The following is a 57,406-nucleotide window of genomic DNA, read 5'->3' as shown; positions in this document are numbered from 1 at the left end:
TCGTGAGCCAGAGAGCGTTGGCGGCGTTCGGAAAGACGGCCATGTACCCGAGGACTCCGCCGATTCCGATCAAGATCCCGGCGCCGATCTGACGGAGTGTGAGCGCGAACATGTACACGAACAGGGCTGCAGCGAGCGCGATCACGCCCGACCTGGAAACAGCCGCAGGCATGGCGATCAAGGCGGCGAGGCAAACGCCGGCGGCGAGGCGGCGCAGCAGCGCCTTCCCGGCATACCGCGCCAGGTGCAGTGTCAGGGGGACGGTGGCCGCGACCAACACCGAGAACTCGATCGCGTGCGTGGAAGTACCCACCACGCGCAGAGCTCCGTAGCGTTCGGTGAGGTCCACTTCCTCGAGGTTCAGAATGAAGCCTGGCGGCTGGAAGAGATACCGCAGATCCGCCCCGCTGAAACTCTGAAGCAATCCGACAAGGCATGCGAAACCGAGGCCGGCGACGAGGAAGCCCAGGAGAATAGATCGCTGGCGGGCAGTCTTCACCACCGCGAGCACGTACAGCGCAACGCCGACATTGGCGAACAGCACGATGACGGCCCGCGTCTTGCCTGCCTCGATGAAAGCGGTATCCAGGTGCAGAACGCCAACCCCATAGATCAGCATCTCGAGTAGGAAATAGAGAACTATGAGGACCACACCGGGGTTCGCACCGCCGCGGTACCCGCTGGTCCGCCGCCCAGCCACGAACCCCAGCACCGCAAGTCCGAAACACAGGATCGCGATGAGCCGTGCGGGCGAGCCGTTGCTCCGCAGTGGCCCGGGCAACACAGATATCGTCGGCAACGCGGGAATGAGAAAGCACAGGAGTCCGAGCAGCCACGGAACCTTCTCTCGTGCTTGCGGATCCGGGTGGCGCATGTGAGCACTGGCCGGCAGTCCCGCCTCGGGTTGGGCGTTCATCCGCTACTCGACCTCGGGACACGTGTGGCCCTGTGCTTCTCACGTCGCAGGAGTACGAGGTCGACGAGCACCGTGACCAATACCGCGAGCCCGGCTCCGACCACGAACAGCGCCACCGTGGCGCGGATGCGGCTCGGCATTCCCTGAACCGGGTCGGTGGGCGGTTGTACGGGAAACGGTGCCGCCATCCGATCAGGGGGGACGCCCGCACTCTGCTGCAGGTTCCGCAGTGTCGGCTCGGCCTGCCCGGCAACCAGTTCGAGGGTCTTCTTCACGGCGACCGGGTCCGCCGCCGTGACTTCGATCATGACAAGAGGCACCTGGCCCACGGGAGGGGCAAACTCCATCACCTTGGCGGTGTAGTCGGGCAGCCCGCCGCCCTCGACCACCTGTCGCACCACCAGCGGATCCTTCAAGCCGATCGCCAGCAGATTTGCCAGAAGTGGCGCCCCGCCGACGTCAAGGAGCGCGTTGCGGTGCACCGCACCGATCTCGGGCTCCGTCACGCTTGGGGGCGTCAGGCCGAGGGTGGTACTTCCGTAATTGACGGGTTGCACGCCCGAATACGTGCTGTAGCCGACCCACGCGACGATCATCATCAGCGGCAGGAAGATGTACCAGCGCCGAGCGCAAGTTCGTGCGACGTCGAACAGGTCCACGTCAACTCCCCATCGCCGTCGGACGAGCGGCGGTCATCCGCTTGCACCGAGTCGGACACCATCTCTGGTTCGGGTGGTCAAGACAAGCCTCAAGATCTCTCACCCTACCGAGCTGAGCTGGGCATCTCATCGGATTCAACCTCCGGGATCGAGCTCGATCGGGGTGTTTGCTCTCCAGCGGGCAAGGCCGGCTCGACGGGATCCGTGCACATCACCGTTCCGGTGAGGGGGTTGCCCGCCATCCGCAGTTTCTCCGCGGCGAGGGCGAGCTCGCGCCGCCGGGTGGTGCCGGGCGTCACGACGAGCAGTACGCCGTCGGCGTACTCGCTCACCATCGAGGCCGCGACTGTGGGCAGAACGGGTGGGGCGGCGATGACAATGTGCGAGTACTCGGTTCGCAGCCGGTGTACCAGCCTCCGCATGGTGCTGGTCGCCAACAGGTCGGCGGGTTCACCGTGGCCCGAGCCTGCGGGCAGGACATCCGGGAGTTGGTCGAGTCGACATCGGATCGCCTGGTCTGCCGACGCCGACCCGGCAAGAACATCGAACAATCCGGGGCCGGATTCGACGTCGAACTCGCCTGCGGCCCCTGCCGAGCCGGCGTCGACGACGATCACCCGGCCTTCGCCCGCCGCAAACGTGCCACCCAGGTTCGACGCAGGCGTCGCGCTGCTCGTTTCCCCTGCCGCGCAGGTCACCACCCACACCCTGCCTCGAGCGGTGACGTCATCCGACCACCCGGTCATCGACAGCAGTCGCGTACGTAGTCGGCGATACCCATCCAGGGATTCCCCTGCCACCGACAACGCGGCCGATACCGATCCGATCACCGGCAGCCCCGAGACCGCGGCGGCCCGTTCCGGCGTGCGAACAACCGGATCCGCCCGGACTCGCAGCCACACCGCGACCGACCCCAGCACCAGGCCCGCGAGCGCGCCCAGCACGCCGAAGGTCAGCGGACGGGGAAGGCTCCCCCGCGGTGTGCTCGCCGAGTTGACCACCGCTACGTGAACCTTCTGGTCATCCGCGCCGGTCGGACGCTCCAGCACGTCTGTGTACGAGATGAACTCGCTCGCGAGCGTGGCAGCGAGCAGTCGAGCCTCTTCCGGAGTCTCGCCGGACACCGCGACATCGATCACCGCTGTTCTGGGCGGCACGATCGTCGCGGAGACATCGTCGGCGAGATCCCGCGCAGATCGAGACAGACCGAGCTCGTCGATCACCCGCTGATTCACGACCTCGCTGGTCAGCAGCGCGACGTAGGAGTTCACCCGTCCCGACACGACCTGGTCGTTCTCGTATGCGGAAGCGGTGGTGGCGCCCTCGATCGAGACGATCAGTTGGGTGGTCGAGACGTATTTGGCTGGGGCCGCAATCGCGGAGCCGAGACCGACCGCGACGCACGCGGCCATGATCGCCAGGAACAGCTTCCGATGCAGTCGAATCTCCGCGAGGAAGTCTTTGGCATCCATCTATGCACCCATCCTTTCCCCGGAGCGGAACACCCCGAGCAGACTCGGGTCCGATACCCGGTCCAGGACCACGCCTGACGCCGTCGACCCCGGCAGAGACGCAAGGGTCTCGAGCAGATCGTTCTCCGTGGTGACACCCTGGCGCGCCAGGATCACGACCGCGTCCGCGGCCCCGGCGATCACGCCGACATCGGCGGTCGGCATCGCAGGCGGGCACACGAGCAGCACCCAGTCGTACCGCTCGCGGAGCTCGCCGATCAGGGCTGGCAGCGCCGGGGAGTCGATCAGTTCCGCGGGCGAGTCGGCTTCGCTGCCTGCGCCGAGGAATGGGCCGCGCTCGAGGTCCTGCACCGCGGCCGCACAACTGGTGCGGCCGCGGAGAACGTCGGAAACGCCCGGGGACTCCTGTCCCACAACATGTTCCGTCAGCGAGTGGGAGCGCAGGTCGAGATCGACGAGGACCACGGACTCGTCCTTCGTGCGCAGCGCCGCCGCGAGCGTGACGGCCGCGGCGACCGCTGCGGCCGTACCGCCGACGGGCTCGGTGAACGCGATCACTCCCCCGTCGGGGTCGCCCATGACAGAGAGCAGCCGATGTCGAACGAGCCGAGCGGCATCGGAGACGACCCCCGTCGACTCCCGGTCCAGCGAGCCGAGCACCGGACGCCCGGAGACCAGTGCGGCATCCCGCGGATCACCGACCGAGCGATCGTAAAGCGAACGCATCACTGCCCCCGTCGCGCCGAGGACGACGCCGACAAGAACCGCCCCCAGCAGCACCGCCGGGGCTGGGGCGCCCCACAACTGCGATCGGGTGGGCGATCCGGGCGCGTCGACGACGACGAGCTCGGCGCGGGGCACCAGTGAACCGGGTACCGACTCCAACATCCGCACCTGCTCCGAGAACTCGGACAGGAACACGGTCGCGGCCTGCTGCGCCTCGGCGGCGGACGGGGCGGAGACCGCGATCTCGATCAGCACGGTGCCCGGCACGCTGGTCGCGGTGATCCGGTCGGCGAACTGCTGTGCGGTTGAATCGATCCCGAGATCCGACACCACCCGCGCCGCAAGGTCCGTGCTGCCCGCCAGTTCGACATAGGTCAGGGCGCGTTGCCGCGCGTACGTGTCGCCGCCGTCGACAACACCACTGACGTCGCCAGGGGTTCGGATGAAGACGGTCGCCGTCGACCGATACGGCGACGGGACCAGCAGCAGGCCCACGATGCCAACGCCAAGCGCCAACAACGCACCCCACACCACCCAGCGCCATCGCCGACGCAGAACACGTCCGTAGACGATCGCGGGGTGGTGCATCGAGGCGTTCATCGCGCGGAGTCCGCCGCGGAGTCGGCCAGGGCCGCCTCGAGTGCCACGGCGATCTGCCGCGTGCCGCGGGGATTCGGGTGGATGCCGTCCTCGGCCAGCAGCGACGACGCGCCTCGTTCCGGGAAGGACGCGTCGGCGAGGGGGTCGACGAAGTCCACGCCCGCGGCGACCGGGTCGGATGCGAGGCGCCTCATGAATTCGTCGTCGAATCCCAGGTCGCCGCCGGGGTCCGCGAGGTATCGCGGCCTGATGAAGACGATCTTCGCCTCGGGCCAGGCTCGGCGCGCCTCACCGATGGTGTGAACCGTCGCGCTGTAGACGTCCGCTGTTGGCGGGAATCGGTCGTTTCTGCCGCCGTCGAGCACGACGATGTCGGGCCGGTGGGACAAGGCCAGCCAGGGGATCCGTTCGGCGAAGGATTCCGACTCCCCGGCGTACCCGTCGATGACGAACCTGTTGGCGGGACCGCCGCTGATGTATCCGGTCCCCGGAAACGCCGACAGCGTGCAGTACCACCCCAGGGCGGCTGCGGCCATGCACGGGTACGACATCTCCGGCCTCCCGCTTCCCAGGGTGTAGGAATCGCCGATGAACAAGGCGGACGGCGGTGTTCGTTCGGGCGGTGATGGGCGCACCTGCCCCTGCGCAGGCGACATTCGCTCGAGCGACGCGCTGTCCGGGCGCCCCGCGATCATCACCAGGCCGATCAGCGTCGCCACCGCGAGCACCAGCAGCGCCGCATCGCACCACCGACGCGCTGTCACCGCCCCACCTCCGCACGCACCCATGCCGAGATCGTGTCCGCCAGCACGGACTGCCCCGCATCCGTGGGCCCCGACAGGTCGGGCAGCATCAAATCCGGTGTCAGCCAAGGCGGATCGAGCGCGCCGAGGAACGGGATGTCGGCTGATTCCGCGACGCCGAGGACGGCGTCGGACACCCGGGTCACCGCATCCGGTACGGGAGCCTGGTACCAGGTCGGTCCGATGAACAGGAGTCGCTCGCCGCCGAGGACGGCCTTGTCGATCACGGCGGCGGCACCCACCTCGACCGGACCCGCGTCGGGCAACCCGGTGTCACTCAACCCGCCGAACACCAGGATGACATCGGGGTCGTCGCCTCGAGCCCGGTCCACCTGATAGGTGAACGCGTATCCGCCCCTGCCATCCGCTGCAAAGCCCGCACCGGGAAGCGCAAAGTTCGACACGGACCACCCGGTGCGCTCGGCGACGAGCGTCGGCCAGACCACCCGATTCTGGGTACCGGCGGTGTAGTCGTCGCCGACAACCGCGACCCGCAACGGCTCGGGGGGATCCGCGTCGCCGCGCAGCGCGATCGCGGTTGCCATCACGACGGCCGCTGTCACCGCCAGCGCCAGCACGACCACCGGTGCGCGCGGGCGGGGCAGGCGGATCGGGCGGCTCACGACCGTTCACCGGCCAGGTTCGCGTACACCGCAACCAAACGGTCACCGACGGCGGCCATGCCGAACTCGCGATGCGCCGTCTCCCGGCCGCGCCGTCCCATGTCCCGAGCCAACGACCGGTCCGTGAGCAGGCTTTCGACCGCATCGGCCAGGGCGGGTACGGACGGATCGGTGACGATGCCGCTGCCTGTCCGCGTGATCATCGGCGCGAGCCCGCAGTCGTTCGACACGACGACCGGACGTCCGACGGACATCGCCTCGAGCACCGACATCGGATAGGGCTCCTGGACGGACGGCAGCACATACACGACTGCCGCAGCGATCCGTCGGGGGACGGATGCGGGGGCGATCGCCCCCTCCCACACGATCCTTTCGTCGCCTGCGATCGCCGCGCGCACCGCCCCGCCCTCGCCTTCATCGGGACCGATCAGCGTGAATCGCGCGTCGGCGCCGCCGTCGAGCAGGATGCGGGCCATCTCGACGAAGGCGATCGGCCGCTTGCGTGGATGCATGCGAGCGGCGAACAGGACCTCAGGGGTGCCCGTGTCGGCACCCGACGGATAGTCGGGCACGCCGTTCCCCAACTGCGTCAGCCGCAGCGACTCCCCCGCGACCCGGACGAGCTGTTCGCGCTCCCGCGGGGTCAGGTAGAACACGGCGCCTGCGGTCCTGAGCACCTTGCGCACCCACACGCCGTCCACCACGGGCGCGAGGGGGTGATCGGAGGGGACCACCATCCCGTGCGTCTGCAGGGCGTACGGGATGCCGTATCGCCGCGCGGCCACCGCCAGCGGGAGCACGACCAGATCACGCCCGAGGTGGACGTGCACCAGGTCGAAATCGGTGCGGTGGCGGCGAAACCAGCGACCGAGACCGGGTGCGCCGAGGCCGGCGAATCCGGCCCCTGGCAACATGGTTCTGGCGGTGAACAAGCGGACCGGCACGCCGTCGATCACGGTCGGGGCGGCCGCATACCCGCGGGTTCCGGCCGCGAGGGTGACGGTCGTGCCGCGACGGATCAGCTCCGCGCTCTGGTTCAGCGCGACACGGGCGGGTCCCCCGTACGCACCATCGGGGCTGATCATCGTCACCACCTGCAGCACCCGCACGGGATTCAGCCCGGCACGGTGTCCGTCGGAGGCGGCCGAACGCAGGAGTCGGGCGGCACGTCAGCCGACACCAACGACATCGCGCCGACCACGGAGTTGGCGCCGACGGTGACTCCGCGCAGGACCATCGATCGCGCGCACAGCCATGCACCGTCCTCGATCACGATGGGGGCGTTGTCGTACTCGAAGATCGGTGACCGGCGGTCGTGGCTGCCCGTGCACAGGTAGGCGTGCGGGGAGATACACACGTCGGAGCCGATGACGATGCGGTCGACGTCGTAGAGTTCGGTCCCCGTCCCGATCCACGAGTCGTTTCCGATCGACAGCTTCCACGGCCACTGGATGGTCACCTTGTGCTTGATCAGCACGCCGCTGCCGACCTCGGCGCCGAACCAGCGCAAGGTCGAACACCGCAGCCGGTTGGGGCACCAGACCTGGGTGAACAGCAGAGTGGATGTAGCGACCCAGAGCACCTGCGCGAGGAACCCGCGGCCCTTGTCGTAGGAGCGGCCGCGCAGTGCGGCCAGAGATCGCGTCGCTGGTGCGCCAGGCATTCGCGCCTCCGACCGCCGGACAACGGATAGTCCACCCAACGCTACGAGATCACGCCCGGGTCGTGTCAAGAGCCACTATTGTGTACACACGCCTCGGCGCAGCCGTGAGGGGATGGTGCCATGGCCCATGTCGCGTTCAGGCAGGCCCGGACGTCCGCTGCGCAGGGGACGTCCAGGTTGATCCTGGCGCAGATCGCGTTGTTCGGCATCGGCGCAACCTCCGGAATCCAGATCGCCAACTTCACGGTCACCGGCTTGTCGGTCGTGTGCCTACTCCTCGTCCCCGCCTTCCTGTTGATGAAGCACCGGGGCGTAGAGCTGGTCCCGGTGGTGCTCGCCGCCCTCGGATGGTTGTCCTACCTGGCGTCGTGCCTCATCAACGGGGTCAGCGTGCTGTGGCCGAATGCGCTTGCGCCGGCAGCATTCTCGCTGTATCTCCTCGGCCTCACCGTCATCGCGGGTCGGGAGCTGGCGACGATCGCCACGGTCCTCGCCGGGATCGCCGCCGGTTCGGTGATCTTCTTCCTGTCCCAGGGGATCGAGCTGACCCGGACCGGGAGCTTTCTCGATCTCTGGAAGTACGGGATGGCACAGCCCGTGACCACCCTCGTGCTGTTCGGGTTGATCCGCGCCGCGCGGGTGCGATGGTTCGCCATCCCGGTGATGCTCCTTGTGTTCGGACTGGCCAGCCTGGCGCTGAACTATCGCGCGCACGCGCTGGTCTGCCTCATCACCGGCGCGATCGTGCTCACCCGCCGGTTACTCGGCTCCCGGATCGGGCGCGGGTGGCAGTTCGCCGGGATCGCCGCGTTCGGATTGGCCTTCGCGTATCTGATGCCCATCGCCGCTCGGATAGGACTGTTCGGTCCGGCGCTGCGCCGCAAGACCCTCGAGCAGCAGGCGACGGATCTGCCGCTGCTCCTGGTAGGCAGACCCGAACCGCCGGTGTCGATCACGGCGATCCTCGAACGGCCCATCCTCGGCTGGGGCAGCGCGCAGAAGCTGACGCCCGAGGTCTACACCGCGGCGGAGCATCTCGCGGTTCGGCTCGGATTCGCCCCGACCGCTCCATTCGAGCTCTACTGGCGCCTGCCCGTGACGGAATCCTCCGCGATGCACTCCCTGGTGCTGGGGTCGTGGGTGGAAGGGGGCGTTCTCGCGGCGCTCCTGCCACTGTGGCTGTTGGTCTGCTGTGTCGGCCTGGTCTGGAACGGCGAGCGGTACGGGATGTGGGGGCCACTGGTGGTGATGCTTGGTGTGCAGGGGATTTGGGATCTGGCGTACGAGCCGTGGACGTACAACGCCATCCCGGTGTTCGCGTGCATCGCCTTGTTCTTCGCGGCAGCCCACTTCATCCGCCCTCCACCCGGCGACACCCGCCCACCATGACCGGAAGGGATGGGCGGGCCATGCCCCTGACGGTCAGCGTCGTGATTCCGACGGTGGGACGATCCACGCTCGCTCGGGCGGTGCGGTCGGTGCTGGATCAGACGTTTCGGGTGGCCGAGATCCTCGTGGTGGCCGACGCCGGTGTTCCTCTGCAGTTGCCCGACGACGCGCGGATCATCGAGGTCCGGACGGCACCGGGATCCAGATCGGGGCAGCACAGGCAGCACGGAATCGAGGCGGCGACCGGTGCCGTGATCGCGCTGCTCGACGATGACGACGAATGGCGCCCGGACAAGCTGCGGAGACAACTCGACGCGGTCGAGTCCTGCGCGGGTGACGAGTGGGTCGCGTCGTCGCGCGCGGCGGTGGTCGGTCCCGGCTCGCGCCGACGCGTGTGGCCGCGGCGACTGGTCGGCCCCCGCCAGTCGGTGGCCGAGTACCTGTTCCGCTTCACCGACCTGAGATTCGGCGGTGCCATGCTGCAGACGTCAACGCTCTGCTTCCCCACCGAGATCGCACGCGAGGTGCGATGGGACGACGAAGGGGACCCACCGCACGACGAACCGAGCTGGCTGATCCGCGCGCAGGCGGCGACGCCCGGGCTGCACCTCATCCACCTGCCTGACGTGCTCGGGACGTACCACGTCGGCGGCGAATCGCTCTCGCACAGCACCAGCGACCGCACCGACGAGTACCTGGATTGGGGTCTGCGGTACCTGGGCGGAGAGACACCGCGGGTGCGGGGAGATTATCTCTGCACCAGCCCGGTCAGCGCGGCCGTGTCGGCGCGATCACTGGTAGGCATACGACGCGCGATCGCCATGGCCTTGCGCCACGGCAGGCCGGGTCCGTGGGCGCTGGCCTACGCCGTGATCAGCGCCATCCGGATCCTTGCGCTGCGGGCCGGGACGGCGGCCCGGGACGTGGATCCGCGCCGGGGACGAGTGCGAGACCCATGACCTCGGAGCAGGGCCAGCTGGCGCCCGAGGAACGACGCGCACTGGTTCGAGGGACCGTCTACCGCATAGTGGGCACCCCGATCGTGGCCGTGCTCGGCCTGGTGAACACCGCGATCATCGTGCGGGAAACAGGTGAGGCCGTCTTCGGGCTGGTGTCCCTCGTGGCCACGGTCACCCTGCTCTTCCCGTTCGTTGACCTCGGCATCGGCGCGGTTGTGCTGAGCGCCAGCGCCCAGCTCACGGGGCCCACCAGGGACCCGAGCGCGGTCGACGTCATCCGGCGCGCATATCGGGTGCTGTTCTCCGTCGCCGCGACGCTGATGGTTGCCGCGCTCGCCGTCATGGCGACGGACAGCTGGGGCGTCCTCATCGGCATGTCGAGCGGTCCGGACGATCAGTGGGCGATCACCGTCGCCGCGATGATCTTCGCGCTCACCATCCCCGGTGGGCTGGGCGTTCGCATCCTGATCGGAATCGACAGGAACCAACTGGCCACCCTCGTCCTGATGAGCAGCGCCGCCTTCTCTTTGCTGCTGACGCTGCTGCTGTACTCGTTCGGCGTGGGCGGAATCTGGTATGCGGTGCCTGCGTTGGGCGGTGTGCTCACCGCCCACGTGCTCGGCACGATTCTCGCCCTGCGGCTGTCCGGACTCGGGTGGTCGGCATTTGCGCCCGTCAGTGCGCGGTCGGGGGGTGCTCGACTGCTCGAGGGGAGCTGGTGGCTGTTCGTCGTCGGCGTCGGACTGCCGGTCGGCCTGCAGACCGGGCGAATCCTGATCTCGCATCTGTCCACCGCCGCCGAGCTGTCCGCGTACGCCCTGATGGCGCAGATGTACGCCGCCGGCTGGTCCGTCTTCTCGACTGTGGGCCTTGCCTATTGGCCGGTCTTCGTCAAAAGGCGCGGCGCCCCAGGCGAGACCATCCGCATGTGGTGGCGGCTCACCGGAGTGCTCGCGGCGCTCGCCACGATCGGCGCAATCGGGATGACTGCGCTCGGGCCGTGGGTCGCGGCGGTGTTGTCGGGCGAGCGCATCGAGGTCTCGGTATCGCTCGCGCTGGCGTTCGGAGCGTTGCTCGTGGCACAGGCGCTCCTCCTGCCTACCAGCGTCCTGCTGACCAGGCCGACGGAGGCACGGTGGCAGGCGTGCTGGATCGCGGTGATGGCAGCGATCAGCCTGGGGTTGGGCCTTGCCGTGGCCGGACCATTCGGGGCGATCGGAGTGGTGTGGGCGTCGGTTCTCGGGGTTTGCGCGGCCCAGGTGATCCCGAGCCTGCTCTGGGTGCCGAGGCTGGTGCGTCGTCGTCCAACGGGCCAGGACCAGGACACCTAATCCGGCCGATCGCGGCGCGACGGCGGTTGAGCGATCGGAGCGACGAGAGTGACACCCGGTGCCACATCATCAATCACCGTCGCGTTCGCTCCCACGGTCACGCCGTCGTGCAGCGTGATCGGGCCCAGAACGACGGCGCCAGCCCCGACGCGGACGCGGTCACCCAGCGTGGGTCGGCCCCTCGCGTCGTACCCGACGGTGACCAGTTGATTGATCCAGCAATGGCTTCCGATCGATTCCGCGGTGACGATCGTGCCCACTCCGTGCTGAATGAAGAGTCCAGGGCCGATCCGGCCGGCCTCGAGTGTCAGCGTGGCGGCCGGCCGATACAGCGCGCGGAGTAGGCGACGCAGCAATGGGCGTTCCTGGCGGAGCCGAAAGTGGACGAGGGTGCGGAACTCTGTCAGAGCGCCAGCCAGGTAGGCGAATCGCGAGTAGCGGTCGAGTTCGGTGAGGTCGTCGGCGTCGATGCACTCGATCCACCAGTCGATGTCCACCGCAACCGCGTCCGACTCGTCCGAGTGGGTGACGGCCCACCACAGCGGAAACGCCCACACCCGCGCCACGCGCAGGAGCCTCGCCCGCCTGACACCGGGGGTCATTGTCCGATTCTAGGGCGGCTGGCGACCGCGGGGCTGGAACAATGGCCACCATGGCCACGACGGCAACCGGCCCGGTACCGAGAGATGCCCGGATCTACATAGCGGGCCATCGGGGTCTGGTCGGGTCGGCGCTGTGGCGGCACTTCGCTTCCCTGGGGTTCCGAAACCTGGTCGGCCGGACATCGGCGGAGCTGGACCTGCGCGATCCGCGGGCAACCAGGGCCTTCTTCGAGTCGGCGCGGCCGGAGGCGGTGATTGTCGCGGCAGCCAGGGTGGGCGGGATCGCCGCGAATCGGGACAGGTCAGCGGACTTCCTGTCGGACAACGTGCGCATCCAGGTCAACCTGCTCGACAGTGCCGTGGCGTCGGGCGTCGGGCGGCTTCTGTTCCTTGGCTCGAGCTGTATCTACCCCAAGTTCGCCGTTCAGCCGATCACCGAGGACGCGCTGCTCGGTGGCCCGCTCGAAGAAACCAACGAGGGGTACGCGATCGCCAAGATTGCCGGCGTCGTGCAGGTGAAGGCGATCCGTGGACAGTACGGCCTGCCCTACATCTCCGCGATGCCGACCAGCATCTACGGTCCGGGTGACAACTTCGACCTGCACAACGGTCATGTGGTGCCTGCCATGCTCCGGCGATTCCACACCGCGTTCCGCAGTGGAGCCGACGCCGTAACCTGTTGGGGCACAGGACTGGTCCGGCGCGAGTTCCTCCACGTGGACGACCTTGCTTCGGCCTGCCATTTCCTGCTCGACGCCTACGACGACGACCTGCCGATCAATGTCGGGACCGGAACGGACCTGACGATCGCAGAGCTGGCGAACCAGATTGCGGACGTGGTCGGGTTCCGGGGTGAGATCCGTTGGGACACTTCGCAGCCAGACGGAACACCCCGCAAGCTCCTCGATGTCCAGCGACTGAGCGACCTCGGGTGGACCGCGGAAATCCCATTGACGGAGGGGATCCGGAGCACCTACGACTGGTTTCTCGAGCACCAACGCGACTACCGACGCTGAACACCGCGCTGCGTCAACCCGACGCGTTCGGCCAGCCAGGAAGCTCCGGCCTGTCGACGGGTGCACGAGCGCCGCCTTCGAGTGCCCGGACGTCCGCCTCGACCATGATCTTCACCAGTTGAGGTGCCTGCACAAGCGGCTTCCACGCCAGCGCGGCATGTGCCTTCGATGCATCGCCGATGACCGTATCCACCTCGGCCGGGCGCAGATAACGCTCGTCGAACCGAACGTGTCGCTCCCAGTCGAGACCGACATGACGGAACGCCAGGGCGAGGAACTCGCGTACCGAGCATCCGGTTCCCGTCGCGAGCACGTAGTCGTCGGGGGCATCACCCTGGAGCATGCGCCACATGCCTTCGACGTATTCGGGGGCGTATCCCCAGTCCCGAACCGCCTCGATGTTGCCCATGTACACGTGCTGGTCGAGGCCTGCATGGATCCGCGCGGCGGCCCGGGTGATCTTGCGGGTGACGAATGTCTTTCCCCGACGGGGTGATTCGTGGTTGAACAGAATGCCGTTGACGGTGAACAGCCCGTAGGCCTCCCGGTAGTTGCGGGTCGACCAGTACGAGAACAGCTTGGCAATGCCATACGGCGACCGGGGATGAAACGGCGTGTCCTCGTTCTGTGGCGGAGGTGAGGATCCGAACATCTCCGAACTGGACGCCTGGTAGAAGCGGCAGTCCAGTCCCAGCTGGCGGATCGCCTCGAGCAGTCGGACGGTGCCGAGCCCGGTGGTTTGCGACGTGTGCTCGGGTTCGTCGAAGCTGACGCGGACATGAGTCTGGGCCGCGAGGTTGTACACCTCGTCGGGCGCGATCTGGGACAACACCGTCATCAATCGAGCGCCGTCGAGTAGGTCCCCATAGTGGAGGAAGAGCCTGGCCCCTGGAGTGTGCGGATCGACATACAGGTGATCGATCCGGCCGGTGTTGAAAGACGATGCGCGGCGGATGATTCCGTGCACCTCGTAGCCCTTGTTGAGGAGGAACTCCGCCAGGTACGAGCCGTCCTGGCCGGTGATCCCGGTGATGAGCGCACGTCGGTTCATCGCCGCACCTCCCGCACTCGGGCCCGCCTGGTCGCGGCGAGCTCCACAATCCATTGCTCGTAACGGTCGATGGCCGCGTCGGCGGACAAGGATTCGGCCACGTAGCGCCTGCCTGCGGCACCGAGGCGCTGCGCCAACGCCTGATCGGTGCCGAGACGAACGGCCTCGCGAAGCAACAGATCCGGCCGGTCCGCGGGCACACATATCCCGGCTCCGGACGCCGCGACCTCGAGGGCCGTGAACCCGTTTGAGTCACACGCAGCAAGGACCGGCTTGCCCGACATGAAGTACGAGGTCAGCTTGCTGGGCACGGCCATCTGCGCCACCCCGGGCCGCTCGTTCACCAGAAGCACGTCGGCAGCTCCCACGGCCGCCGGAAACTCGTCTTCGGGAATCGGAGGGACGAACTCGAGGGCCGCAACCCCCGCGCCTTCCGCCTCGAGATGCGTGCGCTGGTGTCCGTCCCCGAGCAGGACGAACCGGACCCGGCACCCCTGCCGATCGGCCAGCCTGGCTGCGGCGATCACGTTCTCCAGGCCCTGCTTGGCGCCCATGTTCCCGGCGTGGAGGATCACCACGTCGCCGTGTCCCCACCCCCGCGCGGCGCGGTACGCGGCACTGGCCGACGGATCAGGCGGGGCAACGTGAGTCCAGTTCCGGATCGCGCGGATTCTGGCCCGGTCGACTCCGAGCCTTTCCACGAGATCCGGCATGAAGCCGTCGTGAATGACGGCCACACCGTCAGCGTGACGGGTGACCGCCGATTCCAGCACGCGAACAGCACGGGCAGCAGATCCCGACATGCTTCCCGTCTCGATGACCGCGCGGCTGTAGACATCGTGAACGAGGACCCCGAGCGCCGGTCGATTAGGGGTCAGCCGGGTGCGGATGACGGCCAACCCCGCGGCCAGCAGTGGAGGGCTCACGCACACGACCACCTCGGGGTGATTCCATCCGGTCGTGAGCAGTTGCAGCCCGAACGCCAGTTCCATTGCTGTCCGCCCGGGTGTGGAGCGGCCCTGTGGCACGGGGTGCCGCAGCCGTCGTACACGAACGCCCGCCGCGATCTCCACGGACCGAAATCCGGTGTAATCCCCCGCCCGCTGCCACTGCGGGTAATGCGGAAACCCGGTCAGCACGTCGACATCGTGCCCACGCGATGCCAGCCCCGTCGCGAGTCCGGTCGTGTACGGAGCGATACCGATCAACTCGGGCGCGTAGTTGATCCCGAGAATGGCGAGTCGGATCCGGTCACCGGTCACAGCTATCGAGAGTAATCTTCCGGAACCGTCGCACGGGTGCCGATTGTGAGAATCCTGGACGAAGGAGCTCCTCCCCGATTACGCAGCGGTAGCGTTCGATCCGAGATACCTTGCGGGACTATGTAATCAGCCTGGTAGGCCGGCCGATCCCAAAAATGGACCGACGGAGCGGGCAAGCCCCGCGTGATAGCGTGGAGGGCCCATGTTTGAGGTTGCAGCGCCATGAAATCGGCCCTTGCGTCGCGGCGGGTCCTGATTACCGGGGCGGCCGGATTCATCGGATCCCGCCTCTGCTCGAGACTGCGGGAAATAGGTGCTGAGATACACGGCGTTTCCCGGCGAAGCCGTGACGACGACGGCATCTCCTGGTGGCAGGCCGATCTAGCCGAATCCCAGGCTGCGCACCACGTAATGGAAGAAGTCCGGCCCGATTTCGTCTTCCACCTGGCAGGTGAGGTCAACGGAGCACGAGACGTGGCCATGATCGCGCCGACAATTCGAAACAACCTGTTGTCGACGGTCAACCTGCTGACCGCGGCATGCGAAACGGGCGAACCTCGCGTGGTCTTGGCTGGGTCAGCGTCAGAACCCGATCCCGACCAGATTCCAGCATCTCCGTACGCGGCGTCAAAGTCGGCAATTTCAATATATGCACGTACATTTCACGCGCACTATGGACTTCCTGTCGTGAATCTCAGACCTTCAATGGTGTACGGGCCAGGACAGGAGGACTACGGAAAGCTCATCCCGTACGTGGCCCGCTCTCTCATGCGCGGAGAGGTCCCCCGACTGAGCAGCGGCGTTCAGAAGTTCGACTGGGTGTACGTCGACGATGTCGTGGAAGCCTTCATCCGGGCAGCATCGGCTGCTGATGTCGAGGGGGAATCCCTCGACGTCGGATCCGGCGAGTTGGTCTCGGTTCACTCGATCGTGGAGCGGATCGTTCGACTGGCCGCCGGAACGACTCGGCCGCAGTTCGGAGCGGTCCCCGACAGGCCGCGAGAATGTTCACTTCTTGCTGACGTCCAGCGCACAAGGGCGGTGTTGGGATGGCAGGCGGGAACCTCCCTGGAGGACGGCCTCGTCACGACCGTCGAGTGGTACCGGGAACACGTCCACGACGCTCCCCGGTGAGCGGGACAGGTCGACGACATCGCCCACAACACCACAGGGTAACGCGCTCAACGATTTACACCACTTCACCGGCGCCACCGTGCAGCAGGCACGCGCCGAGGACCTTCATCGACCAGGTGCACCCCTCGCTCCAACCAATAGCCAGATCATGGTTTCAATGTTATGCTTTATCTCCTTTTATCAGCATTGAGCATCATTCGGAAATGGCATTGATGTGGCATCAAGATCGAGTTCCGGGATCAAGATCCTCGACCATTCGATCGCCCTTTTCCAGCCCGTTCACGGAGAAGAGGAGATCGAAGCTGTTGCCGCGGTGCTGCGCTCTAATTGGTGGGGCCAGGGTCCAAAAACAATTGAGTTCGAGAACAAATTCGCCGAGTTCGTCGGCGCCCCCCTTGCAGTCGCCGTCAATTCAGCTACCGCAGCTCTACATCTTGCCTTGAAGGTGGCCGACGTCGAAGGCTATGAAGTCATAACCACACCAATGACGTTCGTGTCGACTAATCACGCCATCCTCTACAACAATGCCACACCCGTATTCGCCGACATTCAGGCCGATACGCTCAACCTCGATCCAGTCGACATCGAGCGCAAGATCACCCCCAAGACCCGCGCAATTGCTGTCGTCGACTACGGCGGACATCCGGCGGAGTTGGACACCATTTTCCAAATTGCCGCCGCGTATCATCTGGTCGTTGTCGAAGATGCGGCCCACGCCGCCGGTTCGCTCTACAAGGGAAACCCGATCGGGAGCCTGGCTCCGCTGACATGTTTCAGCTTCCACCCGGTCAAGAATCTGGCGACGGGCGACGGCGGGATGATCACCTTTGCGAACGAGGAGTGGGATGCACGCCTGCGCCGCCTTCGCTGGGTCGGAATCAACAGGGACACCTGGATTCGCAGTCGCAACAAAGATGTCAGCGAGTACTCGTGGGAGTACGACGTCGAGGAGTTGGGTTTCAAATGCCACACCAACGACATCATGTCAGCAATCGCCCTGGTGCAACTCGGCCGATTGCCGCAGGCCAACGCGCGCCGCCGGGAAATTTGCCGAATGTACAACGAGGGACTGGCCGATTTGGGATGGCTGGAACTGCCCACGCAGCATGACAATATAGTTTCAGCTCAACACAATTACGTTGTACGTCTGGACAAGCGGGAATTATTGGCAAACTGGCTTCGGGAACACAGGATTGCGACCGGGATGCACTATATTCCCAATCACATGTACGCCCTGTACAAACCATACGCGACGTCTTTGCCGGTGACTGAACACGAATGGCCTCGATTGCTCACGCTGCCGATTCATCCGGCGCTCTCGGATGAAGATGCTGCATACGTCATCGACGTGATCCGCAGCTACCCCGCCTGATCCGTCATCGCCATCGTCGAGTTCGCCTCGACCTGAGCCATATTCGATTGCTCATTTTGATGCCTCCTCGATGAGCGACTCGTAGACACCGAATTGCTCGGGTGTGAGAATTCTTGTGTGCTCCGCCCTAGGACGAAGGGGTGACACCGAAGATGTCGGAGTCCGTGAACACCGCACCCACTCGGGCGCTACGCGTCGGCGATCTGGTCGAGGTTCGCAGCGCCGAGGAGATCCTGGCGACCCTCGACAAGCGGGGCGAGCTCGAGAACCTGCCGTTCATGCCGGAGATGCTCGAGTTCTGCGGCCGGCGGCTGACCGTGCACAAGGTGGCGCACAAGCTGTGCGACACCATCGGAGGCAGTGGCATCCACAAGATGGAGAACGCTGTGCACCTGACCGGCTCACGCTGTGACGGTTCCTCGCACGGCGGCTGTCAGACCGCGTGCTCGCTGTACTGGAAGGAAGCCTGGCTCAAGCGCGTGGAGCCCGGCATGGCCCGCTCGGCGACCAGCGTCCGCATCGACCTGCCGCTGCTGGAGGTCAACACGCACAGGGAGCCCGGGCCGGACGGCGGGCCTCGCTACTCCTGCCAGGCCACTGAGCTGCTGCGAGCCGCGCCGACCTGCTTGCCGTTCCGCGACCTCAGCCAGTACGTGATGGACGCAAAGACCGGCAACGTCAGTCCAGTCGAGTCGCTCAAGGCGTTCCTCGTCGTGTTGTTCAATCGGCTGCAGCGCCTCAGCAAGCGGATGCTGCCGCGCACGCTGCGGTTTCGCGACGGCCTGCCATGGGGATTCGTGGAGGGCAAGGCCGTCGGCAGAACACCGACCGCGCGCCTGGACCTGCACCCCGGCGAGATGGTCCGGATCAAGACCAAGGAGCAGATCCAGGCCACCCTCAACGAGAGCCGACTCAATCGGGGCATGGGCTTCGAGGAGGAGATGGCCCGCTACTGCGGACGTACCGCGCGAGTTCAGGCACGCGTCACCCAGTGCCTCGACGAGAGGACCGGGGAACTGCTGACAATGAAGAATCCCTGCATCGTGCTGGAAGGCATCGTCTGTGCGGGCGTCTACAACGCGAGCTGCCCGCGCGAGTTCGTACCGTTCTGGCGGGAAATCTGGCTCGAACGTGTCTGACGACGCGGACTCGGCGCCCGGGAGGTCGACGACCGAACAGGTCGACAACATCGGCCGTAAGGCCGGCCGCGGCCTGACGTGGAGCCTGCTCGGCGGTCTGAGCACCAAGGTCATCTCGTTCACAATGGGCCTGGTCCTCGCCAGGCTGCTCACGCCCGCCGACTTCGGCGAGTACGCGGTGGCGCTGGCCGCGACCGCGTTCGTCATGCACGTCAACGACATCGGAATGATCGCGGCATGCGTGCAGTGGCGCGGCAAACTCGAGGAGATGGCGCCGACCGGCGCCACCATCGCGTTGGTGTCGAGCGCCCTCGTCTACGGCGTGCTCTGGTTGTTCGCGCCCGCGTTTGCCACGCTGGCGGGCAGTCCGGACGCTGCGCCCGTGGTGCGACTGCTCACCGTCATCATCATCGTGGACGGCATCACGGCCGTGCGCTCGGCCGCGTTGTTGCGCCGGTTCGAGCAGGATCGGCTCGCGAAGGCCATCATTGTCGGCATGCTCGCCAACGCGGCAGTCGCGCTGCCGCTGGCGTTCGCAGGCGCGGGCGCGTACAGCTTCGCGGGCGGCCAGGTGGTGGGGTCGATCGTCACCGGCGTGCTCGTCTTCACGATGGGCAAGCTGCCGGTGAAGTTCGGCTTCGACTGGGAAATAGCGAAGAAGCTTCTCAGGTTCGGGATCCCGCTGGCCGCCAGCCTGGGCGTGGAGGCGGTGCTGCTCAATGCCGACTACGTGATCGTCGGCAACGTGCTCGGGGCTGCCGCCCTCGGCTACTACCTGTTGGCGTTCAACGTCTCCAGTTGGGTGCCCGGCCTGATCGGCACCGCCGTGCGCTACGTGTCGGTCCCCAGCTTCTCGCGGCTGGCCGAGCAGGAGTCGGACGCACTCACGCTCGGCGTGCGCCGCTCGGTCCCGGCCCTGGTGTCGGCGATCCTGCCCGTCGCCGTCGTGATGGCGATCCTCTCGCCACAGCTCATCGCTGTCCTGTATGGCGACCAGTGGGGACCGTCTGCAAGCGTGCTGCGCTGTCTCACCGTCCTCATGGTCGTGCGCATGCTGACATCACTGGCGTTCGACATCCTGACCTCGTTGGGCGCAACCAAAGCCACCTTTTGGCTGCACGTGGGCTGGGCCGTCGCACTGCTCCCCGCGCTGTGGATCGGAACCCACCTGGACGGCATCCGCGGCGCAGCCCTCGCGCACAGCACCGTGGCGATGCTCGTTGCGCTTCCGTTGGCTGTGCTGGCCTTACGCCGCTCGGGCATCAGCCTGGTGCCGACGCTGCCCGCACTCGTGCGGCCGGTGATCGGCGCCGCACTGTCGGCCGCGGCGATCCTGCTCGCTCTCACGTTGATCAGCGGTGGCGCGTTCGTGCAACTGGTGTTGGGCGGCGCCATCGGCCTGCTCGTATTCGTCCTCGTCGTGGTCCCGACGGGCCGTTTGCGGCAGTTGAGAATGCGGCTCGACCGCGTCCGTTGAGCCAAGAGGGAGTGACCCGATGTGCCACGCCAACACACTGGTCTCGGTCGGGTTGCCGGTCCGCAACGGGGCCGAGCGGATGGAGAGCGCAGTCATGTCCGTGCTGAACCAGGACCACGCGAACATGGAACTGGTGATCTGCGACAACGCCTCCACCGACGGCACCGAGGATCTGTGTCGCAGCCTGGCCGCGCAGGACAGCCGGATCGTCTACCACCGCCACCCGCAGAACGTCGGACTGTTCAACAACTTTCTCAGCGTGCTGCGGATGGCCAACGGCACCTTCTTCCGCTGGCTGGGCGACGATGACTGGCTGGCGCCGCACTGCGTGTCACGTGGCCTGGACGCGTTCGCCGCCGATGACCGGCTGATCCTGGTGACCAGCCACGTCGAGTTCACCGGCCCGGACAACGTCACGCAGATCGCCGAGTACGACGGAACCGCACTCGGTTCGGATGACCCGGTCACGCGCTTCACCGAGATGCTGCGACTGCTCAACGAGGGCCTCCCCCTGGTCGACGCCCTGTACGGCCTGGCCAGGCGCGAGACCGTTCTGCGCATCGCGCGTCGCAACATGCTGCGTGAGGACGAGGTGTTTGCGAGCAAGCTCGCTCTTGCAGGGCCATGGGGGCACGTGCCCGAGTTGCTCGCTCGGCGGGAATGGAAGCCCGACAGGCTGTCCACGCTGGCCCGCAAGTTGGACGTGCCTTCGTGGCAGGTGCACTTCGCAACCACCTTGCAGTGCAGGGAGATGTTGCGATGGCTGGCCGAATGCGACCTCGACGAACAGCAGCGCCGCCGGGCCCGGCTGGCGGTCGCGCGGATGTACGCGCGGCGCCAACAGATCGTGGTCGCCCGCCGCAGCCGCAAGCTCGTGCGCATCGCGCGGGAACTGGTTCCGGGCGCATGATTCTCGTGTCTGATCAGTCCCCGGCCAACAGTCTGTGTGCAATGCCTTCGGCGATCGGCAAGGCGGAGGTGGCCGCGGGCGACGGGGCGTTCAGTACGTGCACGGAGCGGGGCGTTCGCTCGATCAGGAAGTCGTGCACGAGGGTTCCGTCGCGGAGCACCGCCTGCGCCCGTATCCCGGCCTCACGGGGCAGCAGGTCGTCGATGGTCAGGTCCGGACAGTACTTCCGACAGCGGGCCAGGTATCCGGACTTGCGCATCGAATCACGCAGCTCGCCGACTCCGGTGCGGAAATTCGCGCGCGCGACCCGGTAGAAACCGGGAAACCGCAAGTACTCCCACACATCTGCGCGGTCGACGCTGAACTTTCGATAGCCCTCGCGCGCCATACCCAGCACCGCATTCGGGCCCACCGTCAGCCTGCCCTCGATGGTCGGACTGAGATGCACCCCGAGAAAGGGCAACTCCGGATCGGGGATCGGGTAGATCAGGTGGTGCACCAACTCCGCGCGGTGCGGCGGAAGCTCGTAGTACTCGCCCCGAAAGGGCACGATCTGGAAGTCGGTGCGGATCCCGGCGAGGCGGGCCATCCGATCCGCCTGCAGCCCGGCGCAGACGACCAGCCGCCGGGCCGACCACGAGCCGGCCGGGCCGGCCACCACGACGCGATCCGATGCCTCATCGATGCTTGCCACCGGGGGGCCGAGACGAATCTCGCCGCCCGACGACCGGACCAGATCAGCCAAAACCTCTGTGACCCTGCGGTAGTCGACAATTCCGGTTGCCGGCACGAAGAGAGCGCCTGTCCCTGTCACCGCAGGCTCACGGCGCCGTAGCTCGGCCCGATCCAGCACCTCGACGTCGAGCCCGTTGACCTTGGAGCGCTCGTACAGCGCCTGCATTCTCGCGTGCTCCACGCCGTCGGTCGCGACCAGCAGCTTGCCTCGGACGTCGAACGGGATGCCGTGCTCGGCCGCGAAGATCTTGGTCAGCTCGGCGCCGCGCCTGCTCAGCTCGGCCTTGAGGCTGCCCGGCTGATAGTAGATTCCGGAATGAATGACGCCGCTGTTGTGACCGGTCTGATGCATCCCGAGGCGGTCGGCCTTCTCCAGCAGGAGCAGGCTCGCTCCCGGCCGTCGGCGGAGAAGCTCCCTGGCCGTGGCCACACCGACGATGCCCCCGCCGATGACGCAGTAGTCGTACATCGACACCCACCTTCTGCGGCGGAATACCTACCGCGCGATCCAGTATCGCGCCCACGCGTCCGCGTCGAGCCGCCCCGGCTCGATCCCGTCCGCGTGCGCGGCCAGCTCGGTCGCCCGGATCCGCGCCACGAATGACAGGGTCGCCTTTCGCAGGGCGTCCTCGGCGTTGCCCGACCCGCCCAGCCGCACGGTCCGGAGCTCAGCCGGGACCAGGCCATCCGGCAGTCCCGCCTTCGTCGCCCGCCCGATCACCTGTTCCGCAAGCGCGAGCGCCGGTTGCGCCATCGCGATCCCGTCGACGCAGGACTCCCGCGCCTTCTCCGCGGCCTTCGCGATCTCCCACGCTGCCTCCTGCTCGGCCACATCGATCGGCCCCCGGTGACCGTTGGTCAGGTGCGGGCTGCGGGACGCCAGTTTGGCGACGAGCGTGTCGGCGACGTCGTCGACCGTGAACGGGTCGGTGGCCGACTCCTGCGCGATCCGCGAGTGGAACAACACCTGCAGCAGCAGATCTCCCAGTTCCTCACGGAGGCCGTGTGGGTCGCCCTCCTCGATCGCGTCGAGCAGTTCGTAGGTCTCCTCGAGCAGGTAGCGGCGCAGCGAGTCGTGCGTCTGCGTGACCTCCCAGCCGCCGAATCCCCACAGCCGGTCCATCACGTCGACGGCCGCCAGCAGCCGCTGCCCGGGGATCGGCGACGCCGCGACCACCTCCTCGCCCGCGGACACCCGGTGCCGCACCTGCACCCCCTCCGGATCGACCGCCACCAGCACGGCGGCCCCAGGGGCGTGCGGCAGACCCAGCTCCTCACGCACCGCGGCGGGCACGTCCGAGGCGTATTCGACCTGCCCGCGCAGCAGCCGCACCGCCGCCGCCGGGACCCGGGTGGGGCTGTGCGGGTCGAGCAACACGACGGTCATCGCCTCACGCCCCCGCCTGCACCCTGACGTCCACTGCCCCCGCCGCCCGGCCATCGAGGGCGAGCAGGAAGTCAGCGATGTACTGCAGCAGCTCGACGTCGCGCACCCGGTCCGCGCCGACGCCGCCGGACCCGGTGCGCGGCAACGGAAGCTGCACCATCCCGGTCGTCGCGCGGTACTGCGCGCTCGGGTACAGACGCTTGAGTCGCAGCTGCTTCGAGTCCGGGAGCTGCATCGGCGCGATCTTGAGCTGGGTTCCGGCCACGGAGACCTCCTCGAGGCCGAACTCGCGGCAGAGCAGACGCAACTTGGCGACCGAGACCAGCCGGCCGACCTCCTCCGGCACCGGGCCGTACCGGTCGACGAGCTCCTCGATCACCGCGGCGATGGCCTCGGAGTCGGTGGCTGCGGCCAGCTTCCGGTACGCCTCGAGCCGGAGGCGGTCGCTGGTCACGTAGTCGGGCGGGATGTGCGCATCCACCGGCAGGTCGATCCGCACCTCCTTCTGCACCTCTTCGGTGGTGACCGGCCTGCCGTCGGCGACCGCACGGAACGCCTCCACGGCCTCGCCGACCAACCGAACGTACAGGTCGAAACCGACGCCCGCGACGTGTCCGGACTGCTCGGCTCCCAACACATTTCCTGCGCCGCGGATTTCGAGGTCCTTCATCGCGACGGCCATGCCCGCGCCGAGGTCGGAGTTCTGCGAGATGGTGGCGAGGCGGTCGTACGCGGTCTCGGTGAGCGGCTTCTCCGGCGGGTACAGGAAGTAGGCGTAGCCGCGCTCGCGACTGCGGCCCACGCGCCCACGCAACTGGTGCAACTGCGACAGGCCGAGCGAATCGGCCCGCTCGACCAGCAGGGTGTTGGCGTTGGAGATGTCCAGGCCGGTCTCGATGATCGTGGTGCACACCAGGACGTCGAACTCGCGCTCCCAGAATCCCTGCACCGTCTTCTCGAGGGTCTCCTCGTTCATCTGACCGTGCGCGACCACCACCCGCGCCTCGGGCACCAGGTCGCGAAGTCGCTTGGCGGCCTTGTCGATCGAGCTGACCCGGTTGTGCACGTAGAAGACCTGACCGTCGCGCAGCAGCTCGCGCCGGATCGCGGCGGCCACCTGCTTGTCGGCGTACGCGCCGACATAGGTGAGCACCGGGTGCCGCTCCTCCGGCGGGGTGAGGATGGTCGACATCTCACGGATGCCCGCCATGCTCATCTCGAGGGTTCGCGGGATCGGGGTGGCGGACATGGTGAGCACGTCGACGTGCGTGCGCAGCGCCTTGATGTGCTCCTTGTGCTCGACGCCGAAGCGCTGCTCCTCGTCGACGATCACCAGCCCGAGGTCCTTCCAGCGGACCGCGGTCTGCAGCAGCCGGTGGGTGCCGACGACGACGTCGACCTCGCCGTCTGCCATCCCCGCGATGATCTCCTTGGACTCCCCCGCGTCGGTGAACCGGGACAGGCCGCGGACCTTGACGGGGAAGGACGCCATCCGCTCGGTGAAGGTCTGCAGATGCTGTTGCGCGAGAAGGGTGGTCGGCACCAGGACCGCCACCTGCTTGCCGTCCTGCACCGCCTTGAACGCGGCCCGGACCGCGACCTCCGTCTTGCCGTAGCCGACGTCGCCGATCACGACGCGGTCCATCGGGACCGGCTTCTCCATGTCGGCCTTGACCTCGTCGATGACCGTCAGCTGGTCGTGGGTCTCGGTGAACGCGAACGCGTCCTCCATCTCCTTCTGCCACGGGGTGTCCGGGCCGAAGGCGTGCCCGGGGGCCGCCTGCCGGGCGGCGTATAGCTGCACCAGCTCGCCCGCGATCTCACGAACAGCCTTGCGCGCCTTGCGTTTCGTGTTGGTCCAGTCGGAGCCACCGAGTTTGGACAGCGCGGGCAGCTCGCCACCGACGTAGCGGGAGAGCTGGTCGAGGGACTCCATCGGCACGAACAGCCGGTCGCCGGGATGGCCCCGCTTGCTGGCCGCGTACTCGATCACCAGGTACTCGCGGCGCGCGCCGCCGACGGTCCGCTCGACCATCTCGACGAACCGGCCGATGCCGTGCTGGTCATGGACGACCATGTCGCCTGCGGTCAGCGCGAGAGGATCGACCTGGTTGCGCCGCTTGGCGGGCAGCCGCTTACCGTCCCCGACCGCCGCGACGCGGTTGCCGGTGAGGTCGGACTCGGTGATCAGCACCAGGCCGGCATCAACTGCGTCTCCGCCTGGGAACATCAGGCCGTCGTGCAGGCTGCCGCAGAGCACTCCGACCACGCCCGGTTCCGGCGCCGCGCCCGGCGCCAGCTCGGTCGCGGGCACCTCCGCCTCGGCGAGCCGCTCCAACACCCGGTGCGCGGTGCCGGAACCGGCCACCACGATGGCGGCGCGGCCACCCGCGCTCACGTGTGCCCGCAGCGTCACGAACAGCTCGGCCAGCAGTTCGTCGGAACCGCGGACCTCCGGCACCGACCGCAGCTCGAGGAGCAATTCCTCGCCGCTGCCCGAGGCGAGCGGGCTGACCGTCCACCAGGGCCTGCCGGACGCCTCGACGCTCTCGCGCACCTGCCGCAGCGACCGGTAGGCGGAGGCCGCCAGGTCGAGCCCCTTGCCTCCGAAACTCGAGGTGTCGATCGCCGACGCGTCCAGCGGCGCGGCCCCGCCCACCGAGGCAGCCGTCCACGACGCCTCCAGGAACTCCTGCCCGGTGCGCACCAGGTCCGTCGCGCGGGTGCGGATCTTCTCGGGGTCACACAGCAGCACGTGCGTGTTCGCGGGCAGCGCGTCGGTCAGCAGCACCAGCTCGCCGTGCTGCAACACCGGCAGCAGCGCCTCCATGCCCTCGACCGGGATGCCCGCCGACAGCTTGTCCAGCATCTCCACCAGCGCCGCGTCGGCCTCGTTGTCCGCAGCCAGCACCGCCGCCCGATCCCGCACTGTCGCGGTGAGCAGCAGCTCCCGGCACGGCGGTGCGATCAGGGTGGCGATCTCGAGCTCGGGCAGCGACCGCTGGTCGGCCACCGAGAAGGCACGCAGTTCCGTTACCTCGTCGCCCCAGAACTCCACGCGCACCGGGTGATCGGCGGTCGGCGAGAAGATGTCGAGGATGCCGCCGCGGACCGCGAACTCGCCGCGCTTGCCGACCATGTCGACCCGGGCGTAGGCCAGCTCGACGAGGCGATGCGTCAGCGCGTCGAAGTCGTGCTCGGAGCCGACCCGAAGCGTGATCGGTTCGATCTCGCCGAGCCCGGGGGCCATCGGCTGCACCAGCGAGCGGACCGTGGTGACGACGACCCGCAGGGGCGGGCCGTAGTCGGCGTCGTCCGGGTGGGCCAGCCTGCGCAGCACCTCGAGCCTGCGGCCGACCGTGTCCGCGCCGGGTGAGAGCCGCTCGTGCGGCAGCGTCTCCCAGGACGGGAACTGCGCGACCGCGTCGCCGAGCACCTCACGCAGCTCCGCGGTCAGGTCGTCGGCCTCGCGGCCGGTGGCGGTCACGAGCAGCAGCTGCGTCTTCTCCGCGATGGCCGTGGCGATGAACGGCCTGGCCGGGGTGGGGGCGACGATATCGAGCGCGGCCGAGCCGATGGCCTCGCGCACACCGTCGAACGCGGGGTCGGCGAGCGCCACCCCGAAGACTCCTGCGAGGGGAAACTCACGGGAGTCGACGGCCGCCGGGTTCGAAGAACGGGAAGACAACGTCGATGCTCCTGGGCTCGCGGAACGGGTGGAGCCGCCGCGTGGACGACCACAAAAGAGTCTAGGGCGTATCTCCTAATCCCTCTCGGATGCACCTGGCAGGACGATCGTCGTCCGGCAAGGCGGAGGAGAAGCCGATACCGGGGTTGTATCGGCGCCGACGACAACGCAGCAGGGCGGCGATGGGACGCCAGGGGCGCCGACAAGGGGATTGGGAGACATGCCCTAGGCCGGTGAACCGACAGGTTCCGAAGGGGTCATCGCCGTGATCGCCGAAGCGTGAACTCCCGGAAATAGTCGACCTTCTCGGCCGGGACCATCGACGCGAGGATGAAGTGCCAGGTGTTTTCTATCCTGGCAGGCAGTTGTTCGACGCTCCCGGTCGCGTCGGCTGCGACCCGACCGCCGAACAACGCATCGAAGATGAACGTCGCGATCGCCTGCGACTCCGCCTCCGCGGTGATGTCGCCCTCGGCGATCGCCCGCTCGACCAGGTCCGAGTGCCCTCGCTGCCAAACCTCGACGAGGTTCTCGCCGGTCCCGCGGTGATCGCCGATCTCGTGCTGCAGGCGCAACATCGCCGCGACGATCGGATCGGCTGCGGCCACGTCCGTCACCAGGAACGAGAGCCCGATCATCGTCTCCAACGCGGGATCGCGCAGGTCGCGCAACGGTGCGCCTGCCACCTCTACTCGAGTGTTGCCCTCGTCGATGACGCCCCTGGCCAGTTCTTCCTTGGAGGCGAAATGAAAGTAGAGCGAACCCTTGGTCACACCCGACTGGGCGATGATCTCGCTGAGGTTCGCGTTCGCGTAACCACATCGGGCGAACACATCCGCCGCGGCCCGCAGGACCGCGTTCCTCGTCGCTTCGGCGCGTTCCTGCCTGACCATTCGTCCACCTTCGACAACCGGGGCAACCGACCGCCAGTGACACTGCCGACGGTGCGCCACTTCATGGATCATCGGGCCTGCCACCGAAGACAAACCCACAAGAAACTTTACACCGGGGAGGTCAAATCCCTCGAAAACCAGACCGCGGGTCGCCCCGCAGCCCGATGACCGTCGTGGCGTCTACTCACCCAGTTTCGGATCGGCCTCCAGGTTGGTCAGTCCGTTCCAGCACAGGTTCACCACGTGCGCGGCCACGACCTCCTTGGGCGGCGTTCGTTCGTCGAGCCACCACTGCGCGGTCATCGACACCATCCCCACCAACGCCTGGGCGTAGAGCGGGGCGAGTTCCGGGTCGAAGCCGCGCTTGGAGAAGTCCGAGGCCAGGATGTGCCCGACCTGGCCGACCGCGTCGTTGAGCAGGGACGAATACGTGCCGTCCGCCGCCGTGACCGAGGAGTCACGCACCAGGATGCGGAAGCCGTCGGTGCGCTCCTCGACGTAGGTGAGCAGGGCCAATGCCACCCGCTCCACCCGGACCCGGGAGCGATTCTGTGAAAGCGATGCGGTGATCATGTTGAGCAGGGTCGACATCTCGCGGTCCACGACCACGGCGTAGAGACCCTCCTTGCCGCCGAAGTGCTCGTAGACGACCGGCTTCGAGACGCTCGCGCGCGCCGAGATCTCCTCGATGGAGGTGGCCTCGTACCCGCGTTCCGCGAACAGGCTGCGCGCGATCTCGATCAGCTGCTCGCGACGCTGGGTGCCGGTCATCCGCGTCCGCGGGGGTCGTTCGCCGGGGGCCTGCGGGGGTCGGGACATGCCGCCCAGCCTATCCGGCGCGCGAATCGATTCAGTCGAGGCGGTTCGACCAAATCCGCGGCCGCATGCGAGGATCGTGGGCGCACAGCGGGGCCGGGTCGAGCCTCCGGTTTCTGACGCGAATCCGCAGGTGCGGCAATCCGCCGTAGTGTAATGGCAGCACCTCTGATTTTGGTTCAGATAGTTCAGGTTCGAGTCCTGGCGGCGGAGCGCGATTTGCTGGGTGACCAGCAGCTGTACACACCGGTTCGAGTTCGAGGGAGCGTCATGCCAGCCGAGACCGCCGTGGTCGTCCTCGCCGCGGGTGCGGGGACACGGATGCGGTCGAAGACCCCGAAGGTGCTCCATCGCCTGGCGGGACGCTCGATGCTCGCGCACGCGCTGCACGCGGCGGCGGAACTCGACCCCGCCCACCTGGTGACGGTGATCGGGCACGAACGCGAAGCGGTCGGCGCCGCGGTCGCCGACGTCGCCAGCGAGCTGGGGCGTGAGATCGCCACGGCCGTCCAGGACCAGCAGAACGGCACCGGCCACGCCGTCGCCTGCGGACTCGCCGCCCTGCCCGCCGACTTCGTCGGCACCGTGCTGGTCACCTCGGCCGACGTCCCGCTGCTCGATGGGCACACCCTGCTCGGGCTGCTCGACGAGCACTGGTCCGCCCCGACACCCGCCGCGGTCACCGTGCTGACCTTCCTCCCCGTCGACCCGAACGGCTACGGCCGGATCGTCCGGAACTCCGATGGCGAGGTGCTCGAGATCGTCGAGCACGCGGACGCGAGCGCGGAGCAGGTGGCGATCACCGAGGTCAACTCGGGCGTGTATGCGTTCGACGCGACGGTCCTCCGGGACGCGTTGACCAAGCTCGACACCACCAACGTGCAGCACGAGTTCTACCTCACGGATGTGCTGAAGATCGCCCGCACCGCCGGCCGCGACGTGTACGCCGCACAGTTGGACGACCCGGCCAAGGTCGCGGGCGCCAACGACCGGGTGCAGTTGGCGGAGCTCGCCCGCGAGATGAACCGGCGCATCCTCGAGACCCACATGCGCGCAGGCGTCGCGGTCGTCGATCCGTCGAGCACCTGGATCGACGTGGGCGTGACCATCGGCCGCGACGCCACCATCCGGCCGGGTGTCCAGCTGCACGGCAGCACCTCGATCGGCGAGGACGCCGTCATCGGCCCCGACTCCACCCTCAGCGACGTCGTGGTCGGCGAGGGCGCCACCGTGATCCGCACTCATGCCGACCGCTCGACGATCGGCGCGGGAGCCACCGTCGGGCCGTTCACCTACCTGCGCCCCGGCACCGTGCTCGGGGAGGCAGGCAAGCTGGGCGCCTTCGTCGAGGTGAAGAACTCCGACATCGGCGCGCACTCGAAGGTGCCGCATCTGACCTATGTCGGCGACGCCACGATCGGTGAGCACAGCAACATCGGGGCCTCGAGCGTCTTCGTCAACTACGACGGCGTCAGCAAGAGCCGTACGGTGGTGGGGTCGCACGTACGCACCGGGTCCGACACGATGTTCGTCGCCCCGGTGCAGGTAGGTGACGGTGCTTACACCGGTGCGGGCACGGTGCTGCGGTTCGACGTTCCGCCGGGGGCGCTCGCCGTCTCTGGAGGCAAGCAGCGCAATATTGAGGGTTGGGTTGAGCGGAACCGACCCGACACCGCGGCGGCCGAAGCGGCGTCGCGGGCACAGCAGCAACAAGCCGAGAACACGAACAAGGATGGCGAAGATCAGTGAGTAGCGCGAATTGGATCGACAACCAGAAGAACCTGATGCTCTTCTCTGGTCGCGCCCATCCGGAGCTGGCCGAGCAGGTCGCGAAGGAACTCGACATCCAGGTGACGCCGCAGACGGCAACTGATTTCGCCAACGGCGAGATCTTCGTCCGGTTCGAGGAGTCGGTGCGCGGCTCGGACGCGTTCGTCCTGCAGAGCTTCCCCGCTCCGCTGAACCAGTGGCTGATGGAACAGCTGATCATGATCGACGCGCTCAAGCGTGGTTCGGCCAAGCGGATCACCGCGGTGCTGCCGTTCTACCCGTACGCGCGCCAGGACAAGAAGCACCGCGGCCGCGAGCCGATCTCGGCTCGCCTGGTAGCCGACCTGCTCAAGACCGCGGGCGCGGACCGGATCATCAGCGTCGACCTGCACACCGATCAGATCCAGGGCTTCTTCGACGGCCCGGTCGATCACATGCACGCGCAGGGCCAGCTCGCCGAGTACGTGCGGGAGAACTACGGCACCGACAACATCTGCGTCGTCTCCCCGGACGCCGGCCGCGTCAAGGTCGCCGAGAAGTGGGCGGACGCCCTCGACGGCGCGCCGCTGGCGTTCGTGCACAAGACCCGCGACCCGCTGGTCCCGAACCAGGTCAAGTCCAACCGCGTGGTCGGTGACGTCAACGGTCACACCTGCGTGCTGATCGACGACATGATCGACACCGGTGGCACCATCGCAGGCGCGGTGAAGGTCCTCAAGGACGCCGGTGCCGGGGACGTCATCATCGCCACCACCCACGGCATCTTCTCGCACCCGGCCGCGGAGCGACTGGCGTCCTGTGGCGCCAAGGAGGTCATCACGACCAACACGCTGCCGATCCCCGAGGAGAAGCAGTTCCCGACGCTGACGGTGCTCTCCATCGCGCCGCTGCTCGCGCGCACCATCAAGGAGGTCTTCGAGAACGGCTCGGTGACCTCCCTCTTCAACGGCAGCGCCTAGGCGCTCCGCGCCCGTGCGCGGTTAGCGGGTCCCTGGACCCGTTAACCGCGCACGGGCGCTAGCCTTTGCACATGGCCGAGTTCGCCGGGTTCCCGGTCGCCGCGCTGGACTTCTACGAGGACCTCGAGGCGGACAACAGCAAGAGCTGGTGGACGGCGCACAAGGCCGTCTACGACGAGGCCGTGCACGCGCCCATGGTGGCGTTGCTCGCCGAGCTGGAGCCCGATTTCGGGCAGGGCAAGGTATTTCGCCCGTATCGCGACGTCCGGTTCTCCAAGGACAAGTCGCCCTACAAGACTCATCAGGGTGGGTTCTGCGAGGTGCGTTCCGGCCTGGGCTTCTACGTACAGGTCGATGCCCGAGGGCTTTTCGTGGCTGGCGGTTTCTATCAGGCCGATCCGGATCGTGTCGCCCGCTTCCGCGCCGCCGTCGACGGCGAGCTGCGCGGCGGCCAGCTCGAAACGATCACCCGCGACCTCAGGGCCGCGAAGTTCGAGATCGGCGGCGACCGGCTCAAGACGGTGCCACGCGGCTTCTCCGTCGAGCATCCGCGGATCGAGCTGCTGCGCCACAAGACGATGACCGCCAGTCGCCTGTACGCCTCGCCGAAGTGGCTGGGCAGCAGGCGTACCGCGACCGAGGTCCGGAAGGCCTGGGAGTCGATGCGCCCGCTGGTCGAGTGGGCGACCGACGTGCTCGGGGCTCCTGCCTAGAAATCGACCAGCGGCAGCCGTGGTCTGCCAAGATCAGCCATGGCAATGATTCGGCGCGTCCTCGTGCTCGTGAGCCTGGTCGGTCTCGTGGCCGCGTGCACCTCGACGGACACCTCCTCGTCTTCCCCGTCACCCGCCGATCCGGCCCAGGCCGAGGCGGTGATGAAGATCGTCCGCGACGCCATGGCGGAGAGCCACCTGAAGTCGGTGATCGTGCGCGCCACCGTCGACGGCAAGGAGATCGTCACCGAGGCCGTCGGCGAGTCGATGACCGGCGTGCCCGCCACCACCGACATGCACTTCCGCAACGGCGCCGTGGCGATCTCCTACGTCTCCACCCTGCTGCTCCAGCTCGTCGACGAGAAGAAGGTCAGCCTGGACGACAAGGTGTCGACCTGGCTGCCCGACATTCCCAATTCGGACCGCGTGACCCTCGGCCAGCTCGCCCAGATGACCTCGGGCTGCGCCGACTACGTCCTCGGCAACACCGAGTTCGACGAAGCCATTTACGCGGATCCCTTCCGCAGCTGGACCCCCGAGGAGCTTCTCGCCTACGCCACGGCCAAGCCACTGCTCTACGAGCCAGGGACGAACTGGAACTACGCCCACACCAACTACGTCATCCTCGGGCTGGCCCTGGAGAAGATCACCGGGCAGAAGATGACGGACCTGATGCAGGACAAGGTGCTCGGCCCGCTCGGGCTGACGAACACCACCGACCCGGGCACCGCAGCCATCACCGAGCCCGCCCTGCACGCCTTCAGCTCCGAGCGTCGCGGTTTCCTCAAGGTACCGGCGGGCGCGCCGTTCTACGAGGAGTCCACCTTCTGGAACCCGTCCTGGAGCATCACCCACGGGGCCATCCAGACCACCGACATCTTCGACCTGCACGACACTGCGGTCGCGATGGGCACCGGCACGCTGCTGTCCCCTGAGTCGTTCCGGAAGATGGTGTCGAAGGATCTGCGCGGCAAGACGACCACCCTCCCCGGTTGCCCCACCTGCTTCGTGCAGTCGGAGAACTACACCTACGGGCTCGGGATCGTCATCAGCGGCGACTGGCTGCTGCAGAGCCCGCTGTTCTCCGGGTACGCCGCGGTCGAGGCCTACCTGCCGTCGCAGAAGGTCGCGATCGCCGTCGCCGTCACCTACGACCCGGCCGCCTTCGACGAGACCGGCGCCTACAAGAACGAGGCCGACATCCTCTTCCGGAAGATCGGCACCCAACTCGCCCCCGCCGACGCCCCACCGGCGTCGCCGAAGTAGCACCCGTCCGCCGACCGCGCACAGTCGGGGTCCGACTCATCGGCACCGTCGGGTCGCGCGGCTGGTGACGGAAACCTCTTGCGCGGCAACCGTTTGACCCGGTCGCGGCCCGCCGCGCCGCCGCATGAACATGAGATTGATCACGCCGGAATGCAGAACTGCAGGTTGGTTGCCAGCCGGTGTCGAGGCCCGCCTCGCTCTGCCCTATTGTCATGCGTCGTGATTGACGCGCAGACACTCGATGGCCAGTCCGGAACCACGACGATGCGGACGGCCAGGCGTTGGGTTCCCGGCGCCTGCGTCTGGTGCGGCGACGCGGAGTCCGTGGACATGTACCGCAACGAGCCGCGCTGCGCGACCTGCCGCGAGAACGAAGAAATCATCGAGGGCGCTCGACGCTTTCTCGGGATGTACGGCCTGCGACCGCTCGGCGGCACGCTGCAGTCCGACGACGAGGAAGAGCGGGAGTGGCGCGTGACCGCCCGCGACGCCCGCGCCGTCCTGAACCAGATCCGACTCGAGACCCCGCCGGACCCGGCCATGGTCCGCAAGGCCCTGCGTCCGCGCGCTGCCGCGGTCGTCGCCGAGACCGCGCCCGCGCCGCGCCGCTCGGCCCCGAAGGCCGCCTCGGCATCGCCGGCGTCGACCCCGGCCGCCTCTGCACCGACCACGACCGTCGACATGGCCACCCTCGAGGCCCGCGTGACCGGACTGCTCGACCAGCTCGCGTCTGTCGACGAACAGATCGCCATCGCCGAGTCGGGTCAGGGCCTGGCCGCCCGCGCCCGGCTCACCGATCTCGGCAACCAGAAGTCCTCGATCCTGCGCATGCTGGCCGCGTTGGAGAAGACCCGCCGCGGCATCAACGGCTGACCATCCCGCGTCCACTCCTGACGGCTTGCGCCCCGCTACTTTCGGGGGCGCAGGCCGTTCATGATCTGCGTGACGAGGTCACCGAGCAGGCTCTCCCCCAGTTCCGCTGACACGAACCCGGCGCCGACGAAGCGGAACGCCCGTTCGGTCGCCGCGGGCAGCTCGGCTACGCATGTGGGGCTGTGCTTGCCGTGCCTACATTGGACGCATGACGAACCGCAGATGGAGCTCCGCGGACCTGCCCTCCTTCGATGGGCGCACCGTCGTCATCACGGGTGCCAACAGCGGCCTCGGCCTGGCGACCGCCCGCGAACTCGCCCGTGTCGGCGCCCGCGTCGTGCTGGCCGTCCGCGACGTTGGCCGCGGCAAGCAAGCGGCAGGCACCATCACCGGTGCCGCAGAGGTGCGCGCCCTCGACCTCGCCGACCTCGCCTCGGTGCGGCGCTTCGCCGAGGAGTGGACCGGCGACATCGACGTCCTGGTGAACAACGCCGGGATCATGATGGTGCCCGAGGGCCGCACCAAGGACGGCTTCGAAAGCCAGCTCGGCACCAACCATTTCGGCCACTTCGCGTTGACGAACCTGCTGTTGCCGCACATCACCGACCGCGTCGTGACCCTCGCCTCACAGGCACACCGCCGCGGCACCGTCGACCTCGACGACCTCAACTGGGAGTCGCGGCGCTACGACCGGACGGGCGCGTACGGGCAGTCCAAGCTCGCCAACCTGTTGTTCTCCCTCGAGCTGGCGCGCCTGCTGGACAAGGCAGGCTCGCCCGTGCGTGCGCTGAACTCGCATCCGGGGTGGGCCGCGACGAACCTGCAGAGTCACTCCGGCAACCGCCTAGCTGGCGCCGTCATGTCGATCGGGAACAAGCTGATCGCGCAGGATGCCGACGCGGGCGCCCTGCCGACGCTGTTCGCGGCGAGTCAGGACCTGCCCGGCGCGAGCTACGTCGGACCGGACGGGTTCTACGAGATCCGCGGCTACCCGACGCTGGTCGGGCGCACCGCGGAGGCGGCCGACGCCGAGCTGGCGAAGCGGCTGTGGGCCGCCTCGGAGGAACTGACCGGCGTGCGATTTCCGGCCGACGCACTACGAAACCGATGAGCTGCGGAGCGTCGGCGGTAGGAGTCGTGGCCGGGTGCGTCACCATGACGGGGTGAGCATCCAGATCCGCGACGCCGACATCGCCGACCTGCCCGGCATCCTCGAGATCCACAACGAGGCGGTGCGCAACACCACCGCGATCTGGGACGAGGAGACGGTGGACGTCGACGACCGACGCGCGTGGCTGGAGGCACGTCGCCGCGCGGGATACCCGGTGCTCGTGGCTGACGCGGGGGGTCGGGTCGCGGGGTACGCGTCCTACGGGGTGTGGCGGGCCAAGAGCGGTTACCGGTACACCGTGGAGAACTCGGTGTACGTGCACGTCGACCACCATCGACAGGGCATCGCGTCCCAGCTGATGACGGAGCTGATCGAGCGGGCGCGGGCGGGCAGCGTGCACGTCATGGTGGCCAGCATCGAGTCCAGCAACGCCACCTCGATCGCGTTGCACGAGCGGTTCGGTTTCCGCACGGTGGCGGTGATGCCGGAGGTCGGCATGAAGTTCGGACGTTGGCTGGACATGACATTCATGCAGTTGACGCTGTAGCGCGGCTTCGTGTCCCACCCAGTTTGGGCACGGCGCACTCACAAGTTCAGCTCAACGCCGTCGACGAGCCTCCCAGCTCGTGCGTGCCGAACCCAATAGGATTGCCGAAATTCGAACCGCCCAGTCGGTTAACACTCACGTCCGCCGCGACGATGTATCCGATAATGCGGCACACCGCTCGGGGGTAGGACGGCGTGTGTGTGGGGAGTCTGAGTTGGGAGCGAGCAATGACACTTCGCGGATTTGTCAGGCGCCATCGAATCGTCTCGGCCATGATTGCGCCCACGGTCGTGGGGGTGACGGCAGTGGTCACGCTCTCGTGGGCCCTGTCCCCCGCGCCTCGCACGGCGAACACCGAGTTGACGGCGTCGACCACCGAATGCCACGACATGGTGACCATCTCGGTGGCCGGTCGCAACGACACCCCAGTCTCGGGAACCACGAAGATGCTCGTCGATCCCGACGGCAAGGAATTGCCGGCCGCCCTGTCGAGCGACTACAAGAGCCATTGGGTCGATCCGGTCGTCAATGCACCGGGCGGCGCCGTCGACCCGGGCTCGTACGCGGCGGTCTACATCGCGTACCCCGCGAACATGAACAACTACGAGGATGCGGTCGCCGCGGGCGTCGCCAACACCAAGACGGTCATGCGTGAGATCCAGGTGTCGTGCCCCGACACGAAGTTCGCGGTCGTCGGCTACAGCGAGGGCGCCGATGTCGCGCGACGCGTCGCGATGGACGTCGGGCACCAGACCGCCGACCAGGACGGTACATACGGAATCGTCGATCCGGCGAACGTCGTCGGTGTCGTCATCCTCGCCGACGCGGGCCGCGCGGTAGAGCAGGGCCCGTTCCCCGGCGCGAAGAATCCGTTCGCCAATCCGGACGGCTTCGACAAGAAGTACCAGGACGGCACGACCCCGACCGGAGGGCAGGGCGCGCTGCCGGACACCGGTGGCGACGATTTCGGTGCGCTGGGCGGGAAGGTCGCGTCGTTCTGCTCCGACAACGACCTCACCTGCGCGATTCCGGAGAACATCTCGCTGCTGCAACTCGTCGTCAACGTGGGCAGGCAACTGAACATCGACACGCTCGAGCGCGAGGGGCTGACCCCGGCGACGGGGCAGGACGTGGCCGTGACGCTCAGCCGCATCGCAATGGACGCGTTCGCGGAGATCGGGTCGCAGCCCAACTGGATGCAGAGCGACCAGACGTTCCTCGACGTGCTGCTGACGGTGTCGGCGCCGTCGTACAAGCCGAGCGAGCCCGCTCAGGCGCCGACCAAGGCCAGCTCCATCTCGGCCGGCGAAATGTCGCCGCTGGCCTACCTGCCGCAGAAGGTGTTCAAGGAGATCATCGGCCTCATCACAACGAACCAGAACACGATCCCGGTGGTGATGAGCGACCCGTATCAGTTGACGTTGGGACCAGATACCGGTCACCACTTCGATTATTGGCGTGACGCGGACACGGCCAACGGCAAGCCGCTGACCTCCGCCGAGTACGCCGCCGCGTGGTTGACGCATCTCGCGGAGCAGGCACAGAACGGGCAACCGATCACTCCGTCGAAGCAGCCGGACGCTGCGGGCAGCGCGGCAGGCGCCACCACCACTGTGTCGGCCACGCCGACGGCGTCGGCCGCACCCACGGCCAAGCTCCTCGCGGACACTCCGCCGGAGGCAGAGTCGACCGCGTCGTCGACGACGACGACTGACACCGTACCCACCGAGACACCGACCGCCACAACGACATCGGCGGCCACGATGCCGAACGAGGACGACGCGACCGAGTCCGCCGCCACCACAGAGGCGTCACCCGACACCACCACGCCTACGGCCGGCGCGCCTGCTGCCACAGCTGTGGCAGCAACCACGACCGCTCCAGCTCCGAGCCCGACCGGGTAGGTCTACTGCGCGCTCATGAGCGCAGTGATGTCCAGCCCCTGTAGGTGCGGGCGAAGGCGGGAGCCCCCGCTCGCTTCAACTTGTCGGGCAGGGACGTGCTGCTGCCGTCACTTCTCCGGCGGTAGTAGAGAAGGCGCTTCGCTGTAGGCCGGACGACAGGTGATGCGGAGTCGTCCACGAGTTCATCGGCGCTGGAGACCTCGCCCAGGTCGGAGTTCGGCAGCCAGCTGCAGTCGGGTTCTGCCGCGAGGTGGTGCGAAAACGTCGACGGCCGCCGCCGTGTCCTTCTGGACCGGCCACACCAGCGAGGCCGCCCGCAACTGTGGGATTACGCCGGAATGCGGAATCGGACGTTGACCTGCCTTGAACGGAACGAGCACCGGATCGCCATTAGGGCCTGACGGCAGCCCGATCGTTGATTTCCGCACGACCACGCTTCGTTCCATCGGCGTCGATTCCGGCCCAAAAGATGTCGGACCCCGTCGATACAATTAGAACATGCATTCGATGCCGTCCGATGCGAGCGACGCGACACCCATCGGTGACGCCGCCACCGCCGACGCCATCACCGCCGCCCTGCGCGACCTCGAATCCGCCACCGCCACCCTACGAACCCTCAACTACCAGATGCTGCCCAACCCCGACCGCATCCAAGTCCTCACACGCCTCGAAACCATCGCCCGCACCCTGCCCGCCCTCGGCCACACCCTCATCAACCAACTCGTCGAACAACGCGCCTGCGACACCCTCGGCGGCACGAACCTCCGCGAACTCCTCGCCAACACCCTGCACATCAGCCTGACGGCCGCGAGCGAGCGAATCCACGTCGCCCACCAACTCGGGTCTCGGATCGCCTTCGACGGCCAACCCCTCGACCCCGAAATGCCCGCCACCGCCACCGCCGCCCACCAAGGCGAAATCAACCCCGCCCACGTCGACGTCATCCGCACCTTCCTGCGACACCTGCCCGACGCCATCGATCAGGGCACCCGCGACCAGGCCGAACGCGACCTCGCCGAACACGCCCGCACCCTGCGCCCCGACGAACTCAAGGTCGCCGCCGAGCGGCTCGCCAACTTCCTCGACCCCGACGGCAAACTCGACGACGAAGCCGACCGCGCCCGCAAGAGCTACTTCCGAATGGGCAAGCAAGGCAAAGACAAAATGACCAAGGGCAGCTTCTGCGTGGACCCGGAAACCCGCGCCTACCTCGAAGCGATCTTCGCCAAAGCCGCCAAACCCGGCATGGGCAACCCAACCGACGACACCCCCAACGAAACCACCGACAGCGAAGAGGAGGGCGGCGAACCCGACACCCGCACGCCCGGCAACGACGCCGACGCCGACGCCGACGACGACGGCAACAGGACCGGCAGCAACGGGGCGGATGCCACCACGCCCAACGACAACGAACCCGACGGCTACCCGGACGACGGCAACGGGACCCGCAGCAACCGGGCCGACGGCGCCACGCCCAATGACACCGAACCCGACGACGGCACCGCGCCAAGCGACTTCGAACCCAGGAAAGCAGCAGCCGCCCGGGACACCCGACCCGAAGGCCAACGCCAACACGACGCCCTCAAGAAGGTCCTGCGCTCCGTCCTCGCCTCCGGCGAACTCGGACAACACCGCGGACTACCCGTCACCGTCATCGTCACCATGACCCTGCGCGAACTCGAATCCGCCGCAGGCGTCGCCATCACCGGCAGCGGCAGCCTCATACCCATGCGAGACGCCATCCGGCTCGCCGCACACGCCCACCACTACCTCGCCATCTTCGACAACGACGACGGCCGACCCCTCTACCTCGGCCGCACCAAACGCCTCGCCACCGACGACCAACGAATCATCCTGTACGCCAAAGACCGCGGCTGCACCTACCCCGGCTGCCCCAACGCCGGAAGCAGATCCCAAGCCCACCACCGGAAAGAATGGGCCGACGGCGGCAACACCAACGCCGACGACCTTCCCCCGAGCACTTCGTGCAGGGAGGGACCCCCACCTTCGGCTGCGAGGACCACCACCCCCTCGTCGGCCCCGGCGACCACCAATGGGCCACCACCCAAGCCGGACCCGACCACCCCTACCCCGGCCGCACCCTCTGGCACCCACCGAAACACATCGACCCCACCAGAACCGGACGCATCAACCACTACCACCACCCAGGCGAATACCTCACCCACGAAGACAATTCCGCGGCGGACGACGAACCCCGAAAGCCCGACGCCGCCTAGGAGTGACGCGATCAGCCACCAGTCGAGCGTGGAGATTTCTCGCGCCGCGAAACACTTCGGTCTACCTGCAACCCCGTAGCCACTGGTTAACCTTCGCGCGATCAAAGTTGTTCTCCAATTTAATATCCTGATCGCAGGCATTGAGGCGGCAAGGTCAGACCGCACACCAACTGGCGCCCTGCGGATTCGAGTTCCGCATCCGAAGCACCTGAACGGTTTCGTCGGGCGGTGCGACGGCGCGGTGCTGACCACGGTCACCCACATCCACGAGCTGTGCGTCGGAGGCGGGTTCGGTTCAGCTGGGAGCGGGGGCACGCGGGGCATCCGCTCAACGAGGCGGCGCACCGACTGGCCATCGCGGCCCGCCGCAACCACGAGTTCAACGTCGCCGCATCGACCCGGGCCGCCATCACCGACAACATCGTCGCGGCGGTCCTCACTAACGCTGCGGCCTGATCCGTTCGCACAATGAACGCACCGCATGGGGGCGGGGTCGGTCCGCAGGAACAAGGCCACCAACGCGAAGACCACCATCACCGGCGCCTTCCTCGGTGCGCTGGCAATTGCCGGGGGCATTGCCGGCATCGTCATGTTCTTCACCGCCGTCGAGAACTTCGGCAACGACATCGACAGGATCAGCGACGACTGGACCAGCTACAGCGTCTGCATGTCCGACGCCGACACCTCCACGGAGATGGCGGCCTGCGAATAGCACCTATACATCCGGATCGACCTGCGACCGGCCACCGACACACCTCGCCGGGTGTGGTCTCAGTCACCGGGACGAGCGGTCAGGCAGACCGATTTCTCTGGCAACAATGGCGGCGCACTGAGACGTGCATCACTCACGACAACCGCTATTAGGAGAAACACAATGGGATCGTCCCAGACTGATATGGCCAGCCTCGCCTCGGCCGCGGACATGCTCGGAATCGTCGCCGGACTGGCTGGCGGCGCCGCCGCCGCTATCGGAGGCGGACTCCTCCTGGCCTCGATGTCCTGACGCCATGGCGCCGGGTCCGCCCCCAAGGGACGGATCCGGCGCCGACCGCGTGCTACTCCCGATCGACCAGAATCAGGGCGAACCGGTCCAGCGGATCCGTCCACACCCGATCATTGCCAAATCCCGCGGCGTCGAGTTCCTTGCGGATCCCCTCGACCCGGAACTTCGCCGAGATCTCGGTGCGCATCTGCTCCCCCGCCTCGAACCGCACCTCCAGACCGATCCCGGGCAGACACACGGTCATCGCCTCAGCCGCCTCCAGCCGCATCTCGATCCACTCGTTCGCCTCGTCCCAGAGCGCCACATGCCGAAACCGATCCACATCGAAGTCGGCTCCGAGCCGCTCATTGAGCACCGACAGGACGTTCAGGTTGAACTGAGCGGTCACCCCCGCCGCGTCGTCGTAGGCCGGCACCAACAACGCCGGGTCGGTGACCAGCCCGACCCCGAGCAGCAGTTGCTCCCCCTCGTCCAGCACCTCGGCGATCGAGGCCAGGAACTCGGCCCGCTCGTCGGGCACCAGGTTTCCGAGGGTGCCGCCGAGGAACGCGATCATCCGCCTGCCGCCCCTCGGCAGATTGTGCAGTGTGTCCGTGAAATCGCTGACGATGCCGTGCACGGTCAGCGACGGGAACTCGGCCGCAAGCTGCCCGGTGGCAGAGACCAGCGCGGCCTCCGACACGTCCTGCGGCACGTAGCGCTCCAGCGTCCCGTGCTCGGTCAGCGCGCCGAGCAGCAGCCGGGTCTTCTCCGAGGAACCGGAGCCGAGTTCGACGAGGATCTGCGCGGAGGTGGCCTCGGCAATGTCCGCGGCACTCGCACGCAGCAGCTCCCGCTCGGTGCGGGTCGGGAAGTACTCGGGCAGCCGGGTGATCTCCTCGAACAGTTCACTGCCCCTGGCGTCGTAGAACCACTTGGGCGGCAGCCATTTCGGTTTCGATGTCAGTCCGACCCGGGCATCCTCGCGCAGATACCCGAGCATCTGCTCCGGCGACAGGTGGATCTCCAGGGTCGGTTCGCTCATCGATGCCCTCCCAGTTCGGTGATGTTCAGGTGCCCGGGTCGGGCATGCACGAGATGTCCGTCCGGAACGGCCCGCCAGCCCGGATCGTCGTCGATCGGTTCCGACGCGACCATCGCGCTCGTCTCGTCGACCTTGACCGACAGCGAGTGGTACACGGTCGTCGCCCACAGCTCGCTCCCGTTGCCCAACAACAGGTTCAGCCTCGACTGGGGAGACGCCTCGAGCACGTCCGCGACCACGGAGCACAGGGCATCCTCGGGGGCACCCTGCTCGAGTCGGCGCCGCACCAGGGTCCAGAGCAACGCCGAGTCGGTGAGTGCGGGCATCCGCAGCAACTCCACCGCGGGCAGCCACTCGGCGAGCGCGGCGACCGAACCCGGCCACCCCTCGATCCGACCGTTGTGGCTCAGCGCCCATCCGTCACCGGTGAACGGCGCGCACGCCGCCCGCTCGAGCGGCATGCCGACCGTGGCCGATCGGACCGCGGCGAGGATCGCGGAGGCGTGCACCTGCCCGAGCACGCCCTCGATCGCCGGGTCCGTCCAGATCGGCGCGGGATTCCGATACGCGGTCACCGTGTCCATCACGCCCAGTCCCGCACCGCCCCCGCCTGCCGCGTCACGGTCCGCAGCACCGCCGTTCCCCCACCACGCCGCCCCGAACCCGTCCGCGTTGATGGTGCCGCCCCCACGCATGTCGCGGGGCGCCCACGACTGGGTGCGCAGGCTGTGCGATCCGGCACCGATCAGTTCGCCCACCGCGCGCGGTGGACCCAGATAGCCGAGATGCCTGCACATCTAGGCGTTCTCCGCGGCGGCGTCTCGTGCGCAGTCATCTCGCGCACCGACGTCCCGTGCGCACCGGAACCCGGCGAAGATCTGCCTCCGCACCGGATGATCCCAGTTGCGGAAGGTGCCGCGGCAGGCCACCGGGTCGGTGCCGAACGACCCGCCGCGTAGCACCTTGTAGTCGCCGCCGTGGAATACCTCCGAGTACTCCCGGTAGGGAAAGGCCGCGAAACCCGGATAGGGCAGGAAGTCCGACGACGTCCACTCCCAGACGTCGCCGATCATCTGATCCACGCCGTGTGGGGACCGGCCACGCGGATATGCCCCGACACCGGCCGGCTCGAGATGCCGCTGCCCGAGGTTCGCGTGCTCCGAGCTGGGTTCCTCATCGCCCCAGGGGAATCGGCGCGATCGCCGGGTCGCGGGATCCCACCGGGCAGCCTTCTCCCACTCGGACTCGGTGGGCAGCCGCTTGCCCGCCCACCGGGCGTAGGCCTGCGCCTCGAAGTAGCAGACGTGCACCACCGGCTGGTTCGGCTGGAGCGGCGCGAGCATCCCGAACGACCGGCGCCACCAGTCCCCCGCCCCGTCGCGTTCCCAGAACTGGGGCGCGGTCAGGCCCGCGGACAGTCGGTGCGCCCAGCCCCGGTCGCTCCACAGCTCGGCGCGCTCGTATCCGCCGTCGGCGATGAACTCCCGGTACTGCCCGTTGGTGACCGGGGCGACGTCGAGCGCGAACGCCGCCACGCTCACCCGGTGCGCGGGCCGCTCGTTGTCCAGGGCCCACGGGTCCGTGGAGGTGCCCATGGTGAACTCCCCGCCGGGGATCACCACCTCTGCCGGTGTCACCACCCGCACCGCCGCCGGCGGCGCCGGCACCGAAAGCGCGGCCGGAGGCGCCGGTGCATGCAATACCGCTGGGCCGCTCCGCAACTGGTGGGTGGCGAGCATGGTTTCGTCATGCTGCTGCTCGTGCTGGGCGATCATCGCGAACCCGAAACCGTTGCGCTCGACGGGCCGGCCGGCCAGCGGCGAACGGTCGAGAATGTCCCACACCTTGTCGCGGACCTCGGCGACGTAGCCGCGCGCCTCGTCCGGGTTCAGCAGCGGCAGCGCGGGTCGATCCGCCCGCGGATGCTTGAACGCGTCGTACATCTCGTCGATGTCGCGGCGCACCGGTTCGCGGCCGCCCACGTCGCGAACCAGCCAGAGTTCCTCCTGGTTGCCGATATGCGCGAGGTCCCACACCAGCGGGCTCATCAACGGCGAGTGCTGCGCGACCAGTTCCGACTCGTCGACGCATTCGGTGAGAGCGGCGCTGCGGGCGCGGGCTCCGGCCAGCACCGTCGCGAGCTGGGCGCGCAGTGCCTCTGTCGTCAAGGCTTCAGGTGTCGTTGCTCGGGTCGACGGGCCGGCGGTCATCGGCGGTACTCCTGCGCTGGGGTCAGTCCGCGGCAACATCGCTCGGCCGCGGACGCGAGCTCCTCCTCGAACCGCGGCGACCGCGCTGCGGCCAGGAACAGCAGTTCGCTTGCGGTACGGCGCAGTTCGCCGTCCCGGAGCCCGAACTCGGCGGCGTCGCGCCAGCGGCCCGCGGTCGGCGACGCCAGGGCAATGGCCTCCGCGATGGTGGCCCGGTCGTCGAGCAGTGCGGCGAGCGCCGCGATCGGCACCCGCCACCGATCGCCTGGCTGCGCGTCCAGGTACCGCACCTCCAGGTGGCCCGCGGCCCGGACCGGCGGGAACAGGGTGGTCAAGTGGTAGTCGAGGTCGGCGATATCCGGCCGCCGGTCGATCTCCGAGTCCAGGGCCCCGGCGATCCAGTCCGCGAAGGTCGCGCCCGGCGGCGCCGACCAGTCGCCGTCGGTGTCTGCGTTTCCTCCAACACCGCGGCCCCCAACACTGTGTCCTCCAACACTGCGTCCTCCCACACTGCGTCCTCCCACACTGCGTCCACCCACTACACAGAGCAGCGGCACGTCGAGCGCCCAGCGGCCGTAGTCGGCGACCGGATCGGACGTCTGCGGGGGCCGTGTCCGGTCAGGGTCGAGTTCGAGCCACGTCCGCATCCGCTGCGACGCCCACCCGCCGTCGGGCACTCCGCGCAGCCGCGGCGAGCAGGCGAAGGCGGCGAGCAGCGCGGGCCCGGCGTCGTGCAGCAGCCGCCAGCGGGCGGCCACCTCCGCCCGATCCGCACCAGCGTCGACGCTCACCTGGGTGGCCGCCGTGTTGCACATCATCAGCCGGCCGAACGGTCCGATCCCGTCGAACCGTTCCTCCATGACCCGGTACCGGGGCAGTCGCAGCAACCGCTGGGCCTGGCGGGACCGGTCGGCTGCGCAGGATCGGACGGTGATGCCCGCGGCCCTCAGCAGGCGGCGCAGGACGGCTTCGTCGGCGGCGAGCGCGGCACACAGGTCCTCGGCCGAGGACAGGGGCGCGCTGGAGAGTTCGATCTGGCCGCCGGGTTCGATGGTGACGGCGCTTCCGCTCGGCAGACTCAGAGCGGGCGAAGACGGGGCAATCGATGTCGGCGCGTGCGGCCCCAGCGCAGCGGCGATGTCGCCGAGGTCCGGCCTGGTCCGCGCGGGGTCGTCACGGGCGGTCAGCCATTCCAGTTCGGCACCGATCAGCCGGGGTGGGCCGAGCTTGAAGCAGACACCACCGACATACGCCTCCGCGGCGGCTCGGGTCGTGAACCGGCGCGAATCCACTGCCATCGCCATCAGCTGCTCCGATCGTCGGCGGCGCGTGCTCGGCAAGTACGAATTCGACAATAGAGACCGTCACCGACACTAAACCGAGATCGCCGTTCGCGCACCCGTCGCGGCGCCCGGCGGACCGTCGCGCCGGTACTGTCCGACGCACAACGCCGCCTCGGCTCGGAGGATCCGCAGATGCTCGATCAGCAACGCCTACGCCGCGAAACCCCTGGCTGCCTCGACAAGGTCTTCCTGGACAGCGCCGGGTCGTCGCTGCCGCCGGAGCCCGTCCTCGGGGCGGTCACCGCCCATCTGCGCCGCGAGGCCGAGATCGGCGGTTACCTCGCCGCGCAGGAACGCGCCGCCGACCTGGCCGACGTGAAGACCGCGCTCGGCGAGCTGCTGGGAGCGCAGGCCGCCGACCTCGCGCTGGTGGAGAGCGCGACCAGGGCGTGGACGGACTTCTTCTACGCCGTGCCGCTGTCCGCGGGCGAGAAGATCCTGGTGACCGAGGTCGAGTACGCCAGCAACGCCATCGCGGCCCTGCAGCGCGCCCGCGCGACCGGTGCCGTCGTCGAGGTGGTGCCGTCCACCCCGACCGGCGAGATCGACCTCGACGCCCTCTCCCGGATGCTCGACGACCGGGTGCGGCTGGTGTCGCTGGTGCACGCGCCGACCAACGGCGGGCTGATCAATCCGGTCCGCGAGGTGGTGGACCTGGCGCACGGTGTCGGCGCGCTGGTGCTGCTCGATGCCTGCCAGTCCGTCGGCCAGATCCCCGTGGACGTCGCCGCGCTCGGTGTCGATGCGCTGTCGGCGACCGGCCGCAAGTGGCTGCGCGCGCCGCGCGGCACCGGCTTCCTCTACGTGCGCCCCGAACTGGCTCGCACCCTCGAGCCCGCCGCGCTGGACCTGCACGGCGCGCAGTGGACGGCCACCGACGGCTACCGGATGGCCGAGGACGCGTCGCGGTTCGAGTTCTGGGAGTGCAGCGTCGCCGGCCGGCTCGGCCTCGGCGCGGCCGTCCGCTACCTGCTCGGGCTCGGCGTCGACGAGGTGGCCGCCGCGGTGGCCGAGCGCGCCGAGTTCGCGCGCGCCGGGCTGGCCGCCATCCCGACCGCGACGGTCCGCGACCTCGGCCGCTTCCGCAGCGGAATCGTCTCGTTCACCGTCGACGGCGTCGCCGCGGCGGCGGTGCGGGAAGCGTTGGCCGCCAAGGACATCACCGTGACCGTCAGCGGCCGCGGCTCGACGCTGGTGGACATGAGCAACCGCGACCTCGACGCGGTGGTGCGTGCGTCACCGCACTGCTTCAACTCGTTCGAGGACATCGAGCGGCTCGTCGAGGCGGTCGCGGCGCTGTAGTGACTACTCCTGCCGACGCAGCTCGGCGTGCAGGTGGTGAGTCAGCGGTGTCTGGTCGTGCGCCATCCACAGGTCGTAGGTGAGCAGGTCGCCCGCGACCACCCAGCGTCGGCGGATCTCGTGGACGGGCTTGGCATTCGGGGACCGGCTCAGTGTCAGCGTCGTCATCTCGAGCACCCCGTCGCGGACCTCCCCCTGGTGGATCTCGACGAATCCCGTGGGCTGGCTCACGAGCAGCTCCACGCCGTCCCCGCCGGTGAGCCGAAGGTAGCCGTTCTCGGTGTGCATCGGGGGTCCACCGCCCGGCTTGCGGGTACGGGACAGGTAGGTCAGGAAGGGCTTTCCGATCGGGGTCAGGTTGACCTGCTCGTCGTACGCGAAGTCCTCGATCGTCGGGTAGTGCCCCTCGCCGGAGCCCGCCCAGTGACCGGCGAACGGGGCGAGCACACCCAACGGCGCCAGCGCGGCGGTTGCGTCAGTCATCGGCACTCCCGAAAGTCGTGGTGGTCTTCCATCAACGAGCCAACCTACCGGTTCATCTCCGACACCCCAGACCGAAATGTATGGAGCCTGAGTTCGCAGCCAGACGGACAATCCGGTAGGCTGTCCTGCGTTGTCTCGGCGAGGGTGAACCACTTCGTTGGCTCACCGTGATCGACGCGGCTACGGCTACCTTTCGAGCAGTTGCGCTCCGGGCCGTGCGCGTTGTCCGCCCCCGTCGAGAACACCGCAATGCCACCGAATCAAATCTGATGTGAGCCGTAGGAGCTGTTTCCCCATGTCGACCGATGCCAATCGCCTCGAAGCCGCCGTCCGCACCGAGTTCGGCAAGGGCGCCGCCCGCCGCGCCCGCCGCGACGGCCAGGTCCCCGCGGTCCTCTACGGCCACCAGGAAGAGCCGCGCCACCTCGCGCTGAACGCCCGCGAGTTCGCCAAGGTCCTGCGCGCCCACGGCACCAACGCGGTCCTCACCCTCGACATCGAGGGCACGGAGCAGATCGCGCTCACCAAGTCGGTCGTCGTGCACCCGATCCGCAGCTACATCGAGCACGCGGACCTGCTGGTCATCAAGAAGGGCGAGAAGGTCACCGTCGAGGTGCCCGTCGTCGTCACCGGTGAGGCCGAGGCCGGCAGCCTGGTCGCCCAGGACGCCGCCACCGTGTCCATCGAGGCCGACGCCATGAACCTGCCCGAGCAGATCGAGGTCTCCGTCGAGGGCCTCGCGGTCGGCAGCCAGGTCCACGCCAGCGGCCTGACCCTGCCCGCGGGCGCCACCCTGCAGGGTGACCCGGAGCTCCTGATCGTCAACATCGTCGCCGCGCCGACCGCCGAGGCCCTCGAGGCCGAGGGTGCGGGCGCCGAGGGCGCCGAGGCCCCCGCCGAGGAGACCGCGGGCGAGGCAGAGGCCGAGTCCACCGAGAGCTGAGCCTCTCCACCGCACACATCAGTGCAGCGCTAACGTCGACGGCGCGCCATCCCGCGAGGGACGGCGCGCCGTTGACGTTCGCGGCCCCATCCCTGCGACCGAGAGCCGACCGCGTTGAGCCAGCCATCCGAACCAACCGCCCTCGTCGTCGGGCTGGGCAACCCGGGACCGCAGTACGAGCGCACCCGGCACAACATCGGCTTCATGGTGGTCGACGCGCTGGCCGCCCGCGAGCGGGCCCGGTTCACCGCGCACAAGAAGAGCGGCACGGACGCGGTCACGCTGCGCATCGCCGGCCGCCAGGTCATTCTCGCGAAGCCGCGCTCCTACATGAATCTCTCCGGGAAGCCGGTGGCCGCCCTGGCCCGGTTCTTCTCCGTCGAACCCGCGAATCTCGTTGTCGTGCACGATGAGCTGGATCTGGACTACGGGACGCTCCGACTCAAGCTCGGCGGCGGCGAGGGCGGGCACAACGGCCTGCGCTCGATCTCCAGCGCGATCGGCACCAAGGACTACCTGCGCGCCCGCGTCGGCATCGGTCGCCCGCCCGGCCGAATGGACCCCGCGGACTACGTGCTCAAGCCGTTCTCGTCGGTCGAACGCAAGGAACTGGACCTGGTCTGCGAGGAGGCCGCGGACGCCGTCGAGCTGCTGCTCCGCGTCGGACTCGAGGCCGCCCAGAACCAGCTGCACTGAATCCATCCGGCCTGACCTACTATCGGCTACGCGACGAACGTCACGGTGACGAAGAAGTCGGAATTGACACAGGGGGCGTAGTGGTTCGGTGGGTCGGCGCAACTGGTGCGTCGTTGGCGCTCGCGGTCGGGGTCCTTGTGGTCGGCTGCGCCGATTCGGGTACCTCCGGAACCCCCACCGCCGCCAAGGGAGTCCAGGTCGATCCCGCCGACTACGCGGTCGGCGACGGCAAGCACGTGTTCCACCTCGTCTCCGGTGCCGCCGGCTGCTGGTTCAACCCGAATCAGACCGACAACCAGGCACCGCACATGCTGTGCGACCTTCCGCTGCCGAAGACCGATCAGCCGATCGTCGATCCCCAGACCGGCGTGCGGGCGCCTGCCAACGCCGTCGTCATCGAGCCGGACGGGGTCCGCAAGGTCGTCAATGTCGCAGGCGCCTTCATCGCAGGCACGCTGCTGCCGCCCGACTCGACGCTCACGGTCGGGGACCTCTCATGCACGGCCGACGACGGCAAGTCCATGACCTGCAACGGGCCCGCCGGATCGTTCAGTTTCGATGGCGCGACCTCCGAGGTCCGAATCGGCGAATAGCCGGCTGCTCAGGCGCCGCCCACCAGCGACGCCGACCTCCCGCGGCGCAGCTTGCCGGACGACGTCTTCGGGATGCTGCCCGGCCCGAGCACCGCGACGGTCCTCGGCCGCACGCCCACCTCCGAGAACACCGCGTGCACCACCTCGTGCTCGATCCGCTTGACCTCCTCGGGGTCCTCGTGGTCATTGGTCTCCACCGCGACCGCGAAGGACTCCCGCTTCTGCCCCGCGTCCAGCCGCACGGCGACGGCGTTGCCCGGCCGTACCCCCTTCACGGTGCATGCGGCCCGCTCGATGTCGGTCGGGTAGACGTTGCGCCCGCCCATGATGATCACGTCCTTGACGCGGCCACACACCACGATCAGATCCTCGTCGGTGAAATAGCCGACGTCGCCGGTGTTGAACCATCCGTCCTCGCCCTGCGCCGGCTTGTGCCCGTCCACCGTGAGGTAGCCGGGGGTGACCGAGCCGCCCCGCAGCTCGATGATGCCGACGGCACGGCGAGGCAGCACCCGCCCGTCATCCCCGACGACGCGCCCCTCCAGCCCCGACACCAGGGTGCCGAGCGTCGGCAGCTTGCGGGCGTTGGGGCGCTGAGTCGGTACGGCCAGGCCGGCCGCCTCGAACAGGTCCGGGTCCACCAGGTCGAGCACCATCCCCAGCCCGGGCTCGGGCAGGGAGACCGCGAGGGTCACCTCCGCCATCCCGTAGGTGGGCGCCAGCGCCGCCGGATCCAGCCCGAACCGTGCGCCTGCCTCCGCGAGCGCGATCATGGTGTCGGCGTCGACCGGCTCCGCGCCGTTTAGCAGGCAGCGCACCGTCGACAGGTCCACGACGCCGTCCTCGGCCTTGGCCAGCTTCCTGGCGAGCAGGGAGTACGCGAAGTTGGGGGCTGCGGTCACCGTGCCCCGATACCTGCCCATCAGGTCCGCCCACAGCAGCGGCGCGGTGAGGAAGTCGATCGGGGTGATGCTGACGATCTCGGCGCCGATCTGCATCGGCAGGGTGAGGAACCCGACCATGCCCATGTCGTGGAACAGCGGCAGCCAGCTCACCATCACGTCGTCGTCGACCGAGAACTTGATCCGGGAGAGCATCGCGCAGGAGTTCGTGTAGAAGTTCCCGTGCGTGATCTGGACGGCCTTGGGCGATCCCGTCGAACCCGACGTCAGTTGCTGCAAGGCGATGTCGGACTCGGCGGTCTGCAGCGGATCGATGTCGGGGCCCGCGCGCAGGTCCCCGATCGTGACGACCTTGATGCCGCGCTCGGTGAGCAGCGGTGCCGCCGCGTCGAAGGGTGCACCGAGGATGACTGCCTTGGCCGAGATCATGGCGATGACCGTCTCGGTGTCCTCGGCCCAGACGGTCAGGTCGGTGCGCGGCGTCGGCTGGTGCAGCATGGTCACGGACGCGCCGCGCATCCAGGTGGCCTGGACGGCAGGCGCGATGTCGACCGGCTGGCCAGCGAGGATCCCGATGGCGTCGCCGTGGCCGATGCCCGCCGCCGCGAGCCCGCCCGCCATCGCGCGGGCGATCGCGTGAATCTCGCTCCAGACCTGCCTGCGCGGGGCGTCCGGTTCCCCGGTCACCAGTCCGTGCTGACTGACCGCGGCACTCGCATACATCTCGGCGGTGAACTGGCTCATGACACCCTCCTCGCTCGGATGGAGGGTGGGGCGGTCAGGCGGGGTTCACACCACGCCGAAGGCCCTGGCAGCCCTCTCTGGTGATTCCGGAATCAGGGTTCGGTCGTTGCGGCCGCCGGGGACGGCCTCGTTCGGGGTCACCCGAGCATAGGCGTGGCGGGCACGGGTAACCTGGCATATTGGCGTTTCGCCATCGTTCTGCAACTCATATCAGTAAGGAATCCCGGTGACCACCGAGCCCGCGTCGGCGACCGCCTCCACCTCCACCGACGCCGCCGCGGAGGTCGCCTCGCCCGGGACCCCCGCGACGCCGAAGGGCCTGGCCGCCGAGGCGACCCGGCGACGGACCTTCGCCGTCATCTCGCACCCCGACGCCGGCAAGTCCACGCTCACCGAGGCGCTCGCGCTGCACGCGAAAATGATCTCGGAGGCTGGCGCCGTGCACGGCAAGGCCGGCCGCCGGTCCACCGTCTCGGACTGGATGGAGATGGAGAAGGCCCGAGGCATCTCGGTCAGCTCCACCGCGCTGCAGTTCAACTACAAGTCGGGTGAGTCCGAGCCGACCGACCCGGTCAGCGTGATCAACCTCGTCGACACCCCCGGCCACTCCGACTTCTCGGAGGACACCTACCGGGTGCTCACCGCGGTCGACGCCGCGGTGATGCTGATCGACGCGGCCAAGGGCCTCGAGCCGCAGACCCTCAAGCTGTTCCAGGTGTGTCGGCACCGCGGCATCCCGGTCATCACGGTGATCAACAAGTGGGACCGTCCGGGCCAGGCCCCGCTGGAGCTCCTCGACGAGATCCACGAGCGGATCGGCCTGACCCCCACTCCCCTGTTCTGGCCGGTGGGCATCGCCGGCGACTTCCGCGGCCTGCTGCGGCGCGGCGAGGACGGTGTCCCCCGGGAATACATCCGGTTCACCCGCACCGCGGGCGGCGCGACGATCGCGCCCGAGGAGATCCTCGACGCCGACGCCGCCGCGGCCCGCGACGGCTCCGACTGGGACACCGCGGTGGAGGAGAGCGAGCTGCTCTCCGCCAGCGGGCAGGACCACGACCAGGAGATGTTCCTGGCCGGGCAGACCTCTCCGGTCATCTTCGCCTCCGCGATGCTGAACTTCGGCGTCCGGCAGATCCTCGACACCCTCGTCGCGCTCGCTCCCGCCCCCGGCCCGCGCGACGACATCAAGGGCGTCGCGCGCGAGGTCACCGATCCGTTCAGCGCGGTGGTGTTCAAGGTGCAGGCCGGCATGGACACGTCGCACCGCGACCGCCTCGCGTTCATGCGGATCGTCTCCGGCGTCTTCGAACGCGGCATGGTCGTGACCCACGCCCAGACCGGCAAGCCCTTCACCACCAAGTACGCGCAGACCGTGTTCGGGCGCGAGCGCTCCACGGTCGAGTCCGCGTACCCGGGCGACGTCGTCGGCCTGGTGAACGCGACCGCCCTGGCACCCGGCCACACCCTGTTCACGGACAAGAAGGTGGAGTTCCCGCCGATCCCCTCGTTCGCGCCCGAGCACTTCTCGGTGCTGCGCACGGAGAGCGCGAGCAAGTACAAGCAGTTCCGCCGCGCGGTCGAGCAGCTCGACTCCGAGGGCGTGGTCCAGGTGCTGCGCAACGACATTCGCGGCGACGCCGCGCCGGTGGTGGCGGCCGTCGGCCCGATGCAGTTCGAGGTCGTGGCCGCGCGGATGAAGGCGGAGTTCTCGGTGGAGGCCCGGATGGAGGGCCTGCCTTACGCGCTGGCCCGCCGGACCGACGCCGAGTCGGCGACGGAGCTGGGCCGCCAGCGCGGGGTCGAGGTGTTCACCCGTTCCGACGGCGTGATGCTCGCCCTGATCAGCGACAAGTGGCGGCTGCAGTACCTGCAGAAGGAGCTTCCGGAGCTCACCCTGGAGCCGCTGGTCGCGACCGCGGACTAGCTCCGTGAACCCGCTGCTCGCACTGTTCGACGCGGAACTGCACATCGGCGGGGCGGCGATCCTGTGGCGTGAGATCGTCGGCAACGCCTTCGGCATCGCGTCCGCGATCGGCGGGATGAAGCGCGTGGTGTGGGCCTGGCCGGTCGGCATCGCCGGAAATGCCTTGCTGTTCACCGTGTTCATGGGCGCGCTGTTCCACACCCCGCAGGAGCTGAACCTGTACGGCCAGGCCGGGCGCCAGCTGATGTTCATCACCGTGAGCGTGTACGGCTGGACGCAGTGGCTGCGGTCGCGGCACGAGTCGGGTCAGGCGGTGCTGCCGAGGTGGGCTCCGCGCCGGGACCGGCTGCTGCTGATCCTCGCGATGGCCGTCGGCACCGTGGCGTTCGCGCAGATCTTCGCCCGGCTCGGGTCCTACGGACCGTGGGCGGAGGCGTGGATCTTCATGGGCTCGATGCTGGCCACCTACGGAATGGCTCGCGGGTGGACCGAGTTCTGGCTGATCTGGATCGGCGTGGACCTGGTCGGTGTCCCACTGCTCCTCGAGGCCGGCTACTACCCGTCCGCGATCCTCTATCTGGTGTACGCAGGATTCGTGGTGTGGGGCTTCGCGGTGTGGCTGCGAATCCAGCGCGAGAGCACGCGCGCGGGTCTAATGAACCCCTAATGATTCGCTAACGGGCGCCGAACCTTTCGTCCATACCTTGGGTCATGTCGAAGCCATCCGGGCTCCCGACACGACACAAGGAGTTCCCCATGCGTAAGTCCCTCAACACCGGCACCTTCCGCAAGCGCGCCGGGATCGCGGCCGCCGGACTGGCGGTCGCCGCTGCCATCACGGTGCCCGGCGTCGCATGGGCCAACGACTCCGTCCCACAGGGCGGCGCCGTCGCCGTCCAGGAGTCGGGCCCCGCCGTTCCCGGTGCACCCCTGGACACGGCAGGCTGCGAGAACGCAATCGAATTCAGCGCGGACGCGGTGGAGAAGATGCGCGCCGACGGCATCGCGGTGCCCGCGACCCCGGTGACCGAGCTTCCCGACGCCGCGGGCGAACTCCCGACGCTGATGCTGCAGCTCGACGAGAACGCACCGACCGGCGCGATCACCGTCATGCGCGACTGCTAGGTCCAACCGCACCTCCTGGCACCATGGACCGGGTGACCGCCTCCGCCCACATCCTGATCGTCGACGACGACCCCAAGGTCCTGGCCTCGCTGGAGCGGGGGCTCCGACTGTCCGGCTTTCACACCGAAACCGCGACAGACGGGGCCGCCGCCCTGCGGGCGGTGGCCGACACCGGTCCCGCAGCGATCGTTCTGGACGTGAACATGCCGCTCCTCGACGGCGTCGGCGTGGTCACCGCGCTGCGGGCGATGGGCAACGAGGTCCCGATCTGTGTGCTCAGCGCGCGCAGCACGGTCGATGACAGGATCGCGGGCCTGGAGGCCGGGGCCGACGACTACCTGACCAAACCGTTCGAGCTCGGCGAACTGGTCGCCCGGCTGCGGGCCCTGCTGCGCCGCGCGCCCCGGTCCGTCGCGCCCACGGGGGCCGTCACCGTCGGCGCCCTCGAGGTGGATCTGCCTGGGCGCCGTGCCCACATCGCGGGGCGCCGCCTCGAGCTCACCAAGAGAGAGTTCGACCTGCTCGCGGCGCTGGCCGAGAACGCGGGCATCGTGCTCAGCAGGCCGCAGCTGCTGCGGCTGGTCTGGGGCTATGACTTCGACGCCGACACCAACGTGGTGGACGTCTTCGTCACGTACCTACGCAAGAAGCTGGAGGCGCAGTCGGTGCCACGAGTCCTGCACACCGTCCGTGGGGTCGGATTCGTCCTTCGGGAGCGGCCGTGAAGCGGTCTCTCTCGCTGCGTACTCGTGTTGCGATCGTGTCGGCGCTGGCCGCTGCCGTCGTCATCGTCGCGATCGGTGCCGCATTCGCGGTGTTCCTGCGCGTCAACGGATCCGAAACACTCGACCGGACCCTCGACTCGGTGACATTGGAGCTCCCGTCGGGCGTCGCGATCGACACTGTGCCGGGTGTGCCCGCCACACCCCTTCCCGACGCTGTCGCCGGCGACGTCACGAGGGCAGCGTCGGTGGCAGGCGCCGCGGTCCGCATGCGGGACGTCGCAGTCCCCGGCGAACCCGGCTCATTCATTGCGCTGGCAGTCCCGGAGGATCCGCTGACCCGTGCGATCCGCCAGCAGCAGGCGGCGGTCGCGGTGGCCGCGGTGGTCGCGATCGCGGCGGCTGGCGGGCTGGGTTGGCTGTTGGCGGGGCGCGCCGTCCGCCCGCTGCGACTGCTGGCCGACGCCACCCACGACATCGGCGACGATCCCGGCGCCGCGCGCCCGAACGTGCACGGGGCCCGCGAGGCCGAGGACCTGTCGGAGGCGATCGGTCACATGCTCGACCGGATCGCCGTGGCGCAGAAGCGAACCGAGGAGGCGCTCGGATCTGCCCGCGACTTCGCCGCGGTGTCCGCACACGAGCTACGCACCCCGCTGACCTCGATGCGCACCGATCTGGAGGTGCTCGCGACGATGCGGCTCACCGGCGAGCAACGCCAGGAGATCCTCGGCGACCTGCTCTCGACGCAGCGTCAGGTGGAGACGACGCTGACCGACCTGGAGCGACTCGCGGTCGGCGAGCTGTCCGACATCGCAGATCACGAGGAAGTCGACCTCGCCGACCTGGTCGACCGCTGCGTCCAGGAGGCCGCACGCATCCACCCCGACCTGGACGTCACCTTCTCGGCCCCCGAACCCGTTCTGGTGCGGGGCATTCCGACCGGACTACGACTGGTGCTCGACAATGCCATCACCAACTCGGTCCGGCACGGCGGGGCCGGGCGAGTGCTGGTCGCCGTCCGCACGGAACCCGACGGCGCCGTCGTCGTCACCGTCGACGACGACGGGACCGGGGTGCCCGAGTCCGAGCGTGCGTCGGTCTTCGAGCGCTTCGTCCGGGGCACCGGTTCGAGTGCCGACGGGTCCGGGTTGGGGCTCGCGTTGGTCGCCCAGCAGGCGGCGCTGCACGGCGGCACCGTGGAACTGGTGGACAGCCCGCTCGGCGGCGTCCGACTGGCGCTGCGGCTCCCGCAGTCCACTCCCGCCGAGAGTGCACCTCCCGTCGCCGCCACTCGGCCGATGCCCCGGTAGGTGCACGCTCGACGCGGGCCAAGAGTGCGGCGGCGTCAGATCCCGGCGCGCCGAACCAGGGCGTCGGTCAGGGTCGGGGCGAAGTTGTCCAGGAACCGCAACAGCTCCGCATAGGTCGGGAGCAGTTCGACCGGCCGGGTCCGGATCGCGGTGACCAACCAGGAGGCCGCGTCCTCGGGAGTGAGGGCGGGCATCGCGTCGTAGTCCTTGGTCGGCGCGATCATCGGCGTGCGGATGAGCGGGAAGTGCACGGTCGTCACCGCAACCCCGCGCCCCGCGAGTTCGGCGCCGAGGTCGCGCCCGAACGCGCTGACCGCGGACTTCGACGCGTGGTACGCCGCGAACTTGGGCATCACCCCGCCCGGCACGCCCCAGGTGGCCACGTTGACCACGTGCCCCTGCCCCCGCTCGAGCATCGCGGGCAGCAGCGCGAGGGTCAGCCGCACGGGGCCGAAGTAGTTCAGCGCCATGGTGCGCTCGAAGTCGTGGAACCGGTCGAGCGAATCCTCGACGGAGCGGCGGATCGACCGGCCCGCATTGTTGACGAGCACGTCCACTGGGCCGAGCTCGCCGGAAACGACCGTCCGGAGCCGGTCGACGTCGCCCGGATCGGTCAGGTCGCAGGGCACGGCGTGCGCGATCCCGCCCGCACCCACGATGTCGTCGCGAACAGCCTCGAGCGCCTCCGCGCCCCGCGCGACGAGGATCAACTCGGCGCCCTCGGCGGCGAGGCGACGCGCGGCCGCCTCCCCCACGCCGGACGACGCCCCGGTCAGCAGGATCCGCTTGCCCTCGATCCGGTGCTCGCGCGTCGGCAGGATCCTCGCGGCGAGCGCTCGGGCTGAGGGGATCGGGCTCAACGCCGCTCGAGCCAGGATCTCGGTGATCACGATTGCTGGCTCCTCCGGTCGGGATGGCGGGTTCGATGCGTGGCTGGGTCGAGTGTGCACCTATCGGGGCATCGCCCGAGCAGATTTCTATGGTCAGAGCAACAACTGATCATGAGGGGGTCGGCCGGTGGGATTGGCGCGTAATCGGAAGTTGTTTCGGCTCGTGTGTCGGGGTGCGACGCA

At 68.3% G+C, this 57,406-nt stretch carries 52 protein-coding genes, 1 tRNA gene and 2 pseudogenes (1 of these 55 cut by a window edge); 32 read left to right on the top strand and 23 right to left on the bottom strand.

Going from position 1 to position 57,406, the window contains the following annotated elements; genetic code table 11:
• The 8 genes from ACFXMV_RS21175 to ACFXMV_RS21140 all read right to left on the bottom strand — a co-directional run.
• Nucleotides 1–916: the 5' portion of an O-antigen ligase family protein gene (locus ACFXMV_RS21175; protein ID WP_378503315.1), read on the bottom strand. It extends 485 nt beyond the left edge of the window; only the first 916 of its 1,401 coding nucleotides appear in the window; the start codon lies at nt 914–916; its stop codon lies off the left edge, out of view.
• Nucleotides 913–1,575, bottom strand: a complete 663-nt coding sequence (locus tag ACFXMV_RS21170) for a hypothetical protein (RefSeq protein ID WP_378498275.1) — start codon at nt 1,573–1,575, stop codon at nt 913–915. The genes ACFXMV_RS21175 and ACFXMV_RS21170 overlap by 4 nt, the downstream gene beginning before the upstream one ends.
• A gap of 104 nt (nt 1,576–1,679) precedes the next feature.
• Complete coding sequence (locus ACFXMV_RS21165; protein ID WP_378498276.1) at nt 1,680–3,047, bottom strand: Wzz/FepE/Etk N-terminal domain-containing protein; 1,368 nt, start codon at nt 3,045–3,047, stop codon at nt 1,680–1,682.
• The gene (locus ACFXMV_RS21160; protein ID WP_378498277.1) at nt 3,048–4,373 is read right to left on the bottom strand and encodes a hypothetical protein; all 1,326 of its coding nucleotides are present in this window, start codon (nt 4,371–4,373) and stop codon (nt 3,048–3,050) included.
• Nucleotides 4,370–5,137: an SGNH/GDSL hydrolase family protein gene (locus ACFXMV_RS21155; RefSeq protein WP_378498278.1), complete on the bottom strand. Its 768-nt coding sequence runs from the start codon at nt 5,135–5,137 to the stop codon at nt 4,370–4,372. The genes ACFXMV_RS21160 and ACFXMV_RS21155 overlap by 4 nt, the downstream gene beginning before the upstream one ends.
• Nucleotides 5,134–5,799 (bottom strand): SGNH/GDSL hydrolase family protein, encoded by a 666-nt coding sequence (locus tag ACFXMV_RS21150; protein ID WP_378498279.1) that lies wholly within the window; start codon nt 5,797–5,799, stop codon nt 5,134–5,136. Before ACFXMV_RS21150 ends, ACFXMV_RS21155 begins: the two co-directional genes overlap by 4 nt.
• Nucleotides 5,796–6,884, bottom strand: coding sequence for a glycosyltransferase (locus ACFXMV_RS21145; protein WP_378498280.1), 1,089 nt, complete (start codon nt 6,882–6,884; stop codon nt 5,796–5,798). The genes ACFXMV_RS21150 and ACFXMV_RS21145 overlap by 4 nt, the downstream gene beginning before the upstream one ends.
• Nucleotides 6,885–6,913: 29 nt before the next feature.
• Nucleotides 6,914–7,462, bottom strand: a complete 549-nt coding sequence (locus ACFXMV_RS21140; protein WP_378498281.1) for a colanic acid biosynthesis acetyltransferase — start codon at nt 7,460–7,462, stop codon at nt 6,914–6,916.
• A 120-nt stretch (nt 7,463–7,582) separates the two neighbouring features.
• On the opposite strand from ACFXMV_RS21140, the gene ACFXMV_RS21135 reads away from it, so the two are divergent.
• From ACFXMV_RS21135 to ACFXMV_RS21125, 3 genes are read left to right on the top strand one after another with little or no spacing between them, the layout of a single operon-like run.
• On the top strand, nt 7,583–8,851 hold the full coding sequence (locus ACFXMV_RS21135) for a hypothetical protein (protein WP_378498282.1): 1,269 nt from the start codon (nt 7,583–7,585) through the stop codon (nt 8,849–8,851).
• Nucleotides 8,852–8,871: 20 nt separating this feature from the next.
• Complete coding sequence (locus ACFXMV_RS21130) at nt 8,872–9,810, top strand: glycosyltransferase family 2 protein (protein ID WP_378498283.1); 939 nt, start codon at nt 8,872–8,874, stop codon at nt 9,808–9,810.
• Nucleotides 9,807–11,141: a lipopolysaccharide biosynthesis protein gene (locus ACFXMV_RS21125; protein WP_378498284.1), complete on the top strand. Its 1,335-nt coding sequence runs from the start codon at nt 9,807–9,809 to the stop codon at nt 11,139–11,141. The genes ACFXMV_RS21130 and ACFXMV_RS21125 overlap by 4 nt, the downstream gene beginning before the upstream one ends.
• Here the strand turns inward: ACFXMV_RS21125 and ACFXMV_RS21120 are convergent.
• A complete protein-coding gene (locus ACFXMV_RS21120) occupies nt 11,138–11,743 on the bottom strand; it encodes a serine O-acetyltransferase (protein WP_378498285.1) in 606 nt (201 codons plus the stop codon). The genes ACFXMV_RS21125 and ACFXMV_RS21120 overlap by 4 nt on opposite strands.
• Nucleotides 11,744–11,793: 50 nt before the next feature.
• Here ACFXMV_RS21120 and ACFXMV_RS21115 point away from each other — a divergent pair, with 50 nt between their 5' ends.
• Nucleotides 11,794–12,759 carry a GDP-L-fucose synthase family protein gene (locus ACFXMV_RS21115; protein WP_378498286.1) on the top strand — a complete coding sequence of 322 codons (966 nt, stop codon included), beginning with the start codon at nt 11,794–11,796 and terminating at the stop codon, nt 12,757–12,759.
• Between the two features lie 13 nt (nt 12,760–12,772).
• Here the strand turns inward: ACFXMV_RS21115 and gmd are convergent, their stop codons facing one another.
• Nucleotides 12,773–13,810 (bottom strand): GDP-mannose 4,6-dehydratase, encoded by a 1,038-nt coding sequence (gene gmd / locus ACFXMV_RS21110; RefSeq protein ID WP_378498287.1) that lies wholly within the window; start codon nt 13,808–13,810, stop codon nt 12,773–12,775.
• Nucleotides 13,807–15,072 carry a glycosyltransferase family 4 protein gene (locus tag ACFXMV_RS21105; protein ID WP_378498288.1) on the bottom strand — a complete coding sequence of 422 codons (1,266 nt, stop codon included), beginning with the start codon at nt 15,070–15,072 and terminating at the stop codon, nt 13,807–13,809. Before ACFXMV_RS21105 ends, gmd begins: the two co-directional genes overlap by 4 nt.
• A gap of 222 nt (nt 15,073–15,294) precedes the next feature.
• On the opposite strand from ACFXMV_RS21105, the gene ACFXMV_RS21100 reads away from it, so the two are divergent.
• The 5 genes from ACFXMV_RS21100 (at nt 15,295) to ACFXMV_RS21080 (ending at nt 21,104) form a co-directional block, all read left to right on the top strand.
• Complete coding sequence (locus tag ACFXMV_RS21100) at nt 15,295–16,206, top strand: NAD-dependent epimerase/dehydratase family protein (RefSeq protein WP_378498289.1); 912 nt, start codon at nt 15,295–15,297, stop codon at nt 16,204–16,206.
• A gap of 214 nt (nt 16,207–16,420) precedes the next feature.
• Entirely contained in the window at nt 16,421–17,578 is a 1,158-nt protein-coding gene (locus tag ACFXMV_RS21095; protein ID WP_378503314.1) for a DegT/DnrJ/EryC1/StrS family aminotransferase, read from the top strand.
• Between the two features lie 140 nt (nt 17,579–17,718).
• Nucleotides 17,719–18,717, top strand: a complete 999-nt coding sequence (locus ACFXMV_RS21090) for a hypothetical protein (protein WP_378501884.1) — start codon at nt 17,719–17,721, stop codon at nt 18,715–18,717.
• Nucleotides 18,710–20,194, top strand: a complete 1,485-nt coding sequence (locus tag ACFXMV_RS21085) for a lipopolysaccharide biosynthesis protein (protein WP_378503313.1) — start codon at nt 18,710–18,712, stop codon at nt 20,192–20,194. Before ACFXMV_RS21090 ends, ACFXMV_RS21085 begins: the two co-directional genes overlap by 8 nt.
• A 19-nt stretch (nt 20,195–20,213) precedes the next feature.
• Nucleotides 20,214–21,104, top strand: coding sequence for a glycosyltransferase family 2 protein (locus tag ACFXMV_RS21080; protein ID WP_378503312.1), 891 nt, complete (start codon nt 20,214–20,216; stop codon nt 21,102–21,104).
• A gap of 13 nt (nt 21,105–21,117) precedes the next feature.
• On the opposite strand, the gene lhgO is transcribed toward ACFXMV_RS21080, so the two are convergent.
• The 5 genes from lhgO to ACFXMV_RS21055 form a co-directional block, all read right to left on the bottom strand.
• Nucleotides 21,118–22,308 (bottom strand): L-2-hydroxyglutarate oxidase, encoded by a 1,191-nt coding sequence (gene lhgO / locus ACFXMV_RS21075; RefSeq protein WP_378499716.1) that lies wholly within the window; start codon nt 22,306–22,308, stop codon nt 21,118–21,120.
• 27 nt (nt 22,309–22,335) lie between these two features.
• Complete coding sequence (locus tag ACFXMV_RS21070) at nt 22,336–23,226, bottom strand: MazG family protein (RefSeq protein WP_378499715.1); 891 nt, start codon at nt 23,224–23,226, stop codon at nt 22,336–22,338.
• A gap of 4 nt (nt 23,227–23,230) precedes the next feature.
• Complete coding sequence (gene mfd / locus ACFXMV_RS21065) at nt 23,231–26,914, bottom strand: transcription-repair coupling factor (protein WP_378503311.1); 3,684 nt, start codon at nt 26,912–26,914, stop codon at nt 23,231–23,233.
• Between the two features lie 257 nt (nt 26,915–27,171).
• The gene (locus ACFXMV_RS21060; RefSeq protein WP_378499713.1) at nt 27,172–27,807 is read right to left on the bottom strand and encodes a ScbR family autoregulator-binding transcription factor; all 636 of its coding nucleotides are present in this window, start codon (nt 27,805–27,807) and stop codon (nt 27,172–27,174) included.
• Nucleotides 27,808–27,987: 180 nt separating this feature from the next.
• Nucleotides 27,988–28,626: a TetR/AcrR family transcriptional regulator gene (locus tag ACFXMV_RS21055; RefSeq protein ID WP_378499712.1), complete on the bottom strand. Its 639-nt coding sequence runs from the start codon at nt 28,624–28,626 to the stop codon at nt 27,988–27,990.
• Between the two features lie 139 nt (nt 28,627–28,765).
• Between ACFXMV_RS21055 and ACFXMV_RS21050 the strand changes: the two genes are divergently transcribed.
• The 14 genes and pseudogenes from ACFXMV_RS21050 to ACFXMV_RS20985 all read left to right on the top strand — a co-directional run bounded on the left by ACFXMV_RS21050 (nt 28,766) and on the right by ACFXMV_RS20985 (nt 41,006).
• Nucleotides 28,766–28,836 (top strand) — tRNA-Gln (locus ACFXMV_RS21050).
• A gap of 57 nt (nt 28,837–28,893) precedes the next feature.
• A complete protein-coding gene (gene glmU / locus ACFXMV_RS21045; protein WP_378503310.1) occupies nt 28,894–30,372 on the top strand; it encodes a bifunctional UDP-N-acetylglucosamine diphosphorylase/glucosamine-1-phosphate N-acetyltransferase GlmU in 1,479 nt (492 codons plus the stop codon).
• Nucleotides 30,369–31,352 (top strand): ribose-phosphate diphosphokinase, encoded by a 984-nt coding sequence (locus ACFXMV_RS21040; RefSeq protein ID WP_378503309.1) that lies wholly within the window; start codon nt 30,369–30,371, stop codon nt 31,350–31,352. The genes glmU and ACFXMV_RS21040 overlap by 4 nt, the downstream gene beginning before the upstream one ends.
• 71 nt (nt 31,353–31,423) lie before the next feature.
• Nucleotides 31,424–32,065, top strand: a complete 642-nt coding sequence (locus ACFXMV_RS21035; protein WP_378500891.1) for a DUF2461 domain-containing protein — start codon at nt 31,424–31,426, stop codon at nt 32,063–32,065.
• A gap of 39 nt (nt 32,066–32,104) precedes the next feature.
• Entirely contained in the window at nt 32,105–33,331 is a 1,227-nt protein-coding gene (locus ACFXMV_RS21030; protein ID WP_378500890.1) for a serine hydrolase domain-containing protein, read from the top strand.
• Nucleotides 33,332–33,550: 219 nt separating this feature from the next.
• A complete protein-coding gene (locus tag ACFXMV_RS21025; RefSeq protein WP_378500889.1) occupies nt 33,551–34,204 on the top strand; it encodes a hypothetical protein in 654 nt (217 codons plus the stop codon).
• A 208-nt stretch (nt 34,205–34,412) separates the two neighbouring features.
• On the top strand, nt 34,413–35,315 hold the full coding sequence (locus ACFXMV_RS21020; protein WP_378500888.1) for an oxidoreductase: 903 nt from the start codon (nt 34,413–34,415) through the stop codon (nt 35,313–35,315).
• Nucleotides 35,316–35,373: 58 nt separating this feature from the next.
• Nucleotides 35,374–35,862 (top strand): GNAT family N-acetyltransferase, encoded by a 489-nt coding sequence (locus ACFXMV_RS21015; protein WP_378500892.1) that lies wholly within the window; start codon nt 35,374–35,376, stop codon nt 35,860–35,862.
• 227 nt (nt 35,863–36,089) lie between these two features.
• Complete coding sequence (locus ACFXMV_RS21010) at nt 36,090–37,766, top strand: cutinase family protein (RefSeq protein ID WP_378503308.1); 1,677 nt, start codon at nt 36,090–36,092, stop codon at nt 37,764–37,766.
• A 498-nt stretch (nt 37,767–38,264) separates the two neighbouring features.
• Nucleotides 38,265–39,083, top strand: a pseudogene (locus ACFXMV_RS21005) (DUF222 domain-containing protein); the annotation flags it as partial.
• A gap of 216 nt (nt 39,084–39,299) precedes the next feature.
• Nucleotides 39,300–40,003: pseudogene (locus ACFXMV_RS21000) on the top strand (DUF222 domain-containing protein); the annotation flags it as partial.
• 273 nt (nt 40,004–40,276) lie between these two features.
• Entirely contained in the window at nt 40,277–40,459 is a 183-nt protein-coding gene (locus ACFXMV_RS20995) for a hypothetical protein (protein ID WP_378502533.1), read from the top strand.
• Between the two features lie 25 nt (nt 40,460–40,484).
• Nucleotides 40,485–40,715: a hypothetical protein gene (locus ACFXMV_RS20990; protein WP_378502532.1), complete on the top strand. Its 231-nt coding sequence runs from the start codon at nt 40,485–40,487 to the stop codon at nt 40,713–40,715.
• A gap of 162 nt (nt 40,716–40,877) precedes the next feature.
• On the top strand, nt 40,878–41,006 hold the full coding sequence (locus ACFXMV_RS20985) for a hypothetical protein (RefSeq protein WP_378503307.1): 129 nt from the start codon (nt 40,878–40,880) through the stop codon (nt 41,004–41,006).
• Between the two features lie 52 nt (nt 41,007–41,058).
• On the opposite strand, the gene egtD is transcribed toward ACFXMV_RS20985, so the two are convergent.
• Genes egtD through egtA form a run of 4 tightly spaced genes read right to left on the bottom strand, consistent with a single transcriptional unit; the run spans nt 41,059 to nt 45,544 of the window.
• Nucleotides 41,059–42,030 (bottom strand): L-histidine N(alpha)-methyltransferase, encoded by a 972-nt coding sequence (gene egtD / locus ACFXMV_RS20980; protein WP_378501740.1) that lies wholly within the window; start codon nt 42,028–42,030, stop codon nt 41,059–41,061.
• Nucleotides 42,027–42,827: an ergothioneine biosynthesis protein EgtC gene (gene egtC / locus ACFXMV_RS20975; protein ID WP_378501741.1), complete on the bottom strand. Its 801-nt coding sequence runs from the start codon at nt 42,825–42,827 to the stop codon at nt 42,027–42,029. The genes egtD and egtC overlap by 4 nt, the downstream gene beginning before the upstream one ends.
• Nucleotides 42,828–44,240, bottom strand: a complete 1,413-nt coding sequence (egtB, locus tag ACFXMV_RS20970; protein WP_378501742.1) for an ergothioneine biosynthesis protein EgtB — start codon at nt 44,238–44,240, stop codon at nt 42,828–42,830.
• Complete coding sequence (egtA, locus tag ACFXMV_RS20965) at nt 44,237–45,544, bottom strand: ergothioneine biosynthesis glutamate--cysteine ligase EgtA (RefSeq protein WP_378503306.1); 1,308 nt, start codon at nt 45,542–45,544, stop codon at nt 44,237–44,239. Before egtA ends, egtB begins: the two co-directional genes overlap by 4 nt.
• 171 nt (nt 45,545–45,715) lie before the next feature.
• Between egtA and ACFXMV_RS20960 the strand changes: the two genes are divergently transcribed.
• A complete protein-coding gene (locus ACFXMV_RS20960) occupies nt 45,716–46,885 on the top strand; it encodes an aminotransferase class V-fold PLP-dependent enzyme (RefSeq protein WP_378501745.1) in 1,170 nt (389 codons plus the stop codon).
• 3 nt (nt 46,886–46,888) lie between these two features.
• Here the strand turns inward: ACFXMV_RS20960 and ACFXMV_RS20955 are convergent, their stop codons facing one another.
• Nucleotides 46,889–47,368: an FABP family protein gene (locus ACFXMV_RS20955; protein ID WP_378501746.1), complete on the bottom strand. Its 480-nt coding sequence runs from the start codon at nt 47,366–47,368 to the stop codon at nt 46,889–46,891.
• A 295-nt stretch (nt 47,369–47,663) separates the two neighbouring features.
• Here ACFXMV_RS20955 and ACFXMV_RS20950 point away from each other — a divergent pair, with 295 nt between their 5' ends.
• From ACFXMV_RS20950 to ACFXMV_RS20940, 3 genes are all read left to right on the top strand, one after another.
• Complete coding sequence (locus ACFXMV_RS20950; protein ID WP_378501747.1) at nt 47,664–48,311, top strand: 50S ribosomal protein L25/general stress protein Ctc; 648 nt, start codon at nt 47,664–47,666, stop codon at nt 48,309–48,311.
• 114 nt (nt 48,312–48,425) lie between these two features.
• The gene (gene pth / locus ACFXMV_RS20945) at nt 48,426–49,007 is read left to right on the top strand and encodes an aminoacyl-tRNA hydrolase (protein ID WP_378500418.1); all 582 of its coding nucleotides are present in this window, start codon (nt 48,426–48,428) and stop codon (nt 49,005–49,007) included.
• A gap of 113 nt (nt 49,008–49,120) precedes the next feature.
• Nucleotides 49,121–49,600: a hypothetical protein gene (locus ACFXMV_RS20940; RefSeq protein WP_378500417.1), complete on the top strand. Its 480-nt coding sequence runs from the start codon at nt 49,121–49,123 to the stop codon at nt 49,598–49,600.
• Nucleotides 49,601–49,608: 8 nt separating this feature from the next.
• Here ACFXMV_RS20940 and ACFXMV_RS20935 read toward each other — a convergent pair whose 3' ends face one another.
• Entirely contained in the window at nt 49,609–51,246 is a 1,638-nt protein-coding gene (locus tag ACFXMV_RS20935; protein ID WP_378500416.1) for a fatty acyl-AMP ligase, read from the bottom strand.
• A 226-nt stretch (nt 51,247–51,472) separates the two neighbouring features.
• Here ACFXMV_RS20935 and ACFXMV_RS20930 point away from each other — a divergent pair, with 226 nt between their 5' ends.
• The 5 genes from ACFXMV_RS20930 to ACFXMV_RS20910 all read left to right on the top strand — a co-directional run bounded on the left by ACFXMV_RS20930 (nt 51,473) and on the right by ACFXMV_RS20910 (nt 56,333).
• On the top strand, nt 51,473–53,173 hold the full coding sequence (locus tag ACFXMV_RS20930; protein WP_378500415.1) for a peptide chain release factor 3: 1,701 nt from the start codon (nt 51,473–51,475) through the stop codon (nt 53,171–53,173).
• A gap of 4 nt (nt 53,174–53,177) precedes the next feature.
• Entirely contained in the window at nt 53,178–53,840 is a 663-nt protein-coding gene (gene pnuC / locus ACFXMV_RS20925; protein ID WP_378500414.1) for a nicotinamide riboside transporter PnuC, read from the top strand.
• An 89-nt stretch (nt 53,841–53,929) separates the two neighbouring features.
• Nucleotides 53,930–54,298, top strand: coding sequence for a hypothetical protein (locus ACFXMV_RS20920; protein ID WP_378500413.1), 369 nt, complete (start codon nt 53,930–53,932; stop codon nt 54,296–54,298).
• Nucleotides 54,299–54,321: 23 nt separating this feature from the next.
• Nucleotides 54,322–55,023, top strand: a complete 702-nt coding sequence (locus ACFXMV_RS20915) for a response regulator transcription factor (protein WP_378500412.1) — start codon at nt 54,322–54,324, stop codon at nt 55,021–55,023.
• Entirely contained in the window at nt 55,020–56,333 is a 1,314-nt protein-coding gene (locus ACFXMV_RS20910) for an ATP-binding protein (RefSeq protein WP_378503305.1), read from the top strand. The genes ACFXMV_RS20915 and ACFXMV_RS20910 overlap by 4 nt, the downstream gene beginning before the upstream one ends.
• 35 nt (nt 56,334–56,368) lie before the next feature.
• On the opposite strand, the gene ACFXMV_RS20905 is transcribed toward ACFXMV_RS20910, so the two are convergent.
• Nucleotides 56,369–57,223, bottom strand: coding sequence for an SDR family oxidoreductase (locus tag ACFXMV_RS20905; RefSeq protein WP_378502445.1), 855 nt, complete (start codon nt 57,221–57,223; stop codon nt 56,369–56,371).
• Nucleotides 57,224–57,406: the final 183 nt, after the last annotated feature.

This window comes from Rhodococcus sp. NPDC059179 (genome assembly GCF_042754885.1).
Lineage (GTDB): Bacteria > Actinomycetota > Actinomycetes > Mycobacteriales > Mycobacteriaceae > Rhodococcus_G.
Note: the sequence above shows the minus strand (reverse complement) of the source record. Positions and strands in the feature narration are given on the sequence as shown.

What these genes read in the sequence shown, in the direction of transcription:
- ACFXMV_RS21165 (WP_378498276.1), bottom strand. Translation starts at nt 3,047, where the DNA reads ATGGATGCCAAAGACTTCCTCGCGGAGATTCGACTGCATCGGAAGCTG.
- ACFXMV_RS21160 (WP_378498277.1), bottom strand. Translation starts at nt 4,373, where the DNA reads ATGAACGCCTCGATGCACCACCCCGCGATCGTCTACGGACGTGTTCTG.
- ACFXMV_RS21145 (WP_378498280.1), bottom strand. Translation starts at nt 6,884, where the DNA reads ATGATCAGCCCCGATGGTGCGTACGGGGGACCCGCCCGTGTCGCGCTG.
- ACFXMV_RS21140 (WP_378498281.1), bottom strand. Translation starts at nt 7,462, where the DNA reads ATGCCTGGCGCACCAGCGACGCGATCTCTGGCCGCACTGCGCGGCCGC.
- ACFXMV_RS21135 (WP_378498282.1), top strand. Translation starts at nt 7,583, where the DNA reads ATGGCCCATGTCGCGTTCAGGCAGGCCCGGACGTCCGCTGCGCAGGGG.
- ACFXMV_RS21130 (WP_378498283.1), top strand. Translation starts at nt 8,872, where the DNA reads ATGCCCCTGACGGTCAGCGTCGTGATTCCGACGGTGGGACGATCCACG.
- ACFXMV_RS21125 (WP_378498284.1), top strand. Translation starts at nt 9,807, where the DNA reads ATGACCTCGGAGCAGGGCCAGCTGGCGCCCGAGGAACGACGCGCACTG.
- ACFXMV_RS21120 (WP_378498285.1), bottom strand. Translation starts at nt 11,743, where the DNA reads ATGACCCCCGGTGTCAGGCGGGCGAGGCTCCTGCGCGTGGCGCGGGTG.
- ACFXMV_RS21115 (WP_378498286.1), top strand. Translation starts at nt 11,794, where the DNA reads ATGGCCACGACGGCAACCGGCCCGGTACCGAGAGATGCCCGGATCTAC.
- gmd (WP_378498287.1), bottom strand. Translation starts at nt 13,810, where the DNA reads ATGAACCGACGTGCGCTCATCACCGGGATCACCGGCCAGGACGGCTCG.
- ACFXMV_RS21100 (WP_378498289.1), top strand. Translation starts at nt 15,295, where the DNA reads ATGAAATCGGCCCTTGCGTCGCGGCGGGTCCTGATTACCGGGGCGGCC.
- ACFXMV_RS21080 (WP_378503312.1), top strand. Translation starts at nt 20,214, where the DNA reads ATGTGCCACGCCAACACACTGGTCTCGGTCGGGTTGCCGGTCCGCAAC.
- lhgO (WP_378499716.1), bottom strand. Translation starts at nt 22,308, where the DNA reads ATGTACGACTACTGCGTCATCGGCGGGGGCATCGTCGGTGTGGCCACG.
- ACFXMV_RS21070 (WP_378499715.1), bottom strand. Translation starts at nt 23,226, where the DNA reads ATGACCGTCGTGTTGCTCGACCCGCACAGCCCCACCCGGGTCCCGGCG.
- ACFXMV_RS21060 (WP_378499713.1), bottom strand. Translation starts at nt 27,807, where the DNA reads ATGGTCAGGCAGGAACGCGCCGAAGCGACGAGGAACGCGGTCCTGCGG.
- ACFXMV_RS21055 (WP_378499712.1), bottom strand. Translation starts at nt 28,626, where the DNA reads ATGTCCCGACCCCCGCAGGCCCCCGGCGAACGACCCCCGCGGACGCGG.
- glmU (WP_378503310.1), top strand. Translation starts at nt 28,894, where the DNA reads ATGCCAGCCGAGACCGCCGTGGTCGTCCTCGCCGCGGGTGCGGGGACA.
- ACFXMV_RS21035 (WP_378500891.1), top strand. Translation starts at nt 31,424, where the DNA reads ATGGCCGAGTTCGCCGGGTTCCCGGTCGCCGCGCTGGACTTCTACGAG.
- ACFXMV_RS21030 (WP_378500890.1), top strand. Translation starts at nt 32,105, where the DNA reads ATGGCAATGATTCGGCGCGTCCTCGTGCTCGTGAGCCTGGTCGGTCTC.
- ACFXMV_RS21020 (WP_378500888.1), top strand. Translation starts at nt 34,413, where the DNA reads ATGACGAACCGCAGATGGAGCTCCGCGGACCTGCCCTCCTTCGATGGG.
- ACFXMV_RS21010 (WP_378503308.1), top strand. Translation starts at nt 36,090, where the DNA reads ATGACACTTCGCGGATTTGTCAGGCGCCATCGAATCGTCTCGGCCATG.
- ACFXMV_RS20990 (WP_378502532.1), top strand. Translation starts at nt 40,485, where the DNA reads ATGGGGGCGGGGTCGGTCCGCAGGAACAAGGCCACCAACGCGAAGACC.
- ACFXMV_RS20985 (WP_378503307.1), top strand. Translation starts at nt 40,878, where the DNA reads ATGGGATCGTCCCAGACTGATATGGCCAGCCTCGCCTCGGCCGCGGAC.
- egtD (WP_378501740.1), bottom strand. Translation starts at nt 42,030, where the DNA reads ATGAGCGAACCGACCCTGGAGATCCACCTGTCGCCGGAGCAGATGCTC.
- egtC (WP_378501741.1), bottom strand. Translation starts at nt 42,827, where the DNA reads ATGTGCAGGCATCTCGGCTATCTGGGTCCACCGCGCGCGGTGGGCGAA.
- egtB (WP_378501742.1), bottom strand. Translation starts at nt 44,240, where the DNA reads ATGACCGCCGGCCCGTCGACCCGAGCAACGACACCTGAAGCCTTGACG.
- egtA (WP_378503306.1), bottom strand. Translation starts at nt 45,544, where the DNA reads ATGGCGATGGCAGTGGATTCGCGCCGGTTCACGACCCGAGCCGCCGCG.
- ACFXMV_RS20960 (WP_378501745.1), top strand. Translation starts at nt 45,716, where the DNA reads ATGCTCGATCAGCAACGCCTACGCCGCGAAACCCCTGGCTGCCTCGAC.
- ACFXMV_RS20955 (WP_378501746.1), bottom strand. Translation starts at nt 47,368, where the DNA reads ATGACTGACGCAACCGCCGCGCTGGCGCCGTTGGGTGTGCTCGCCCCG.
- ACFXMV_RS20950 (WP_378501747.1), top strand. Translation starts at nt 47,664, where the DNA reads ATGTCGACCGATGCCAATCGCCTCGAAGCCGCCGTCCGCACCGAGTTC.
- ACFXMV_RS20935 (WP_378500416.1), bottom strand. Translation starts at nt 51,246, where the DNA reads ATGAGCCAGTTCACCGCCGAGATGTATGCGAGTGCCGCGGTCAGTCAG.
- ACFXMV_RS20920 (WP_378500413.1), top strand. Translation starts at nt 53,930, where the DNA reads ATGCGTAAGTCCCTCAACACCGGCACCTTCCGCAAGCGCGCCGGGATC.
- ACFXMV_RS20915 (WP_378500412.1), top strand. Translation starts at nt 54,322, where the DNA reads ATGGACCGGGTGACCGCCTCCGCCCACATCCTGATCGTCGACGACGAC.